Below are 55622 nucleotides of genomic sequence, written 5' to 3' on the forward strand. Positions count from 1 at the left end.
ACGGCACCGAAGCCGCGAGCGGCTGGGGCACCGTCATCACCTCGGACACCGCGTTCGCGCTCGCGATCATCGGCATGTTCGCGACCCGGCTGCCGGTCTCGATCCGCGCGGTGCTGCTGGCGTTTGCCGCGATCGACGATGTCGGCGGGCTGCTCGTCATCGCGGTCGCCTATACCGGCACCCTGGTCCTGCCGATGCTCGTCGTCGCGGCGGTCGCCTATGTCGCGATCTTCGTGCTGCTGCGGCTGAAGCTCGTCTCGCCCATCCCCTATGTGCTGCTCGGGCTGATCGTCTGGGCGGGCGTCTATGCGTCTGGCATCCATGCGACGATCGCCGGGGTGATGCTCGGGCTGTTGTCGCCAACCCAGTCACGGCTGTCCGAGCGCCGCTTCGCGGAGCGCGTCCAGGCCCCGATCGACCGCTTCAAGCGGGCGGTCGACGAGGCGGAGTCGGGCGACCCCGAGGACAATGAGGAAATCCAGCGCAAGGCGCAGCAACAGCTCGGCTATATCCAGGAAATGACCGAGGCGACCGACGAACCCGCCGAACGCCTCGTCCAGATGCTCAACCCCTGGGTGTCCTATGTCGTCCTGCCGCTGTTCGCGCTGTCGGCCGTGCGGATCCACTTCTCGTCGGACCTGCTCGCCGACGCCGCGGGATCGCTGCTCGGGATCGGCGTGTTCGCAGGCCTCGCGTTCGGCAAGCCGCTCGGCTTCGTCACCGCGACCTGGCTCGCGGTCAAGGCGGGCGCTGCCGAACTGCCCGACGCGGTCACCTGGCGGATGGTGCTCGCGATCGGTGCGCTGTCGGGGATCGGCTTCACCATCTCGCTGTTCATCGCCAATCTCGCCTTTCCCGATGCGCAGCGGACCGAGATGGCGTCGCTCGCGGTGCTCGCCGCGTCGCTCGCCTCGGGTGCGCTCGGCTATGTCCTGCTGCGCACCGCCGCGGCGCGGACCGAGGCCGGCTGACCACGGAACCTCCGCCGGCCACCGGGCGCTTCCATGGGGTTCTCGCGTGATGGAGGTATGACGATGACCGAAGCCTATTGGGGCGACACGACGCCGCCCGACATCGACTGGCGGATGAGCGCCGCGCTCGAAAACGTGCCCCGCGGCGACACCGACGTCGCCGAGGTGACCAGCCTGGAGACCGCGGTCCGCACCTGGACCACGCTCGATCCCGAGCATCAGCGCGCCGCGACACTCACGCCCGAGCATGCGCTCCAGATCGGCCCCGAGGGCGCGGTCCGGCACTTCACCGGCGACGCGATCGCAGCGCTCGCCGCACTGCTCCCGACCGCCGGGCGCGCGGCCCCGGTCGACGACGACCCCACAGCTGCCTGATCGCGTCGTTTCGGGGCCCGGACAGCGCCTGTCCGGCCCCGAAACCCGCGGAATTCCGCGGGCTCGCAGGGGTCTCGACCACCCGAGCCCGCCCCGACGCCCGATCCCGTATCTGGTGTCGAAACGCGCCCCACCACACCATCCCTAGGTGCAAGTCGGATAATTCGCGGCTCTTATCGAAATAAGTGCATAGCGATATCCGGCCCGATCATGTAGATAAATGGCGTCACGCAGCGCCGCCCATCGGCGACGCCGGGCCCAGCTAGGACGGAGACGACATGCGCAGCAAATCGCACTCTGCCGCCGGGCGGACATCGGCCGACGCCACCCCGATTCGGGTGCCCTGTGCCACGGCCCGCAGCCGCGTACGTCCGACGCGAAAAGGGCGCCCCGGATCGCTCCGGAACGCCCCTGTCGTGCACTCGGCGCGCCCCCTCCGCTCGGGAGAGGGCGCCGCGCGGTTACTCGCTCTCTTCGAACGTCAGCGCGTTCGCGCCGGTCGCGCTCAGGCGGACCTTGTCACCCTCGATCTCGGCGACGAGGCCGAGCGAGATGTAATGGTGCTTCGCGCCCTGCCCGTCCTGCGACTGGGGCGAATCATTCTTGGTCAGCTTGATGCGGTCGCCGTCGACATGATCGACGGTACCGACATGAACGCCGTCCGCGCCGATGACTTCAGCGTGTTCCTTGATCTGGGTTGCGTCGACCATTTTGCGTCTCCTGTGGTGGGTCCGGGTGCAGAACGCGCGTCTCGGGCATTGGTCGCATGACCTATGGCAGCGCCATCATGTTTGTCGTCGCGGCCCTGCTCGGGATCATCGGCGTCGCGATGCTGTTGCGGCTGCGCAGCCCCGATGTCAGCGACAAGCAGGTCTATGCCTTCCGGATGATCGGCATCATGCTCACCTCGGGCGCGATCGTGCTCGCGCTTTCGGCGGGCGCGATGTGGCAATGGACGCTCGAATCGTGAACACGCTCGTCCTGATCCTCGCGGTCGTCGGCATCTGCGCGGCGAACATGATCCTCGGCCGTCACTGGAGCCGGCTCGACCATAATCCCTGGTCGGGCGACTTTCGCGGCGAGACCTTCTGGGGTCCGACCCCCGGCTGGAACCCCGGCGCGCTCGACATCGGCAAGATCCGCCAGCGCGGCCGCGTGCTGATGATCGCCGCACCGATCGCGTCGCTGCTGTTCCTCGTCGTCGTCATCACCAGTTCAAGCCGTTTCTAGATTCACCAGTTTCCTCAATTTCCCAAATTTCTCCCGGAGTATCCCATGTCCCTCCTCGAAGCCCGCAAGCAGTACAAGCCGTTCGAATACCCCTGGGCGTTCGAATTCTGGAAGCGTCAGCAGCAGCTCCACTGGCTCCCCGAGGAAGTGCCCTTGGGCGAGGATTGCCGCGACTGGGCGCAGAAGCTCAGCGATCACGAGCGCAACCTGCTGACGCAGATCTTCCGCTTCTTCACCCAGGCCGACGTCGAGGTGCAGGATTGCTACCACGAGAAATACGGCCGCGTGTTCAAGCCGACCGAGATCAAGATGATGCTGGCCGCGTTCAGCAACATGGAGACGGTGCACATCGCCGCCTACAGCCATCTGCTCGACACGATCGGCATGCCCGAGAGCGAATATGGCGCCTTCCTCGAATATGCCGAGCTGAAGGACAAGCATGATTACATGCAGAGCTTCGGCGTCGACAATGACGAGGATATCGCGCGCACGCTCGCGATGTTCGGCGGCTTCACCGAGGGCGTCCAGCTCTTCGCCTCGTTCGCGATGCTGATGAACTTCCCGCGCTTCAACAAGATGAAGGGCATGGGCCAGATCGTCACCTGGTCGATCCGCGACGAATCGCTGCACTGCGAGGGCATCATCAAGATGTTCCACACCTTCTGCGCCGAGCGTCAGTGCCTCACCAAGGCGGTCAAGGACGACATCGCCGATGTCTGCCAGACGACGATCCGGCTCGAGGACAACTTCATCGATCTCGCCTTCGAGATGGGTCCGGTCAACGGCATGACCCCCAAGGAGATCAAGAAGTATATCCGCTTCATCGCCGACTGGCGCATGACGCAGCTCGGCCTCAAGCCGATCTACATGATCGACGAGCACCCGCTCCCCTGGCTCGCCCCGATGCTCAACGGCGTCGAGCACGCCAACTTCTTCGAACAGCGCGCCACCGAATATTCGAAGGCCGCGACCAAGGGCCAGTGGAACGACGTCTGGGACAGCTTCGACAAGCGCCAGACCGCCAAGAAGGGCCCCGCCGCGAACGAAGACCTCGCCGACGGCGGCGACATGTTCTCGCTGGCTGGGGTTGCGGCGGAATAAGTCGCGCCGCGCGCGGGTTTAGCCACCGCTAAACCCCGCCCCGGCAGCGCGACCGGCCGGCGGCGCCATCAGCGCCGGCCGACGGCATGGGCTTTGCCCATGCCGGCCTCGTTCTGCAGACGGCAGGTGACAAACCCCGGCAAGGCGACGATGATCGCCGAGGCTTGGAGAGTCAGACTGATGGGCATCAAAACGACCGGCTGGAGCCCAACCGCGCATCTCGATAGCGATGCCGCAATGCTCGCCTATCTCGAAGCGGTCTTCGAAGACGGCGACCCGGCGTTGATCGCTGCCGCACTTGCCGACGTGGCCCAGGTCCGCAGCAGTGTCGGTGCAGACGTTCGTGATTAACCTCGTTCGCCTCGCCATTACCGGCGACGATACGCTGGACCTCGTCTTTTCGGACGGCAGCGCCGCGCACTGGTCCGCGGCGGACCTCATAACCCGCGACACGGTCATGACGCGCCCGCTCGCCGACCACGCCTATTTCGCCCGCGCCTTTATCGAAGGCGGCGCGCTGGCCTGGCCGAACGGCTTCGAACTGTCCGCCGACGCGCTGCATCAGCGTCTGGCAGCCAAGGACCTGCTGATCCGCAACGCCGCCTGAAAGGCGGCCTGTGCGGCACGCCTCGCCTGATTCCGAAAGGGTCGTCATTTCTGCGAGGGCGGGAACCCAAACGGGCTGAACCGACTTCGTGATCGCCGCCGTGGACCCAGTGCCGTCACGTTACGACGACCAGAGCCCCCTCAGCACCAGGGCGACCGCTTCCCCCCGCCATAACGCCGCGCCAGCCCCTCGCGGACCAGCGTGTCGCCCAGCGACCGCCCGTCGCGCTGCACCAGCCGCAGCTTCCGCCCATATTTGTCGACGTCGCGCTTGATCCGCGTCAGCGTGAACGGCCCGGCATTGAGCAGCGCCTGCATCCGGAGCGTCGCGCGGTGGCCCGCGCGTGCCTCGGCCTTGCAGCGCGGCGGGTGCGTTTCGGGGGTGTCGATATCGGCGATGCGGATCTTGGTGCGGTTCATCCAGAAGGTGTCGCCATCGACCATGCAGTTGACCCGCTTGGCCCGGCCACAGATCGTGAAGCGCGCCGACACCGCCTTCCCCGCCCCCACCGCGCCGGCCCCAGCCCCGGACACGGCCCCAGACCCCGCCCCGACGATCAGCCCGCCCGCCGCGCCCGCCGCCGCAGCCGCCGCGGTCGCGGCCGTGCTGCCCAGACCCGCGGCAGACGGCGCGACATCGGTGGCGGTATCGCGCAGCCGTCCCCAGCCGCCCGGCACGTGGAGCTGCCCCGCGGGCCAGGTCACGCCGAATCCGGTCGGCCATTCGACCTTCAGGCCCGGCGGGACGAGCGGCGACCAGTCGATCTTGCGCAACGTCGGCACCATCAGCCCGATCAGCACGCCGTAGAACACCAGGCGGAGCTGTAGCGCGAGACCCGGACCGCTCCGACGACGAGCGCCACCCGTCCCGCGATTGCCGCTCAGCAACCGCATAAAATCAAACACATACTCCATCGCCTTTCGCGCCTACGCGGCCACGAGTCGATGTCACTCGCCCGTCGACTCACATGCGGCGAAGCGAGTCGGAAATGCGCCAGAACGCATCGGGAACATCAGGAGGACGTCATGGCACCGCCCGACGCCTCTCCACGCGGCCCGGCCGATCCGCGCCGGACACAAAAAGGGCGGGGTGCGATCGCTCGCACCCCGCCCGATTTCACGTACCTAAGCCAAGGCTCAGAAGTGCGTGACGATACCCAGCATCGGGCGGAAGCTCTGCGCGTCGCCGAAGGTGTTGACCTCGGCGCGGATGCGGAAGCCGGCGTTGCCGGTGATGCCCTTCAGGCCGATGCTCTGCGGACCGACTTCGGCGCCGATGCCGTAGGTGATCGCGCTATAGTCGCGGTTCGTGTTCGGAACCGTGTTCGACAGGCCCGAGAAATGGTCGAAGTTGACCCACTGGTAGCCGACCTTGCCGTAGATCAGGCCGCTGTCACCAGCGCGGAGACCGAAACGGCCTGCTGCGCCATACTGCCAGTCGATGTTGCCATCGATGCCCTTGATCACGTTACCTTCTGCGCCGACGAAGACCGGGCCCAGCGGAACGTTGACGCCCAGGACGCCCTGAACGAGCGAACCCGAGGGCTTGTAGCCGCGACGCAGCGTGCCGTTGGCGTTCAGCGCCTGCGGGATGCCGTGGCCGGCTTCGTTGTCGAACTGCTCCCAACCGCCCATGACGCCGAAATACGGCTCGATCCCGAAGGCCTTCGAGCCGTCCGGTGCAGCGGCTTCGCCGGGCGCTGCGCTGTTGTCGGTGGGGGCAGGAGCCGACATGTCCTGCGCGAACGCCGGAGCGGCGAGGGCGGCTGCTGCGATGGCGACTGCGATGGAAAGCTTACGCATATTCGAATGACCTTCTTGTTTCGTTCTGGGTCCCGCCGCCCCGGACAACCCGTGGCGCGTGACACTCAGGCCCTCCAAACAGGTCGATGACGAAAATGTTGCACCGCCGTGCGTCGATTTCGGGAACAATCGCCGGCTGTGGCAAGATGGCAACGGTTTCTGACGGTCCGATGAACGAACAGGGGCGAAACCGCGGCCATCATGGCGGCTTCGTGGCTTTTCCCGGGCGTCGGCAAGACGCTACGGATACCCGGGTTTCAGCGGCTTAGCGGCGTCTGGGCGCGCTGGTGACGGGCGCGCGCGGCGGCGGGATCACCGGGTCGACCGAGGTGGATTCGATCCGCCAGAGATGCGCCTCGGCGCTCGCGGTCTCGATCCCGTCATTGACGCGGTGCAGCAGAACCATCCCGTCATCGGCAAAGCGCGTCCCGTCGCTCAGCGTCCCCGTCACGCGCACCGGGACCGAGATGTGCAGCTGGCCCGCCCCGGCATCGACACTGCCCGGCGCGGCGACGCTGGCATCGTATCGGGCATAACGTGCGAACCGGCCCGCGAACCCCGCACGGTCTAGCGTTGAGGATTCGCCGTCGCGACACCAGAGCGCGCGCGCCCCGACAAAGTCACGCGCCGCGATCCGCTGGTAATAGCGTCGCACCACCGCCGCCGCCGCCTCGGGCAAGGTCTCGGGCGCCGCCGCCGCGATCTTGGTGGTGCCGACGGGATGCCGGCCGGGGCGGCTGTCTGCCGCATAGCGCGCGATGTTCTGCTGCGCGCGCGCCGCCGCCGCGGTGACGTCGAGCTGCTGCTGCTTTGGGTCCGAGCAGCCGCCCAGGCCGCATCCCAGGAGGATCGGCATCACGCCGCCGGTTGCGATCACGATACGCACGCGCGCCTCCTACATCGAAGCGGGACGCGCGTGCGGGGATCGCTGCCGCACGCGCGTCGGGGGATCGCAGGGATCAGGGCTTCAGCGCGACGTCGTCGGCATCGTCCAGCTCGTCATCGTCGATGCTGCCATCGTCGAGCTCGTCCTGCACATCGTCCTCGTCGATATCATCCTCGTCCATCGTCACGGTCGAATCGGTCTGGCCGACCGCTTCCGAATCCATGTCGATGTCGTCGATCGGCTCGTCCTCGTCGTCGTCCGTGCCCAGATCGGGGCTCAGATCGGTGACGATCGCGCCGTCGACCGGGCCGCTGCGTGTCGCCTCGAGGATCTCGGCGCGCTGGCTCTCGTCATAGCCGTCCTCGTCATACCCGTCGTCGCCCGTGCCCATGCCGGGAACCTGATGTCCGCCCATGCTATCGCTCCTGCTCAGGCCGCGTCGTGCGGTCTCGCGTCAAGGAACGGCGGGCACGCGTGCCCGGTTCCGTCACTCGGCCGGTTTGACGACGATCGCAGGCCGGAACAGGCGGCCCCGTTCCGTCAGCGCGACGACTGCCAGCGCCGCGAGCCCCGCGAGCAGGAAGCCGAGCACCAGCGGCACCGTCGTCCCGTCGAACGCCTGGCCGATCATCGCGCCGATCACCGCGCCCGCGGTGACGCTGACGAACCCCTGCACGCTCGACGCGGTGCCGGCGATCCGCCCCATATTCTCCATCGCCATCGCTGAGAAATTCGACGTCGCCAGCCCGAAACAGCCGAGCGTCAGTGCCTGGAACACCGCAAAGCTGGTGAGCGATTCCCAGTTCGCCTCGATCGCGCCCAGATGCACCAGCGACACCAGGATCAGCCCCGACAGCGCGCAGTGGCTGATCAGCCGCGTGCCGAGCTTCATCACGATCCGCGAATTCATCAGATTGGCCGCCGCCATCGTCACCGAGGTGACCGCGAAGATCAGCGCGAGCAGGTCGGGCTTGGCGAACACGTCCGCCATGATCTGCTGGATCGAGTTGAGATAGCCATAGAGCGACCCCATCAGCGCGGTCGCCGCCAGCGTATAGCCGAGCGACAGCCGGTCGCTGAGCGTCTGCCGCCAGTCCGACAGGATCCGCGCCGGCGTGATCGGCAGGACGTTCTCGGGCGCCAGCGTCTCGGGCATCCGCACCCAGAACCAGGCGAGCACGACCAGCGTCAGGCCTGCGATCACCCAGAAGATCGCGCGCCAGTCGCCGAACTGCAGCACGCTCCAGCCGAAGGTCGGCGCCAGGATCGGCACGATCATGAACACCATGAACGCGATCGACATCACCCGCGCCATCGCCCGCCCGTGATAGCAGTCACGCACCAGCGCGATCGTCGCGACCCGCGCCGCCGCGATCACCGCACCGCCTGCGACCCGCGCGATCAGCAGCAATGTGAAGCTTCCCGCCAGCGCGCAGGCGACATTGGCGAGCGCGTACAGCCCCAGCGACCAGAGCAGCACCGTGCGGCGCCCGAACCGGTCGGCGAGCGGCCCGTGGACGAGCTGCGCGACGCCGAAGCCGATGACGAACGCGGTCACGATATATTGCCGGCTGTTCTCGCTCGCGATCCCCAGCGACTCGCCGATCGCGGGCAGCGCGGGCAGCATCGAATCGATCCCCAGCGCGGTCAGCGACATGAGGGCTGCGACCAGCGCCACGAACTCGACAAAGCCGATCGGCGCGCCGCGCATCGCAGGCGCGTCGGATACTAAGGTTTCTGCGGTCATGATGCGGCGCCCTACCGCGTTATCGCTACCTACGAAACCCGCTATCCACCCTGCCACGCGCACGAATGCGACGCGCCCAATCCCCCGGGAGGCCACGCCCCCAATCCCCCCCCACAGCAACGCTCCCCAATCCCCCGGCGGCAACGCCCCCAACCCCCCGGCAGCAACGCCCCCCAACCGTCATCCCCGCGAAGGCGGGGATCCATACCGGCAAGCCTCACGACTCCATCACCGACGTCCGAACATCTGGATCCCCGCCTCCGCGGGGATGACGGCAAGAGAGGTGCCGGAATCGCCCCGCCACCCCGCGAAATCCCGCCAGGCAATTGGCACCGCGCGCCCGCGTCGCTATATCGGCGCTCCCCTATCCGGACATCCTTCCATGCTCGACAGCCCCGCCGCCCAGGTTCCCACACTCAGCCTCGCCGATCAGGCGCGCGACCCCGACGGCTTTGCCGCCGCGCTCGGCAACTCGTTCGAACGCTTCGGTTTTGCGATCGTCGCCGATCACGGCATCCCGACCGAGCTGATCGACCAGGCCTGGGCCGAGACCAAGGCGCTGTTCGAGCTGCCCGAGGACGAAAAGCGCGGCTATTTCGCCCCCGGCGGCGGCGGCGCGCGCGGCTACACCCCGTTCAAGACCGAGATCGCCAAGGACGCCAAGGTCGTCGACCTCAAGGAATTCTGGCACGTCGGCCGCGAGCTCCCCGCCGGCCACCGCTACGCGGCGCAGATGTCGCCGAACGTCTGGCCGACCCGTCCCGAGGGCTTCAAGCCGGTCTTCCTCGACCTGTTCAAGGCGTTCGACACCGCGGGCGACAAATTGCTCTCCGCGATCGCGCGCCACCTGAAGCTCGCGCCCGACTGGTTCGACCCCGCGGTCAAGGACGGCAACAGCGTCCTGCGCCTGCTCCACTACCCGCCGATCCCCGCCGATGCCGAGGGCGTCCGCGCCGGCGCGCATGAGGACATCAACCTCATCACCCTGCTGCTCGGTGCGGAAGAGGCGGGCCTCGAACTGCTCGACCGCGCCAACGGCCGCTGGCTGTCGATCAAGCCGCCCGAGGGCGCGATGGTCGTCAATGTCGGAGACATGCTCCAGCGGCTGACCAACCACGTCCTGCCCTCGACCACGCACCGCGTCGTCAACCCGCCCCCCGAACGCCGCGGCCATTCGCGCTACTCGATGCCCTTCTTTCTGCATCCCGCGCCGGATTTCCTGATTCAGACGCTGCCGGCGACGGTCACCGCGGAAAACCCCAACCGCTACCCCACCCCGATCACCGCGCACGACTATCTCTACGAACGCCTGGTAGAGATCGGCCTGATCAAGAAGTAACCGCCCCCCGCTACCACCCCGGCGAAGGCCGGGGCCCAATTGGGGGACGGCAGTAACCGCGGGCACCGCTCCGTTACGCCAACCTCTCCACCTGGACCCCGGCCTTCGCCGGGGAGGAACAACAGGGTGGCGCGCACGCTCCCCCGGATCAGTCCGGCGGAGCGCACGCCCCCCTCAATCGAACCCGTTCGCCAGAAACCGCTCCGCCACCGCGCAGTGCACCGCGATCCCGTGCGCCATCACCCGCTCGTCGATCGTCATCTTCGTGTTGTGCAGCGGCGGGTTGGTCCGCGGGTCGCTCCCCTCGGGCGCAGCCCCGATGAACGCCATCGCGCCGGGCAGCTTCTGCAGCACGTAGGAGAAATCCTCCGCCCCCATCATCGGCGGCATCACCTGATAGGCGCCCTCGCCGCCGATCGTCGTCGCCACCGCCTTGATCAGATCGGTCGCGCGCGGATCGTTCACGGTGACGGGATAGCCCTGCTCGATCGTCGGCGTCCCCACCGCGCCATGCGCCGCGGCGATCCCCTCGACCATCCGCACGAACGCCGCGCGCAGCTGTTCGCGCGTCCGCTCGGACAGCGTCCGCATCGTCCCCAGCATCTCGACGCTCGACGGAATGACGTTGTGCGCCGACCCCGCATTCAGCTTGGTGATCGACAGCACCGCCGGATCGGTCACCGCCACCTGCCGCGCGACATAGGTCTGTAGCGCGGTGACGATCTCGCACGCGATCGGCAGCGGATCGAGGCAGTCGTGCGGCATCGCCGCATGCCCGCCGCGCCCGGTGATCGTCGCGCGCAGCGTGTCGGTCGACGCCATCAGCGTCCCCGACCGGCTGACGACATGCCCCATCGGCATGTTGGGCGAGATGTGCAGTGCGAACCCCGCCTCGGGCAATGGCGCATCGAGCAGCCCGTCGGCGATCATGTGCCGCGCACCGTGATGCCCCTCCTCGCCCGGCTGGAACATGAACACGACCGTCCCCGGCAGATCGTCCCGCCGCGCGCACAGCGCCTTGGCCGCGCCGACCAGCATCGCGGTATGCGAATCATGCCCGCATGCATGCATCGCCCCGTCGACCTTCGACGCGAACGGCAGCCCGGTCTCCTCCTGCATCGGCAACGCATCCATGTCGCCGCGCAGCAGCACGGTCCGCCCATTGCCCCCCGCGGTACCGCCGCCCCGCCCGCCGCGCAGGATCGCGACGAAGCCGGTGGTCGAGGTCCCCTCGCGGATCTCGAGCGGCAGCCCCGCCAGCGCCGCCTTCACCTTGTCCGATGTGCGCGGACAGTGCAGCCCGACCTCGGGATCCGCATGGATCGCGCGCCGCAACTCGATCGCCGCATCGAGGCTCTCCTCACCGATCGCGGCCCAGTCGGTGGTGGATTCGAAATCGAGCGACATGATCGGGTACCTTTGCAAGACGTGGTGCACCGGCCCGGCCAACGCCCGGCCCGTGCCGATGCCGCCCTATACCACAGCACCCCACCCCCTCCACCACCCCGGCGAAGACCGGGGGAGGTGCAAGCGAGATCGGACCCGCCAGACCCCACCACCCCGGCGAAGGCCGGGGCCCAGTTGGGGCACGCCAGTGATGCAGGACGGCGCTCCGTTACCGCGACCTCCCCAACTGGGCCCCGGCCTCCGCCGGGGTGGTATGCGGGAGATCACACGCCCCCGCTCCCCCTTGTGTCCCCGCGAAGGCGGGGACCCAGTCTGGGCACCCGCCTTCGCGGGTGACCATGGGGAAGGACACGCCAGCCCCCACACCCCCCACCACCCCGGCGAAGGCCGGGGCCCAGTTGGGGCACGCCAGTGATGCGGGACGGCGCTCCGTTACCGCGACCTCCCCAACTGGACCCCGGCCTCCGCCGGGGAGGCGGCTTCGGGGGCTGGGCAGCTTGGAGGGCGGGGCGGCTTCGCAGGGTGGGGCGCTTCGGGTGCGACGACCGTCCGCACCCCACCCCCATCACCCCCGAAACAACCCCCCCAACACCCCGCGCAGCACGCTCCCCACAAGACCACCCCCCGACGCCCCGCCGCGCGACCGCGACCGGCTGGTCGTCCCGAACACCTGTTTCCCGATCTCGTTCGCCACCTGCCGCCCGATCGACGAGCTCGCCGCCCGCGTCGCGGACGACGCCATCTTCGCCCAAGGTGAATCCGCCGCCTCGCGCTCCGCCGCGCGCTCCACCCGCTCAGCCTCGCGCTCCGCCGCCCGCGCCTCGCGCGCCGCCTTCGCGTCGAGCTTCGCCTGCGCCACCGCCGCCTTCTCCGCCGCGGTCGTCGCCTTCGCCTCGGCCGCTGCCGCGCTCGCCGCCTCGGTCTTCGCCGCGAGCAGCTCCTCCGCCGACTCGCGATCGACCAAAGTGTCGTATTTCGCCCCGATCGCATCCGTCTCGATCATCACCGCGCGCTCGGCGGGTGTGATCGGCGCGACCCGCGACACCGGCGGCTTGATCAGCGTGCGCGCAACCGGCGTCGGCGATCCGTCCGCCTGCAACAGCGACACCAAGGCCTCCCCCACCTTCAGCTCGGTGATCGCGGTCGCGACATCGACCCCCGGATTGGCCCGGAACGTCTCCGCTGCGGAGCGCACCGCCGCCTGGTCGCGCGGCGTGAACGCGCGCAGCGCATGCTGCACCCGGTTGCCGAGCTGCCCCGCGATCGTCTCGGGAATGTCGATCGGGTTCTGCGTGATGAAATACACCCCCACGCCCTTCGACCGGATCAGCCGCACAACCTGCGCGATCGTGTCGAGCAGCGCCTTGGGTGCGGCATCGAACAGCAGATGCGCCTCGTCGAAGAAGAAGCACAGCACCGGCTTGTCGGGATCGCCGATCTCGGGAAGCTGCTCGAACAGCTCGCTCATCAGCCACAACAGGAACGTCGAATAGAGCTTGGGGCTCGCCATCAGCTTGTCCGCGGCAAGGATGTTGACCAGCCCCCGCCCCCGGTCGTCGACGCCGATGAAGTCGCGCAATTCGAGCGCGGGCTCGCCAAAGAAATGCTCCGCGCCCTGCGACCGCAACTGGAGCAGCGCACGCTGGATCGCGCCGATCGACTGTTTCGACACGTTGCCGTACGTCGTCGTCAGCTCGTCCGCCCGCCCCGCGCACTCGCTCAGCATCGCCTGCAGATCGTCGAGATCGATCAGCAGGAGCCCTTCGGTGTCCGCGACGTGGAAGGCGATCGTCAGCACCCCCTCCTGCACCTCGTTCAGGTCGAGCAGCCGCGCGAGCAGCACCGGCCCCATCTCGCTGATCGTCGTGCGGATCGGATGCCCCTGCTCACCGAACAGATCCCAGAACTGCACCGGCGTGTCCGCATAGGCCCAGCCGTCATCGCCGATCGCGCTCGCACGCTCGGCAAAGATCGCATGCGTCTTCGCCGTCGGCGACCCCGCCATGGCGAGCCCCGACAGGTCGCCCTTCACGTCCGCGACGAAGCACGGCACGCCGTTCGCGGAAAACCCCTCGATGATCCCCTGCACGGTCACGGTCTTGCCCGTCCCCGTCGCGCCCGCGATCAGCCCGTGCCGGTTCGCGCGTCTGAGCTCGAGCGTCTGCCGCGTACCGTCCGCGCTCGCGCCGATGAAGATGCCGTCGCCCATGCTGCTATGTCCTCGCTGTCGATCCCGATCCTAACCCCGCGCCCCGCAAAGAAAAAGGACCGCCGCTCGGGTGAGCGACGGTCCTTCGGGACACGCGAGTGTCGGGTAGATTACTTGATCTTGACCGGCAGGAACTGCGCCGGCCCGCGCCCGCGCTTGACCTGCAACAGCACCTGCGGGCGCCCGGCGGCCTTGGCCGTCGTGACCGCGCCCTGCAGCTCGGTTGCGCTGCGCACCGGCGTGCCGTTGACCGAGATGATCACGTCGCCGCGCTTGAGCTTGCCGAACGCATCGCTCGTCTGCGCGACGGCCGCGATCACCACGCCCTGCGTGCCCGCCTCGACGCCGACCGCCTGCGCGATCGCCGGGGTCAGCGGCTGGACACCGATCCCGAGCGCTGCACCCGCGGTGGGTGCCGCGCCGGTCGCTGCGTCATCGTCATCGCCGTCGTCGGTGCCGAAGCCCTGCGCGTCGCCGCCCAGCGTCGCCGCCAGCTTGTCAGCACTCGGCCGTGGCACGACGACCACGTTCGCGCTCGTCGGCTTGCCGTTGCGCAGGATGTCGAGCCGCGCGGTCTGACCCGGCTTCACGTTCGACACGAGATAGGACAGCGACTGGTCGACCGTCACGACCTGGCCGTTGACCTTGGTCACCACATCGCCCGCGCGCACGCCGGCGCGCGCCGCGGGCCCGCCCGCGGTGACGTCGTTGATCAGCTCGCCCTGGTTCTTGGCGATGCCGAGCGCCGCTGCGGTATCCTCGTCGATCGTGCCGCCACGGCCCAGCGTCACGCCGATATAGCCGCGCTCGATCGTGCCACCCTTCATGAAGGTCGCGATGATCGGCTTGGCAGTCGCCGCGGGGATCGCGAAGCCGATGCCGATATTGCCGCCCGACTGGCTGAAGATCTGCGAATTCACGCCGATCACATTGCCGTTCAGGTCGAACATCGGCCCGCCCGAATTGCCCTGGTTGATCGACGCGTCGGTCTGGATGAAGCGGTCATACGCGCCGCCCTGCCCGGTGACGCGGTTGATCGCCGAGATGATCCCCGCGGTCACCGTGCCGCCCAGCCCGAACGGCTCGCCGATCGCGACGACCCAGTCGCCGACGCGCGCGCCGTTCGAATCGCCGAACTTGACGAAGGGCAGGTTCGGCGCGTCGATCTTCAGCAGCGCCAGGTCCGATTCCTGGTCCTTGCCGATGACCTTGGCGACATATTCCTTCTTGTTGCTCAGCGTCACCGTGATCGAATCGACCGTCGCGCCCTGCGCGCCCGGCGAGATCACATGGTTGTTGGTGACGACATAGCCGTCCGCCGAGATCAGGAAGCCCGAGCCGAGCGACGCGCCCTCGCGCTTGACCGGCGGGCCACCCTGCGGACCGCCGCCCATGCCGCCGAACAGCTCGCCGAACGGCGTGCCCGCGAACGGGTTGGCCTGCTGCTTCTGGACGATCGTCTGCTTGGTCGAGATGTTCACGACCGCGGGCTGGAGCCGCGCGACCATGTCGGCAAAGCTCATCGGCGCGCCGGGCTTGGGCACGACCGCCTGGATCGCACCGGGTTCGTTCTGGGCGACCTGGCCGGTCCCCGAAGAGGTGCCGGGCTGGAGCGCGAGCGTCGCGGTCGCGCCGCCGAGCAGTAGAGCGCTGGTAATGGCGTAGGCGTAACGCACTGGATATTGTCCTCTCGTTTCATCGTCCGAAACCGGGGTTTCATCGCCGATTACGGCTGAACGACGCTTGAATATGAACGGGTGTTCAGAGCAAGCTCACGGGCTTTAACGCCCGCGGCCCTCGAATTCCCGCAGATAGCTGTTGTTCGGCGAAAGAATTATCGACGTCGATCCTTCCGGTGCCGGACCGCCATCTGCCCCGAACGTGTGCCGGTAGGACTGCATAGCCCGGTAGAAGTCGTAGAAGTCGGCATCCTTGCCAAAGCTCTCGGCATAGATCTTCGCCGAATCGGCATCCGCCTGCGCGCGGACGATCTGCGCCTGCTTCTGGCCCTCGGCGCGGATCGTGATCGCCTCCTGCTGGCGTGCGCTGGACATGCGCTTGAGCGCACTCTCGAGCGGCAGGCCGACGGGCAGGTTCGCCTGCTTGATCCGCACGTCGACGATCTCGACGCCATACTGGCTCGCGACGCGCTGCAGCCCGGTCTGGATATTGTCCATCAGCTCGGACCGCTCGGGGCTGAGCAGTTCGACGAAGCGCCGCTTGCCCAGCTCGTTGCGCAGCGCCGACCCCAGGATCGGACGCAGCTGGTCGGGGATGCGTTCCTCGCTGCCGACCGCGTTGCGCATCTTGCGCGGGTCGACGACGCGGTAGCGCGCATACGCATCGACCTCGAGCCGCAGCTGGTCGGTCGACAGCACCAGCGTGTTGTCCAGCTCGATGTCCTGCACGCGCTTGTCGATCCACACGATGCGGTCGATGAACGGCACGCGCGCGATCAGCCCCGCCCCGGTCTGGCCGAAGGGCTGGCCGGGCGCATAGGCGTTGACCGTCCGGATCGGCTGGCCGAACCGCAGGATCACCGCCTGCTGGGTTTCCGGCACGATCGCAAAGCTCGCCGCGGCAAGGATCACGAGCACCAGCGCGATCGCGCCCGCGATCAGCGGGTTACGCCAGGTCAGGCCGTTCACTGGGCGGCTCCCGGCTGGGCGGCGGCGGCGGCCGCAGCCGGCACGGGCGTCGCCGGCTGGGCGGCGCGCGGCGCGACCTCCGGATCGGCGAGCCGCTTGCCGTTGCGCAACGGCAGATAGGGCACGACGCCGCCCGGGGTCTCGACGATCGTCTTGTCGCTCTTGGCCAATACCGCTTCCATGGTCTCGTAATACATCCGTCGACGCGTCACCTCGGGGGCGAGGCGATATTGCTCATAGACCTTGTCGAACGATGCGGCCTCGCCCTGCGCGCGCGCCACGACCTGCTGCGCGTACGAGCGCGACTGGTTGAGGTTGGCGATCGCTTCCTGCTGCGCCGCGGTCACCGCGTTGAAGTCCTCGACGATCTGCGCGGGCGCGGCGGCCTGCTTGATCGCGACGCCCTGGATGCGGACGCCCGACTTATAGTCGTTGAGGATCTGCTGGGTCAGCTCGGCGACGCGCTGCTCGATCACCGTGCGGCCCGTGCCGATCGCCTGTTCCAGCGTCGTCGTCGCGACCACCGCGCGCATCGCGCTCTCGGCCGCGGCGCGCACCGTGGTGTTCGGCTCGGCGAGCTGGAACACGTAATCGCGCGGATCGGCGATGTCCCAGCGCACCGAATAGGCGAGATCGATGATGTTCTGGTCGCCGGTCAGCGTCAGGTTCTCGCCATCGCCGACGGGGAAATTGTCGGTGCGGATATTCTGCACGTCGACCACCTCGACGCTCGCGATCGGCGCGGGCGGGGTCAGGCGGATGCCGGGGTCGAGCGTGCCGGCATATTTGCCGAAATAGGTGACCACGCCGCGCTGCTGCGGCCCGATCTGGTGGAACGAGGTGAACAGCAGCCACAGGACCACGATCACCGCGACCGCAATCGCCCACAGCGCGCGCGCATTGGCGCCCGTCGGCAGGCCGCCGAACCCGCCGCCGCTGCTGCCGCCGCCGCCACCGCCGCCCGAGACCCGCGCCTTTTTCAGGAATTCGTCGAGCGCGCTCGGCTTGCCCGTCGGCTTGCGACCGCCGGGGGGCAGCGCCCAGGGATTGCGGGGGCCGCCGCCCTCGCCGGCATTGTCGTCACCCGAGCCGCCCCAGGGGCCCTTTGGCGTTTCGACGGCGAGAATGGGGGGACGCCGGAGCCAGCGCGTAAAGATCGTCATCCAACCTTTATAGGTGTGCCATCGCGGAAAAACAGTGCCAAGCGCCCGCCACGGGCCTATCTGGCGGCGATGATCGACATTGAAGCGGTAAAGGCGGCGATTGCCGCAGTGGCGGGCACGCGCGCCACGGTGCGACTCGAGGGAACGCGGCTCGGCGTGGTGGTCGATGCGACCGGCCTCGACCCCAAGGCGCGCGACGCGCTCGAGGCGACGGTGAAGATGGCCGCGACCGCGCCGGGCGTCGGCGAGGTGCGCGTGGTCATGACCGCCGAACGCACCACCCGCCGGCTGATCGCGGTCGCCAGCGGCAAGGGCGGGGTCGGCAAGTCGACGCTGTCCGCCAACCTCGCCATCGCGCTGTCCAGGGCGGGGCGCCGCGTCGGGCTCGTCGACGCGGACATCTACGGCCCGTCGCAGCCGCGACTGATGGGGGTCGAGGGCACCCGCCCGACCGCCAAGGACAAGGTGCTCGACCCGGTCCCCACCCCCTACGGCGTCCCCCTCCTGTCGATGGGCCAGCTCGTCGATCCCGGCCGCGCGCTCGCCTGGCGCGGACCGATGGCGGCGGGCGCGCTCGGCCAGCTGGTCGAGGCGGACTGGGGCGCGACCGACACGCTGGTGCTCGACCTTCCCCCCGGCACCGGCGACGTCCAGCTGACGATGGTCCAGAAATACCGTCCCGCCGGCGCGATCATCGTCTCGACCCCGCAGGATCTCGCGCTGATCGACGCCCGCCGCGCGATCGACCTGTTCGAAAAGGCGGGCATCCCGATCATCGGGCTGGTCGAGAACATGGCGGGCTATGTCTGCCCGCATTGCGGCGAAAGTTCGGATCCGTTCGGCAACGGCGGCGCCGAGGCGGCGGCGCATGAGCTCGGCATCGCGTTCCTCGGCCGCGTGCCGCTGACGCTGTCGATCCGCACCGCCTCCGACGCGGGAACGCCCCCCGCGGCCGAGCCCGACGACGTGATCTTCGCCGCCCTCGCCGCTCAGGTCGTCGCATGGATTGGAAAAATGTGAAACGTTTTGGAGCCCGCACCGTTGTGCTGTTACCGGTCGTGCCTGGCGCGTAGAGCTACGGCACGAGCGGACCAGGATTCCAGCCACCCGACCGGTCTATGTACAGACCCGGACGGGTGCTCCCCCAAAGAGGACGCCGCGATGCCTCTTACCGCCGACGCCGATATCAGAACGCTGCTCGAGAACGCGCGCACGATCGCGCTGGTCGGCGCCTCCGACCGCCCCGACCGTCCCTCCTACGGCGTGATGGCGCGGATGCAGGCGCACGGTTACCGCGTCATTCCGGTCAACGCGCAGATCACCGGCGAGCACGTCCACGGCGAATTCGTCTTCCGCGAACTCGCCCAGCTCGGCGACGAAATCGACATCGTCGACATCTTCCGCAACTCCGCCGCCGCGGGCGAGGCCGTCGACCAGGCGATCGCGATCGGCGCGAAAGCGGTGTGGATGCAGCTCGGCGTGATCAACGAGGCTGCCGCCGCACGCGCCGAAGCCGCCGGGCTTCAGGTCGTCATGGACCGCTGCCCCGCGATCGAGATCCCCCGGCTCGGCGTCGCCAGGATAGATCGGGATCCGACCGACTGACGCTTGCGGCTCGCCTGCGCGTGCGTCACCCTCGCGACGAGCTTCGTATCGGCCCATCGCGTATCGGGGACAGGTCATGTTCGCCTTGCTTCTGGCTCTTGCTCAGGACCCGCTGCTCGCCAAGGCCAGCGAGCGACTCGCCGCCGAACCCCGCTGCGTCGTCGATCCCGCTTCGACCGACATCACCGTCTGCGGCCTTCGCCAGGCGGATCGGTTCCGCGTGCCGTTCGTCGAGCACGATCCCGGCGATCCGCGCCACGAAAGCCTCGCCGCGGAACGCGTCCGGCTGCTCAACGCGCGCACCCCGGTCCAGGACATGGGCCCGTTCCAGGTCGGCGGCGGCATGGCCGGCGTGTCGGTCGGCGTCGGCGCGGCGGGCGTCACCGCCGGCGGCCTCCGCAAACCCGCACCCTGACCCCCGCGCCATCACGCCCCCGCCATCAGCCCCCCGCCATCTGGACAGTGGCAAGACGCCCCGATCGGGTCCATGCTCCGCCGATGCCAGTGATCACCGCAAACCGTTAAGGCGCCGCCGATGATTCTCGTCACCCTGCTCGCGCTCGCACAGGCCGGCGCCACACCGGCCGCCCAGCCTGCCGCCACATCAACCTCGTCGGCCCCGACCGAGAAGAGCTGGTCGATCCTCAATCCCCCCGACTGCCCGGTGGTGAAGGAGGGCGACAAGACGATTACCGTCTGCGCGCCCGGCACCCAATCGGGCCCGCGCCTCCCGCTCCCCGACTGGGGCCCGCCCGACCGCCCCGTCGCCGCCAACCCGAACATGACCGCGATCCGCGCGCTGTCGCTCGAGGGAACGCCCTGCGCCGCGACCCAGAGCGGCTGCCAGTCCGGCTTCGGCCCGCCGATCGCCCCGCTCATCGCCGGCGCCGTCGCCCTCGCCAGAAGCGCCTTCGCCAAAAAACCCGACAAGACCGGCCGCATCGCCATCGACCTGTCCGACCCCGCACCCCCGGCCCCCGCGCGGCCGTAACCCACCCCGTCATCCTGACGAAAGCCAGGACCCAGAGCCAAACAGCGCAGCGCCCCGCCACCCTGGGTCCCGGGTCAAGCCCGGGATGACGAAGGGGGTGGCCATCACCCCACCCCCAAAATCACCCCAGAATATGCATCCACAACGGCTGCCCAACCAGACTCTGCGACCCCCGCAATTTCTCCAGCGCCTGCGCCACAGAGCGTTCCGGCCCCTCATGCGTCACGATCGCGACGAGCACGCTGCCGTCCGCCATCGCGCCGCGCTGGATCAGGCTCTCGATCGAGACGCCCGCGTCGCGCATCGCCGCGGCGATCTCCGCCAGCACGCCGACCCGGTCCGCGACCGTGAAGCGCAGATAGGCGCGCCCGCGCCGCTCGCCGCTGTCCGCGGTCGCCGCCGCGACCAGCGACGCCGCCGGCATCGCATAGGGGGGCCCGTACTCGCCGCGCGCAATGTCGATCAGGTCCGCGACCACCGCGCTCGCGGTCGGCCCGTCGCCCGCGCCCGCACCCTGGAACAGCAGCCGCCCGACGAAATTGCCCTCCGCTACCACGGCATTGAGCGACCCCGTCACATGCGCGAGCGGATGGTCGACCGGCACCAGATGCGCATGCACGCGCTGGAACAGCCCGTCGGGCCCGTCCTCCGCCAGCCCGAGCAGCCGCACGCGGTAGCCCAGCGCCGCCGCCTCGGCGATGTCCGCGCCCAGCAAATGCCGGATGCCGCTCGCCGCCACCGTGTCGAACGCCGGCCGCGTCCCGAACGCGATCGAGGCGAGGATCGACAGCTTGTGCGCCGCATCCACCCCGTCGATGTCGAAGCTCGGATCCGCCTCGGCAAAGCCCAGGGCCTGCGCCTCGGCGAGGATTTCGGCGAAATCGCGCCCCTCCGCCTCCATCTTGCTCAGGATGAAATTGCACGTCCCGTTGAGGATGCCGTAGACCCGCCCGATCGCGTTCGCCGCCGCGCCCTCGCGCAGCCCCTTGATCACCGGGATCCCGCCCGCGACCGCCGCCTCGAACTTCAGCGCGACGCGCGCCGCCTCCGCCGCGGTCGCCAGCTCATAGCCGTGATGCGCGAGCATCGCCTTGTTCGCGGTGACGAACGACTTGCCCGCACCCAGCGTCGAGCGCGCGAGCGTCAGCGCGGGACCGTCCGATCCGCCGATCAGCTCGACGACGACGTCGACGTCCGCCTGCTGCGCCAGCGCGGTCGTATCGTCGACCCAGGCGAACCGCGTCAGATCGACGCCGCGATCCTTGTAGCGGTCGCGTGCCGACACCGCGACGACCTCGATCGCGCGCCCGGCCCGTCTGGCGATCAGCTCGCGGTTCGCGTCGAGCAGCCGGATGACGCCGCCCCCCACGGTTCCCAGGCCCGCCAGTCCCACGCGCAACGCTTCGCTCATCGTCTTCCTTTCGCCAAACCCGCGCGAAGACCTAGGGTTCGGGAAGGATTCCCGCAATCAAGATGACGAATGGCGCCGCGCGCCCTATCTGGTCCCGCATGACCGGCCGCTTCGATCACCTGCCCAACCGCCGCGCGATCGTCGATCGCCGCGCGGTCGCCGACACCATCGCCGCGCTGGACGAGACCGATCCGGTCGCGCTCGGCCGCCAGGCGACGATCCTGCTCAAGGCCGCGCTCGACGCGGGCCGGGTCGAGGTCGCCAAGCGGCTCGCCGAACATCCCAGCCGCGGGCTCGAGGTGTCGAGCGCGCAGGCCTATCTGATCGACCAGCTGCTCCGCCTGCTGTTCGACTTCACCACCACCCGGCTGCACCCCGCGCCCGCCCCCACCCCCGACGACCGGCTCACGCTGATCGCGGTCGGCGGCTATGGGCGCGGCGAGATGGCGCCGCATTCGGATGTCGATATCGGCTTCCTCACGCCGGGCAAGCAGACCGCGCGGGTCGAACGCATCATCGAATCGATGCTCTACACGCTCTGGGATCTCGGCCTGAAGCTCGGCCAGTCCAGCCGCTCGCTCGACGAGATGATCCGCCAGGCGAAGGCCGACATCACCGTCCGCACCGCTTTGCTCGAGGCGCGCTACGTCACCGGCGACATGGATCTCTACGAAGAGGCCTCGCGCCGCTTCAAGGTCGAGGTCCAGGCGGATACCGCGCGCGCGTTCATCGCCGACAAGCTCGTCGAGCGCGACCTGCGCCACCGCAAGATGGGCGACACGCGCTATGTCGTCGAACCCAACGTCAAGGAGGGCAAGGGCGGCCTGCGCGATCTCCACGCGCTCTTCTGGATCGGCAAGTACATCTACGACGTCCAGCGCGCGGCACAGCTCGTCGATGTCGGGCTGTTCACCAAGGCCGAATATCGCCTCTTCCACCGCGCCGACAATTTCTTCCAGGCGGTGCGCTGCCACCTCCACAGCATCACCGGTCGCGCCGAGGACCGGCTGACCTTCGACGTCCAGCGCGAGATCGCCGACCGGATGCGCTTCTCCGACCGCCCGGGCAAGCCGAAGGTCGAGCGCTTCATGCATTTCTACTTTCTCCAGGCGAAGACCGTCGGCGACCTGACCGGTGTCTTCCTCGCGCATCTCGACGAGAAGTTCGCCGCGCGCGGCCGCCGCTTCGGGCTGCCGACGATCCGCCGCAGCCCGCGCCGCCTCAACGGCTTCGTCCTCGACCGCGGCCGGCTGGCGCTGCCCGACGACGATTTCTTCCGTGCAAGTCCGGTCCGGCTGATCGAGATCTTCCAGCTCGCTGACCGCAATACGCTCGAAATCCACCCGCTCGCGATGCGCGCGGCCGCCCGCGACGTGAAGCTGGTCGACGACATCCGCGACGATCCGACCGCGAACGCGCTGTTCCTCGATGTGCTCAGCTCGCCGCGCGATCCCGAACTCGTCCTGCGCTGGATGAACGAGACCGGCGTGTTCGGCCGGTTCGTGCCCGATTTCGGCCGCGTCGTCGCGCAGATGCAGTTCGACATGTACCACCACTACACCGTCGACGAACACACGATCCGCGCGCTCGGTCTGCTCGCACGGATCGAGAATGGCGCTTTGAAGGACGACCATCCGCTCGCCAGCGCGATCTTCCGCCAGATCGTCTCGCGCCGCGTCCTCTATGTCGCCGTGCTGCTCCACGACATCGCCAAGGGTCGCGGCGGCGATCATTCGATCCTCGGCGCGGAGGTCGCCCAGCGCCTCTGCCCGCGCTTCGGCCTGTCGCCGGCGGAGACCGAGACCGTCGCCTGGCTCGTCCGCTGGCATCTGCTGATGTCCGCGACCGCGTTCAAGCGCGACCTGTCGGACTTCAAGACGATCCTCGATTTCTGCGACGTGGTGCAGAGCCCCGAGCGGCTGCGCCTTCTGCTCGTCCTCACCATCGTCGATATCCGCGCGGTCGGCCCGGGCGTCTGGAACGGCTGGAAGCGGCAATTGCTCGGCGACCTCTACGAATCCGCCGAGGAGGTGCTCCGCCTCGGCCACAAGCAGAAGGGCCGCGCCGAACGCATCGCCGCCAAGCACGAGACGCTCCACGCCGATCTCGGCTGGAGCGACGCCGAATTCGCCGCGTTCGTCCGCCGCATGCCCGAGGCCTATTGGATCGCCGAGCCCGAGGACGTCCTCGTCCACAATGCCCGCTTCCTCGCCGGCACCGGCGACGCGCAGCTCGCGATCGACGCGCATGTCTATCCCGGCCGCGGCGCCACGCTCGTGACGATCTACGCCGCGGATCATCCCGGGCTCTTCTACCGCATCGCCGGCGCGATCCATGTCGCAGGCGGCAACATCATCGACGCGCGGATCCACACCACGCGCGACGGCATGGCGGTCGACAATTTCCTCGTCCAGGATCCGTTCGGCCGCCCGTTCGACGGCAGCGAACAGCTCGCCCGGCTGAAGACCGCGATCGAGGATGCGCTCGCCAACCGCGGCAAGCTCGCCGACCGCCTCGTCGCCAAGCCGCTCCCGCGCGCGCGCGCCGAGGCGTTCGACATCGTCCCCAACGCGATGATCGACAACCGCGCCTCGAACCGCTTTACCGTGGTCGAGGTCAACGCCCGCGACGGCCCCGCCCTGCTCAACCGGCTCGCCCAGGCGCTCTTCCAGTCGAAGGTGACGATCCACTCCGCGCACGTCGCCACCTATGGCGAACGCGCGGTCGACACCTTCTACATCACCGACCTCACCGGCGACCGCATCACCGCCCCCGCCCGGCTGAAGACGCTCGAACGCCGCCTGCTCGCGGCGGCCGCCGGCAAGGAACTAGACCTCGCCGCCTGACTAATCGTCATCCCCCTTTTCGTCCTCCCCCTTTTCTTTTCGTCATCCTGACGAAAGTCAGGACCCAGAGCCACGAACGACCGCGTCCGTAACCCTGGGTCCCGGGTCAAGCCCGGGATGACGGAAGGGGCGAGCCCCCCCACAAACAGGAAAGGCCGGCCCGCGAACGGACCGGCCTCCCCTACCCTCCAAACGCAATCAGAACCGCGTGCGCACCGTCAGCCCATAGGTCCGCGGCTCGGCGAGGTACGAGGTGAAGATCTGGTTCCCCACCCCGCCGAACGCCTTCACCTGGTCGAGATTGCCCGCACCCTGGAACGGCGCGTTGAAGCCGACCTGCTGGTAATCGGTGTCGAGCAGGTTCTGCGCCCACAGTTCGACCGCCCATTTCTGCGCCGGCCCGCGGATGCCGATCCGCGCGTTCATCAGGAAGAAGCCGTCCTGCGTCTTCTCGGTGAACAGGTCCGACCCGGTGTTATAGTCGCTGGTCATGCGGCCATCGATGTAGAACAGCCCGGTGATCCCCGACGACCCCAGCTCGGGCGTCCACGTCCCCGACGCGGTGACCGTGTGCTTGGGCGCGTTCGACAGCGTGTTGCCCGACAGCAGGAACAGCGCGGGGTCGAGGGCCTCGCCCGTCTCCGACCCGACCAGGTTGTTCTTGAAGGTCGTGTCGACATAGGTGTAGCCGAGCGACACCGCGACGTCGCGGACCGGGAACAGCCCCGCCTCGAGCTCGACGCCCTGCGACCGCACGCCGTATTTCACGTCGCCGGTGCACGCGCCCGTCGCCGCGCTCGCATCGCGATCCGCGCCGTTCAGGCTGGTGTCGCACGAGCTGATGTTCTGGACGATGAAGTTGGTGCCGTTGAACGTGTTCAGCTGGAAGTTCTTGAACTCCTGGCGGAAGCCCGCGACGTTGAAGGTGAACTGCGCGGAGGTGAACTTCAGCCCCAGCTCATAGGAATTGACCGTCTCGGGATCGAACCGCAGCCGGCTCGCGCTGGCATTGGTCGGCGACGCGAAGACGTTCGCGGTCAGGTCCGACCGGTCGAGATTGTAGCCGCCCGCCTTGTAGCCGCGCGAATAGGACGCATAGAGCAGCGTGTCGGTGCGCGGCTTGTACGACACGATCCCCGTGCCGCTGAACTCGCCTTCCTTGAACCCGTCGTTCAGGTCGAGCCCGTTCAGCGCCGAGGTCGAATTGCCCGTGCAGGTCAGCGTGACGATCCCGCCGACCAGCGTCTTCAGGCTGGCGGGCACCGCCGCGCTCGCCAGCAGCGGGCTCAGCGCCGCCTGCTGCGCGGGGCAGACGGTGTTGTTGTTGTTGAAATCGGCGTGGAAGTCCTTGGCCTCATGCGTGTAGCGAAGCCCGCCGGTGATCGACAGCTTGTCGGTGACCTTGAAGATGTTGTGCGTGAAGAACGCGTAATTCTCGCTGTCCTGATAATAGGTCGACCGCTGATCGCCCAGATTGTTGAGCGTGCTCAGCCGGTCGATGCCGCTCAGGATGGTACCGGTCAGCGCGCCGAAGGCGGGCTGCGTGCCCGGAACCTGTCCCGACAGGACCGCACGTCCCGTCGCGCTGAGGCAGCCCGGATTGGCCGGATTGCGCAGCGCCGCCGCCGGGTTGACCGTCGCGACGATCCGGCACGCGGCGAACGCGCCATATTGCGTCCCGAACTTTAGATTGTCCGCAACGACCAGGTCTTCCTTCGAATAATAGCCGCCGACCAGCCAGTCGAGCTTGTCGTCGAACAGCGACCCGTTCAGCCGGACTTCCTGGCTGAAGGTGTGGAACTGGCGATAGCTGTTGCCGTCGTCCGCGCGGTAGCCGATGTCGAGATTGCCGTAATCGATGTCCGCCGCGCCGCCCGACTTGTACTCGCGGTACGCGGTGATCGAGGTCAGCTGCGCAAAGCCGAGGTTTGCGTCGATCTGGCCCGAACCGCCATAATCCTTGGTGATGTTCGAATAGGCGCGGCCCAGCGTGTTGGCGATGCGGCGGTTATACGGGTCGCCCTGGCTCGGGAACACCGCGCCCATGCTCTGCATGACCTGCTGGATGCGGTTGCCCGCGGGGTTGATCGCGAAGTCGCCCGCGACGCCCGGCGTCGGATCGGTCTTCTCGCGCGTGTCGATATAGACCGCGCCGCAGCACTTTTCGTCACGCCGCGTGTAATCGCCGATCAGCCGCACCGACACGTCGCTGCTCGGCTCGAACAGCAGCTGCCCGCGCACGAAATAGCGGTTGCGGTCGTTATAATCGGTCTGGTTGATGACGTCATAATAATAGCCGTCGCGCTTGCCGAACACGCCGTCGAGCCGGAACGCCAGCTTGTCCTTGATGATCGGCCCGGTCAGCCCGCCCGCGATGCGGATATTGTTGTAATTGCCATAGGTCGCGTCGCCGTAACCGCCGAACTGGTAGGAGGGCAGCTTGGTCAGGATGTTGATCGTGCCCGCCGATGCGTTGCGCCCGGCCAGCGTCCCCTGCGGTCCGCGCAGCACCTCGATCCGGTCGACTTCGCCCAGATCGTTCAGACCCGACCCCGTGCGGCTGCGATAGACGCCGTCGATGAACACCGCGACCGAGCTTTCGAGGCCGGGATTGTCGCCGACCGTGCCGATGCCGCGGATACGCGCCGAGGCGTTCGCCTCCGACCCCGTCGACGAGATCAGCAGCGACGGCGCGAGCTGCGTCATCTGGCGGATGTCGGTCGCGCCCGAATTCTGCAGCGCCGCCTGCCCCACCGCGGACACCGCAATCGGCACGTTCGACAGCCGCTCGGAGCGGCGCGTCGCGGTGATGACGATGTCGCCCGCATTGATCGGCTGGGGATTCGCGTTCTCGGCAACCGGCTGCTGCTGCGCATCGACCGACGCGGCGGCGGTACCCGATGTATTTGAGGGTACGGTCTGCGCCTCGGGCTGCGTCGTCGGGACATCCTGTGCGAAGGCCGGCGCCGCGATCGCGATCGTCGCGGCGGCAGACAACAGATATGCGGTCATGCGCATGGGCATCTCTCCTGGCGGCTTCGAATTATTTCGAATTTCCGGTTTGGTCAGGAGGTAATTGGAATTTTCATGCAGCGTCCACCGATTTCCGTATGCGGAAGTAACTTTCCGGTCGCTGTGTCGCACTTCCGCAACACCGAGCAATAACACCGCGTGATAGCCCCGAAATCGATGCATCGCGCACGGGCGGTTCGACCGCGGCGGTTGACGCTACGGAATGGGTCATGGTGACCTGCACCCCAACGCAAACGGCCCACCGCCCCGGACAGGGGGCGATGGGCCGGTCACTATCGTCGTATCGCGTCCCGCATCGCAGGCCGCGTCGTCACGCCGTTACTTGGGCGCGAGCACCATCAGCATCTGACGGCCTTCCATGCGCGGATACGCCTCGATCTTGGCGATCTCCGCGACGTCGTCCTGCACGCGCTTCAACAGGTTCATGCCCAGCTGGCCATGGCTCAGCTCGCGGCCACGGAAGCGCAGCGTGATCTTGACCTTGTCGCCCTCGCCGATGAAGTCGTTCACCTTCTTCATCTTCGTGTCGTAATCATGGTCGTCGATGTTCGGACGCATCTTGATCTCCTTGATCTCCTGCGTCTTCTGCGACTTGCGTGCGAGGTTCGCCTTCTTCTGCGCCTCGTACTTGAACTTGCCGACATCGAGGAACTTGGCGACGGGCGGATCGGCGTTGGGCGAGACCTCAACCAGGTCCAGACCATGCTCGGCCGCCTGCTCGATCGCTTCGCGCGTGTACATCACGCCCAGATTCTCGCCCTCGTGATCGATCACGCGGACCTTCTGGCTCTGGATGAATTCGTTGAATCGCGGGCCGTTCATCGCGGGCGTCTGCATGGGCCGGCGCATCGTGGGAGGACGTATGGGGGTTGCTCCTGTTGTTTCTGACGAAGTATTTGGGCCGGCTTATAGCGCAGAAAGCTCTGCGCGGAAAGCCGGCCTCGTCCATCACATATCGGGAGCGCGCGCCTCGATCGCAAGGCGTGCCACCGCCTCGTCGAGCGACAGCATCTCCTGCCCCTGGCTGCCCAGCCGGCGAATCGCGACCGTCGCCTCGTCCGCCTCGCGCTTGCCGACCACGAACAGCACCGGCACCTTGGCCAGGCTGTGCTCGCGCACCTTGTAGTTGATCTTCTCGTTGCGCAGGTCGGTCTCGACCCGGATCCCCGCCTTGCGCAGCGCAGCCACCACACTGTGCGCATAGTCGTCCGCATCCGACACGATCGTCGCGACCACCACCTGCACCGGCGCCAGCCACAGCGGGAAGCGCCCGGCATGATGCTCGATCAATATGCCGATGAACCGCTCGAACGTGCCGAGAATCGCGCGGTGGAGCATCACCGGCCGGTGCCGCTCACCATCCGCACCCACGTACGACGCGTCGAGTCGCTCGGGCAGCACGCGGTCCGACTGGATCGTGCCGACCTGCCACGTCCGCCCGATCGCATCGGTCAGGTGGAATTCGAGCTTCGGCGCATAGAACGCCCCCTCGCCCGGCAGCTCCTCGAAATTCGCCTTGATCGTGTCGGACAGCGTCGACTGCATCACCGCCTCGCGCAGCTCGGCCTCCGCCTTGTCCCACATCGCATCGTCGCCGAACCGCTTCTCGGGCCGCAGCGCGAGCTTCACCGCATAATCCTCGAAGCCCAGATGCTTGTACACGCTGTCGAGCAGCTCGCAGAACTTGCGCACCTCCTCGACCAGCTGGTCCTCGCGGACGAAGATATGCGCGTCGTCCTGCGTGAACTGGCGGACGCGCATGATGCCGTGCAGCGCGCCATGCGGCTCGTTGCGGTGGCAGCAGCCGAACTCCGCCATCCGGATCGGCAGGTCGCGGTACGACTTGATCCCCTGCTTGAAGATCAGCACGTGCGCCGGGCAGTTCATCGGCTTGAGCGCCATCAGGTCGCCCTCGCCCGACAGGACCGCGCCCTCGTCTTCCACATTGGGGATCTCGTCGGGCACCACGAACATGTTCTCGCGATACTTGCCCCAGTGCCCCGACTGCTCCCACTGCTTGGCGTCCATCAGCTGCGGCGTCTTCACCTCGGCATAGTCCGCCGCATCGAGCCGCCGGCGCATATACGCCTCGAGCTGGCGCCACAGCACGAAGCCGTTGGGATGCCAGAACACCGACCCCTGCGCCTCGGACTGGAGGTGGAACAGGTCCATCTCCTGCCCGATCTTGCGGTGATCGCGCTTGGCGGCTTCCTCCAGCCGGAACAGGTGCTGGTCGAGCTGCTTCTTGTTGAGCCAGCCGGTGCCGTAGATCCGGCTGAGCATCGCGTTCTTCTGGTCGCCGCGCCAATAGGCACCGCTCACGCGCGTCAGCTTGAACGCCGCGGGATCGAGCTTGCCGGTCGAGACCATGTGCGGCCCCCGGCACATGTCGAGCCATTCGCCCTGGCGATAGATCGTCAGTTCCTCGCCCTCGGGCAGCTCGGCGGCCCATTCGGCCTTGAACGTCTCGCCCTGCTCGGTCCACCGGTCGATCAGCTGCTGACGCGACCAGACCTCGCGCAGGAACGGCTCGTTCCGCGCGATGATCGCGCGCATCTCCGCCTCGATCGCGGGCAGGTCCTCGTCGGTGAACGGCCGGTCCTTCGGCGCGAAGTCGTAATAGAAGCCGTCATCGGTCGCCGGCCCGAACGTGATCTGCGTGCCCGGAAACAGGTGCTGCACGGCCTCCGCCATCACATGCGCCAGGTCATGCCGCACCAGCTCGAGCGCATCCGCCTCGTCGCGCGCGGTGACGAGCGCCAGCTGCGTATCACCCTCGAACGGCCGCCCGAGATCCCGCACCTGCCCATCGATCCGCGCCGCCAGCGCCGCCTTGGCGAGGCCGGGCCCGATCGCCGCGGCGACGTCCGCGGGCGTAGTCCCGGGCGCAACCTCGCGGACGGAACCGTCGGGAAGCGTAATGCGGAACATGGCAGACATGAGGAACTTTCTCGTGATGGAAGAGCGGCGCTTATGCCGTCGCCCAGCCGATATAGGCAACCCGCCACGCACCGACACCCCACGAACCGCCCCCATGTTCCCCGGCGAAGGCCGGGGCCCAGTTGGGAAACGCCGCTGATGAAGGACAGCGCCCAGTTACGCCGACCTCACCACCTGGACCCCGGCCTCCGCCGGGGAACCCACCCCCGTCATCCTGACGAAAGTCAGGACCCAGAGCCAAGCAGCGCGCGCCGCGACCCCAGCAAGCCGCAATAACCCGCGCCCACCCCCAAACCCCACCCCGGCGAAGGCCGGGGCCCAGTTGGGAAACGCCGCTGATGACGGACAGCGCCCAGTTACGCCGACCTCACCACCTGGACCCCGGCCTCCGCCGGGGAACCACCCCCGTCATCCTGACGAAAGCCAGGACCCAGAGCCAAGCAGCGCGCGCGCCGCAACCCCAGCACACCGCAATACCCCCGCGCCCCTTCCCCAAACGCCACCCCGGCGAAGGCCGGGGCCCAGTTGGGAAACGTCGCCGACAAAAGACCGCGCTCAGTTACGCCGACCTCACCAACTGGACCCCGGCCTCCGCCGGGGTGGAAGCAATCTGCCCCCTCACCCCACCCCAAACGGCACCACATGGTTCGCCTGCGTGTGCCCCACCTCGGCCCGCCCCAGATACGGCACCCCCATATCCCGCGCCCAGCGCACCATCATGTAATCCAGCGTCTCCCCCCAGGCCGGCTCGTTCGCCTGCACCGCGGTCACCGCCCCCAGCCGCAACCCCGCAATCCCCTTCAGCTGGGTCGCATTGGCCACCTTGAACAGCATCCGGTCGATCGCATACATCGGCTCCGACACCTCCTCGACGATCAGCACGTGGTCGGTCAGGTCGGGCAGCCACGGCGTCCCGATCAGCGACGTCAGGATCGACAAATTGAACGCCGCCGAAGGCTGCCCCCCGAGCCCCGGCTCGAGTCCGCTGCGATCCCCCCGCGCCATCCACCCGAGCGACCGCGCCACCGTCGCCTCGCCGTCATGCCGGTTGATGTCGCTCACCATCGGCCCGTGCGCCACGCGCCCGATCCGCCGCGCGTACAGCGCCCCCAGCAGGAACCCGACATCCGAATAGCCCAGATACGTCTTGTGCCGCGCCGCGCGCCCCAGCTCGGGCATCACTATCTGCAGGATCCGGTTCGCGCCATAGCCCCCGCGCAGGAACCAGATCGCGTCGAACGCCGGATCATTGGCATATTCCAGAAACGCCGCCGCCCGCGCGAAGTCCGACCCAGCGAAATGCCCGTCGGTCGCGGTGCACTGCGGATGGAACACCAGCTCGACCTCGGGAAACGCGCGCGCCGCATAGGCGGTGACCACGGGGATCGCCGAAGGATTGGTCCGGCTCGACGCGGCGAGAACACCGATGCGCATGGTTCGTCCTGTCTTGCCCCGTTACGCAACCGCCGATAGCGCGAGCACATGGATATCACCAACCCCTCCGACCAGACCGCCGCCGACCAGCCCGCCTATTTCTTCATCGGCATCGGCGGGTCGGGCATGATGCCGCTCGCGATGATCCTCGCGGGCCGCGGCGCGACCGTCGCGGGATCGGACCGCAATCTCGACCAGGGCCGCGTCCCCGCCAAGTTCGACGATCTCGCCGCCAAGGGTGTCGCGCTGTTCCCGCAGGACGGCAGCGGCATCGTCTCCGCGGACCAGCACGTCGTCGCCTCCGCCGCGATCGAGCCGACCGTCCCCGACATGATCGCCGCCGCCGCGCTCGGCTGCCCGCGCGCCACCCGCGCCGAGTTGCTCGCCTCCTTGTTCAACGACAGCCGCCTGCCGATCGGCGTGGCGGGCACCAGCGGCAAGTCGACCGTCACCGGCATGATCGGCTGGATCCTCCACACCACCGGCCGCGACCCCACCGTGATGAACGGCGCGGTGATGAAGAACTTCGTGCGCCCCGACGCCCCCTTCGCCAGCGCGCTGGTCGGAGCCGGCGACACCTTCGTCAGCGAGGTCGACGAAAGCGACGGCTCGATCGCGCATTACGCGCCCAGGATCGCCGTGCTCAACAATGTCAGCCTCGACCACAAGTCGCTCGAGGAACTTCGCGCGCTCTTCGGCGCCTTCATCGCCAAGGCGGAAACCGCGGTCGTCAACGCCAACGACCCCGACGCCGCAGCCCTCGCGTCGCGCCTCCCTCGCGGCCAGGTCACCACCTTCGCGATCGACGCCTCCGCCGATCTCCGCGCCGAGAATCTCACCCCCGAACCCTTCGCGATAGCCTTCGACCTCGTCTCGCGCGGCGCTCGCACGCGCGTGAAGCTCGCGGTCCCCGGCCGCCACAACGTCGCGAACGCGCTCGCCGCGATCGGCGCGGCAATGGCCGCCGACGTGTCGCTGCCCGACGCGGTCAGGGCACTCGCGAGCTTCACCGGCCTGCGCCGCCGCTTCGACTTCGTCGGCGAAGCGAACGGCGTCGCGGTGATCGACGATTTCGGCCACAACCCCGACAAGATCGCCGCGACGCTCGATACGCTCCACGCCTTTCCCGGCCGCCTGCTGATCCTCTTCCAGCCGCACGGCTATGGTCCCTTGAAGGTCATGGGCAGCGAACTCGTCGCCACCTTCGTCGCGAGGCTGGCCCCCGAAGACCTGCTCGTCCTCCCCGACCCCGCTTATTACGGCGGCACCGTCACCCGCGAGGTCACGAGCGCCGACATCGTCGCCCGGATCGCCGCGGAGGGCCGCGACGCCCGCCACATCGCCGACCGCGCCGACGCCGCCGCGCTGCTCGTCGCCGAGGCGCGCCCCGGCGACCGCATCGTCGTGATGGGCGCGCGTGACGACACGCTCAGCCTGCTCGCGGCGACCATGGTCGAATCCCTCGCCGGCTGATAGGATAAGCCCGATCCCCCGTCCGGAGACCCGCCGATGTTCCGCCGCCTCTTCCTCGACCATCCCGCCACCGTCGGCGAAAGCTATGCCGAGCATTTCGGCGTCGCCAGCCGGTTCGGCGTGACGATGATCGCCGGCGGCCTCGGCGCCCTCGTCCACGCGGTCGTCCCCGCCTTGTGCAAGACCAGCGGCAGCGACACGGTGCGCGAACTCCACCGCCAAATGGTCGCCAAACGCGGCGCCGTCGCCGCCGACCAGACCCAGATGAAAACGGTAGAATTCATCATCTGACCCCCGGCACAAGCCGACCCGTCCCCCCGCAAAAGCGGGGGCCCAGGACGAAGGCAGTAAGCGCCGCCCTCCCCCCACCCGTCATCCTGACGAAAGTCAGGACCCAGAGCCAGCAGCGCTGCGCCCCGCAACCCTGGATCCTGGGTCAAGCCCAGGATGACGGCGGTGAAGTGCAGCCCTCCCCACCGGACATCCCGACGGCGAGGAAGCGCCGCCCCCCCACTCGCCATCCGGACGGTGGGGAAACGCCGCCCTCCCCCCACCCGTCATCCTGACGAAAGTCAGGATCCAGAGCCAAGCAGCACCGAGCCCTGCCACCGTGGACTGCCGCCTACGTGGGAGAACGGACAGTCGCGATCGCATCCCCTCAACCCCGCCCCGGCTGTAAAGCCACCTTGACTCCCACGCCCTCTAATGACAAGCTCCCTTTACCAATTCGAAAGGACGCTTGACCATGCACAAGAGCCCCGCGCTGCGCCGCTACAACGCCACCGTTCTCGGTCTCAGCCTCGCGTACATGGGCACGCTGTTCGGCGTGGTGGCGCTGTTCCGCAGCCATCCGCCGACCGGCCCGCTCGCCTATCTCCTCGCGGTGCTGCCCGCGCTTCCGCTGCTCGGCGTCTTCCTCGCCTGGGGGCGCTATCTGCGCGACGAGCCCGACGAATATATCCGCACGATGAACGTCCGCCAGACGCTGATCGCCACGGTCTTCATGCTCTGCGCGACGACGATCTGGGGCTTTCTCGAAAGCTTCGGCCTCGCGCCCCATGTCCCGGCCTATTCGGCGGGTGTGCTCTGGTTTGCCGGCCTGATGCTCGGCGGGTGCCTCAACATCGCCGCGGTGCGCGCAGGGACAGCATGAAGAACCGCCTGAAAGTCCTGCGCGCCGAACGCGACTGGAGCCAGGGCGACCTCGCCGACCGCCTCGACGTCTCGCGCCAGAGCGTCAACGCGATCGAGACCGGCCGCTACGACCCCTCGCTTCCGCTCGCCTTCCGCATCGCCGAGCTGTTCGGTCTCGCGATCGAGGACATCTTCACCAGCCCCTCCGCCCCCGTCTGAACTCGCCGCCTGACCTAGCCCCACCCGCCCGCTTTGGCTAAAGCCCCGCGCATGACCGACACCACCACCCCCGCGCCGGACCGCCCCCGCCTCGCCTATCACCACACGACCGGCACCGGCCCGACGATCGTCTTCCTGTCGGGCTATGGCTCGGACATGACGGGCACCAAGGCGGTCACGCTCGAGGCCTGGGCGAAATCGCAGGGCCGCGCCTATCTCCGCTTCGACTATGGCGGCTGCGGCCGCAGCGAGGGCGCGTTCGAGGATCAGACGCTTATCGACTGGCGCGACGACGTGATCGCGATGCTCGAGGCCTTGGCGGACGGTCCCGCGGTGCTCGTCGGTTCGTCGCTCGGCGGCTGGCTGATGCTGCTGGTGGCGAAGGCCCGCCCCGATCTGGTCGCAGCCCTCGTCGGCATCGCCCCCGCACCCGACTTCACCGACTGGGGCTTCACCCCTGAGGAAAAGCTGACGCTGCTCAGCGCGGGCCGGCTCGAACGCGCCAACGAGTACGGGCCCGAACCCACCATCTACACCCGCGGCTTCTGGGCGTCGGGCGAGGCGAACCGGCTGATGTTCGGCTGGATCGAGATCCGCTGCCCCGTCCGCCTGATCCAGGGCCAGCGCGACAAGGACGTGCCGTGGCTACGCACCACCCGGCTCGCCGAGCTGCTTCGTTCAGCCGATGTGCAGACACTGCTCGTCAAGGACGGCGATCACCGCCTGTCACGCGATTCCGACATCGCGCTGATCATCCGCGCGGTCGAGGATGTGATCGCCCGCCTATGATCCTGATGCTGCTCGCCCCCGCGCTGCTCCTGTCCCAGGCCGCCAGCCCCGCCACAAAGCCTGCCGCCAAGCCGACCGCGGCACCGGCCGCCAGGCCCGCCGCCGCCGGCCCCGCCGACGATGCCACGCGGCTCCAGCGCTGCATCGCGACGATCGCCACCGATCCGGTCGCCGCGCGTGCCGAGGCGGGCCGCTGGCGGATGGCGGGCGGCGGCGCCGCGGCGCGCGACTGTGGCGGGCTCGCCTTTGCCGCGGAAAAGAACTGGGCCGCCGCCGCCGCCGAATTCGAGAGCGCGGCGCGCGACGCACAGCTCGCGCACGACGATCGTGCCGCGACCTATTGGGCGCAGGGCGGCAATGCCTGGCTCGCCGCGGGCGACGCGACCAAGGCGCGCGTCGCGCTCGATTCGGCGCTCACCGCGGGGACGCTGACCGGGCTCCAGCTCGGCGAGGCACGGCTCGACCATGCGCGCGCGCTCGTCGCGGCGGACGATCTCGCCTCCGCGCGCACCGATATCGATCTCGCACTGACCACCGCGGGCGACGATCCGCTCGCCTGGCTCCTGTCCGCGACGCTCGCGCGGCGGATGGGCAATCTGCCCCGTGCACGCGGCGACATCGCCGAGGCGCTCAAGCGCTCCCCCGACGACGCCTCGGTCCAGCTCGAGGCGGGCAACATCGCCGCGCGCGACGGCGACGAGACCCGCGCCCGCGCCGCCTGGGCCGAAGCCGCGCGCCTCGCCCCCGACACCCCCACCGCCCGCAACGCCATCGCCGCGCTCCGCCAGTTCGACCCGGCCAAACCCTGATCCGCCCGGAGAGCCGCACCCGCGCCACCGTCATTCCCGCGGCGGCGGGAACCCAGACTGGCAACCCTCACGGCCCGGCCACCCCCGCCCGCCCCTCTGGATCCCGCCTCCGCGGGGATAACGGACGGAGGATAGTGACGCGGCAACAGGCTCCACCGTGAATGCCCCACAACCCCGTCCGCCCCTCTGGAACCCTGCCGGGGCGCCGCCTATCTACCGGCGATCCAACCCGAAAAGGCCGTCCATGAAATATCTGCACACGATGATCCGGGTCACCGATCCGGCCAAGACGATCGCGTTCTTCGAGCTGCTCGGGCTGAAGGAGGCCCGCCGCCTCGAAAACGAGCAGGGTCGCTTCACGCTGATCTTCCTCTCCGCGCCCGGCGACGAGAGCGCCGAGGTCGAGCTGACGCACAACTGGGATCCGGAAGAGTATGGCGAAGGCCGCAATTTCGGCCATCTCGCCTACCGCGTCGACAATATCTACGAGACCTGCCAGCGGCTCCAGGATGCCGGGGTGACGATCAACCGCCCGCCGCGCGACGGCCACATGGCGTTCGTCCGCACCCCCGACAACATCTCGATCGAGCTGCTGCAGGACGGCCGGCTCGACCCCGCCGAGCCCTGGGCGTCGATGCCCAACACCGGCCACTGGTAAGACAGACGGCCCGCCCGCCCGCCGCGCGTCACGCGCGGCGGCGGGCCGGCATCGTCCCGGCCGCCATCGCCTCGGCACAGTCGGCGACGTGGACCGTCGCGCCGCAACCCTCGATGATCTCGATCCGCATCGTCAGGTCGACACAGCCCTGGCGGATGTCCTCCGCCAGCATCTCGCGCATCGCGACGATCGCATGCTCGATCGCCGCCGCGCGATGCGCCAGCTCGATCCCCTCGTGATCCTCGATCACCTCGCCGCCCAGGGCGATCTGAAATCTGTATCGCGGCATCAGCGACATCCTGTGCGTTCGACGCGACGGCCGGGACGACCGGCGGCGGCCGCGCCCAGTGTTCGCCCCTGTTTCTCGCAAGGCGTCTACGCCCCTGCGCGACGATCGGTTCCGCGCCACCCGTACAGCGCGCGGCACCCGACATTTTCTTACAATAACCGACAATTTCCGAAATGTGCGTCTAACCTATGTTTGAGCGAGGCTATAACGCCTGTGATAGTGCAGGGTGCCTCTGGGCAAGCTATGCTTAACCCGGCGACTGAGAGTTCGATATGCTCCCGCCCGAGCGGAGCCTGCATGTGGATTACCCCATCGTCGTCACCGATCATCTGATTGCCAAGCTCGCGACCCGGGTCGAGCTGAGCGCGGCGGATCGCGTGGCGATCGCGGCGCTGCCGTGCAAGCTGCGCACGATCGACCAGTCGACCTATATGCTGCGCGAGGGGCAACGCCCGCTGCGCTGCGCGTTCGTGATCGACGGCTTCGCCTATCGCCAGAAGCTCACCCCCGATGGCGAGCGCGAGATCGTCTCGATCCTGATGCCCGGCGACTTCATCGATCTGCAGAACCTGTTCCTCGAGGAATCGGATCACGACGTCCAGGCATTGACCCGGATCACCGTCGCCGAGATCCCGATCCCCGCACTGCGCGAGATCGTCGCGGTCTCGCCGAAGATCGCCACCGCCTTGTGGATCGAGGCGCTGGTCGAGGCGTCGATCCACCGCGAATGGCTGCTCAACGTCGGCCGCCGCAACGCCAAGATGCGGCTCGCGCACCTGCTCTGCGAATTCTCCGCCCGGCTGCGCGCCTCCTCGCTCAGCGACGCGGACGGCAGCTACGAACTGCCGATGACTCAGGAACAGATGGGCGATGCGCTCGGCCTGACCCCGGTCCACGTCAACCGCGTGCTCCGCGCGCTCGAGACCGACGGGCTGATCACGCGGCGCAAGCGGCAGATCGGCGTCGTCGACTGGTGCGCGCTGCGCGACGCCGCCGAATTCAACGAACGCTATCTCCACCTGACCCAGACGCGCCCCTGACGCCCTGGGCCAACGCCCCCAACCCGGCCACTCTTGACTTTTCGGCCGGTCGCGCGCATCTGACCGCCATCGAGGTGTCATGCAGCGTGATCGGACCTGAACAAGGTCCAGGCTCCGCCTCGGTCGTTTCAAACGGGCTTCCCTTTTCACGCGGGGTGTCAAAACACCACGCCCCTCGCGCGTCCTCCTGTGGATTCGCGAGCCCGGCACATTTGAGAGACTATTCATGTCCTTTTCCAACCTCGGCCTCGCCGAGCCCCTCGTCCGCGCGCTCGAAGCCAAGGGCTATACCGAGCCGACGCCGATCCAGGCACAGTCGATCCCGATCCTGCTCGAGGGCGGCGATCTGCTCGGCATCGCGCAGACCGGCACCGGCAAGACAGCCGCGTTCGTGCTCCCCTCGATTCAGCGCCTGACCGAGACGCAGAAGCGCGTCCTGCCGACGCATTGCCGCATGCTCGTCCTCGCGCCGACCCGCGAACTCGCCAGCCAGATCGCCGACAGCGCGCGCGCTTACGGCCAGTTCAGCAAGATGTCGGTGACCACCGTGTTCGGCGGCACCAGCATCAACAAGAACCGCCAGGACCTCAGCCGCGGTGTCGACATCCTCGTCGCAACGCCGGGCCGCCTGATCGACCTGATCGAGCAGGGCTTCTGCAACCTGTCGATGATCGAGATCCTCGTGCTCGACGAAGCCGACCAGATGATGGACCTGGGCTTCATCCACGCGCTGAAGAAGATCGTCCGCATGCTGCCGAAGAAGCGCCAGACGCTGTTCTTCTCGGCGACGATGCCGACCGCGATCCGCGACCTCGCCTCGCAGTTCCTGCTCGATCCGAAGACCGTCTCGGTCAAGCCCGCCGCGACCACCGCGGAGCGCGTCGACCAGTATGTCACCTTCTGCAACCAGTCGGAAAAGCAGGCACTGCTGACGATCACGCTGGGTGATCCCGCGATCGACCGCGCGCTCGTCTTCACGCGCACCAAGCATGGCGCCGACCGCGTCGTGAAGCTGCTCGCGGGCAACGGCATCGCCTCGAACGCGATCCACGGCAACAAGAGCCAGGGCCAGCGTGAGCGCGCACTCGGCGAGTTCAAGCAAGGCAAGGTCAAGGTCCTGATCGCGACCGACATCGCCGCACGCGGCATCGACGTCTCGGGCGTCAGCCACGTCATCAACTTCGAGCTGCCCAACGTCGCCGAGCAATATGTCCACCGCATCGGCCGTACCGCACGGGCGGGCGCCAGCGGCATCGCCGTCGCGTTCTGCGCAGATGACGAGAAGGCATACCTGCGCGACATCGAGCGGATCACCCGCCAGAAGGTGACGGTCCGCCCGCTGCCGGACGATTTCGTCAACCTGTCGAACCAGATCAAGCAGACGCGCGTCAAGACGATGGGCGCCGATCCCGAAGTCCGGATCGACCGTCCGCGCGATCCCGCGCGTCCCCGCGCCACCCACGCGCCCCGCGCGACCGGCACCACCGGCCGCAACTATGCGGGCGCGAGCCGTGGCGGTCAGGGTGGCGGCGGCCAGGGTGGCGGCGGCGGTCGTCCCCAGGGCGGCGGTCGTCCCGGCGGCCAGGGCGGTGGTCGCCCCGCCGGTGGCGGTCGCCCCGGCGGCCAGGGCCGCGGCGCCGGCCCCAGTTCGGCACGCTAAGGCCCCATGTCTTTGCCTCGCGGGTTTGCTATAGGCAGACCTGCGAGGAGAAGACTGATGGACGTCTCGAATACCCCGATCGCCGAACGCATCGCCCGCGTCCTGGCGGGCCAGCGGATCAGCGCCAACGCCGGCGGCGACGCCGCCTCCGCATCGCGCCTGATCGACGACGCCTGGACCGACTATCTCCCCGACGCGCTCGCGGTCCTGCGCACCTTGCGCGAACCCGACCAGACCATGGCCGCCGCCGGCGACCCCGCCATCTGGGAAACCATGGTCCTCGCCGCGCTGAAGGCCGCGCGACCGCAGACGGTGGTTCTGTAGCGCCCGCCAAGCGGCGGACCACGCCTCCCCCAGGCTGACGACCGTGGTGCGCGCGCCACCTCACCCCCCGCGTCATCCTGACGAAAGTCAGGACCCAGAGCCAAAACCGCCGCCGCCCGTAACCCTGGATCCTGGGTCAAGCCCAGGATGACGAAGAGGGCGGGAACCGCCCCCCACCCGCTTGCCCCGACCGAAGTCGAAGGGCCTGCGCCCCCTCCCGTTCGCCCTGAGCGAAGTCGAAGTGCCCGCGTCCCCATCCGTTCGCCCTGAGCAAAGTCGAAGGGCCCGCACCCCCACCCGTTCGCCCTGAGCAAAGTCGAAGGGCCCGCGCCCCCACCCGTTCGCCCTGAGCGAAGTCGAAGGGCCTGCGCCCCCGCCCGTTCGCCCTGAGCGAAGTCGAAGGGCCGGCCCCAAGTGCTTCGACTTCGCTCAGCACGAACGGAGCGGGAGAGCGCAATGGCACCCCCGCCCCCGAACGCACCCGAAAACCCCCGGACTAAAGCACGAACCGGCTGAGATCCGTATTCCGTGCAATCTCCTTCAGCTGGCTGTCGACATACGCCCCGTCGATCACCACGCTCGACCCGCCGCGATCCTCGGCATTGTAGCTGACGTCCTCGAGCAGCTTCTCCATCACCGTCTGCAACCGCCGCGCACCGATATTCTCGACCTCGGCATTCACCTCCGCGGCGATCCGCGCGACCGCGGCGATGCCGTCCTCGGTGAAGCGGATCTCCACCCCTTCGGTGGCGATCAGTGCCTTGTACTGCAGCGGCAGCGACGCCTTGGTGTCCGACAGGATCGCGACGAAATCCCCCTCGGTCAGGCCCTTCAGCTCGACCCGGATCGGCAGACGCCCCTGCAATTCGGGCAGCAGGTCGCTCGGCTTGGCCACATGGAACGCCCCGCTCGCGATGAACAGGATATGGTCCGTCTTCATCGGTCCGTATTTGGTCGCGACCGTCGTTCCCTCGATCAGCGGCAGCAGGTCGCGCTGCACGCCCTCGCGGCTCACCGACCCGCCGCGCCCGTCGCTGACCGCGATCTTGTCGATCTCGTCAAGGAACACGATCCCGTTCGCCTCGGCATCCGCCAGCGCGACGCGGCTCACCTCGTCCTGGTCGAGCCGCTTGTCCGCCTCTTCCTCGACCAGCTTGTCCCACGCCGCGGTCACCGTCAGCTTGCGGCGCTTCAATTGCTGCCCGCCGCCCAGCGACTTCATCATCTCGCCGATGTTGATCATCTGCGGCGCGCCGCCGGGGATCTCGAACGGCGTGGTCGGCGTCTGCTCGACCTCGATCTCGACCTCGGCCGCGTTCAGATGCCCGTCGAGGAACCGCTGCTTGAAGCTCTCGCGCGTCGCGGTGCTCGAATCCTTGCCGACCAGCGCGTCGAGCAGCCGGCCCATCGCCGCCTCCTCCGCCTTGTCCTTCACCGCGATCCGCCGGCGCTCCTTCTCCAGCCGGATCGCCTCCTCGACCAGGTCGCGCGCGATCTGCTCGACGTCGCGCCCGACATAGCCGACCTCGGTGAACTTGGTCGCCTCGACCTTGACGAACGGCGCATCGGCCAGCTTCGCCAGCCGCCGGCTGATCTCGGTCTTGCCGCAGCCGGTGGGCCCGATCATCAGGATGTTCTTCGGCGTCACCTCGTCGCGCAGATCCTCGCTGAGCTGCTGGCGCCGCCACCGGTTGCGCATCGCCACCGCGACCGCGCGCTTGGCGGCGGCCTGGCCGATGATATGCGCGTCAAGCGCGGCGACGATTGCCTTGGGGGTAAGCTGGTCGTTCATGATCACTCTTCTTCGCCCCTCCCCTTCAGGGGAGGGGTTGGGGGTGGGGACTATCCGCGGGGCGGGCGCCTGGTGAAGCCCGACCCGACCCCTCCCCTGAACGGGAGGGGCGTCGAAATCAGCTGGTCGAGTCCATCGACTCCACGGTCAGCCGGTCATTGGTGTACACGCAGAGCTCGGACGCGATTCCCATCGCCTTGCGGCACAGCACCTCCGCATCGCTCTCATATTCGACCAGCGCGCGCGCCGCGGCGAGCGCATAGTTGCCGCCCGACCCGATCGCCGCGACGCCGTTCTCGGGCTCGAGCACATCGCCATTGCCGGTCAGGATCAGCGTCACGTCCTTGTCCGCGACGATCATCATCGCCTCGAGGTTGCGCAGAAACTTGTCGGTCCGCCAGTCCTTGGCAAGCTCGACCGCGGCACGGAGCAACTGCCCCTGATGCTGCTCCAGCTTGCGTTCGAGCCGTTCGAACAGCGTGAAGGCATCCGCGGTCGCGCCGGCGAACCCGCCGATCACCGACCCGTCGCCGAGCCGTCGCACCTTGCGCGCATTGGGTTTCATGACCGTCTGGCCCATCGAGACCTGGCCGTCGCCGATCACGACGACCTTGCCGCCGCGCCGGACCGAAAGGATGGTGGTGCCGTGCCAGACCGGCATGGCGTGGGGATCATTTGCACTCATGACCGCGATGTAGGGTGCGCTTTCGACCACGCAACGGTCCGCTGCATCCACCCCCTGCACCACCCCCTCACCCTCCCGCTCGACTTCCCTGTCAGCTTCCCGGTTACCTTCCCCCTTTACGTCATCCTGACGAAAGTCAGGATCCAGAGCCCCGAACGCCACGCGCGCCGCTCCGATACCAGCCCCGCTCACCGCCGCTTCCCCCACTCACGCGCCGCGGTATACCCCAGATACCCCGTCCCGAAGAGCGCGTAGAGCGGCTCGGGGATCGCCCCCAGATACGCCCCCACGCCCGCCGCGATCGCCTGCGCCGCCGCCGGCCGCACCGCCGCGAGCAGCCCCACCGGGATCGCCCCCAGCAGCAACGCGTACATCACGTACAGGAACCCCGGCCGCGCCCGCGTCACCCACGGATCGACCGGCACGGCCTCCCCCTCCTCAACGCCTCTCGTCATGACACCCCCTTGGAAAGATGGCGCTTTCCGCCTCACGCCCGGTTGGCGAGCCAGCCATAGAGAAACGCCTCGTTCGCCGGCCGCCGCTCCGCCAGCGCGACATAGCGTTCGCCCTGCAGCGCCTCGATCGCCTTCAGCAGCACCGCCTCGCCCCCCGCGCCGCGCCGCTTGAGGAACCCCGCCAGCGCCGCCAGCGTCCCCGCCCCGATCCGGCCATCGACGACAAGGTCGGGATAATCGCTCGCCCCGCGATTGAGTGCGTTCAGCGCGCGCTGCAGGAACCCACTCGCGACCGCCGGCCCCATATTCACCCCGGTATCAAACAATTCGCCCGCAATATCCGGCGCGAGTCGGCCAACCTCCTCATATCCGGGGTCAATCCAGTAAGCCTGCCGATAGATCGCGACCGCCGCCGCGCGCGGAAACACCCGCATGTCCCCCGCAAACCCATGCGCCCGCGCCACCGCCTGCGTAATCCCGAACCGCGTCGCCCCCCCGCGATCCGCCGGATGATCGCCGTACCCGCCTTCACGATCGATCACCGCCTCGATCAGCCCACCGATCTCCATCCCCGATCCCCCCGATTCGCCGCACACCATATAACCATATAGGTTAGTGAAAAGCAAGATCAGCGGCACAAATGGTAAAAGACGAACACCACTCCCATCCGTCATCCTGACGAAAGTCAGGATCCAGAGCCAAGCAAACCCACCCCCTGGTCACCCGGCAACCCACTCCCAAACCTCAGCTTTCCTCCCCATCAAGCCGAGCCCCATCCAGCACCCGCTCCCCCCGCGCCCGCTCCTCAGCATCCCGCGCGCGCTCCGCCTTGGTCCGCCCGAACGCCGCGCGGTTCGCGTCCGCCACCACCCCCGCCTCGCGCCGCACCCGCGCTTTGCGCGCCCGCCGCAAATTGATGATCTCGCCCATGAAAACCCCTGTCACACCGCTTGCCAGCACCCCGCCGGCGCTACAGACTGCCCCTCCTATGCGCCATCCCGTCCTGCTGTCCGCCCTTCTCCTGCTTCCCGCCGCCGCGTCGGTGCAGGCGCTGCCGCCCGGCGCCTGGGCGATCACCTCGACCGCGGTCGAGCTCGTCATTCCGGGGGCGCCGGGGTTCATCCTGCGGATGATGCGCGGAAAATCGAAGACCGAGCGCAAATGCCTGCCGCCCGAACAGGCGTCGTCGGGCGTCGCCGCGCTGTTCGTCCCAAAGCCCGAGGCGCGCTGCACCGTCGAGCGCGCGCAGTTCTCAGGCGGCCGGATCGACCACGTCATGACCTGTCCGCAGAAAAAGGGGGCGCCGATGCGGATCGTCCGCGCGGGCAGCTATGGCGCGACCGGCTTTACCGCGCGGATGACGATGACCGGCGAGACCGACAAGGGCGCGATGCGGATCGTCGCGGACCAGGTCGCGGCGCGCACCGGTCCTGTCTGCAAACGCTGACGCCAGGATCTGAAATGGCATGATATTTCGTGCCCGGGAGCGGCATCGCCTCTGGCGGCCGGCTCCGGAAATTTCTGGTCGGGGCGACAGGATTCGAACCTGCGACCCCCACACCCCCAGTGTGATGCGCTACCAGGCTGCGCTACGCCCCGACCGAAGGGCGCGCATTATGCGGATGTTGCGCGCGATGCAAGCACGCGATTGCGGCAAAGCCCATAATCGTCCGTCTCATCGCGGCCCGGCCACGCTTCACCGGCGCACATTGGTTGCGCGGGGCGGCAACCGGTGATAGCGGCATCGCCCATGCGAGCGCGGGCGTATGGCGCCTGCCCACCAGCCAAAACGGGACTCCATGTTCATTTCCCCAGCATATGCGCAGGCCGCCGGCGAGACGGCGACATCGGGCGGCATCGCCTCGTTCCTGAGCCTCGCGCCGCTCTTCCTCGTCTTCATCGTCTTCTATTTCCTGATGATCCGTCCGCAGCAAAAGCGGATGAAGGCGCTCCAGGCGTCGGTCGCGGCGGTGAAGAAGAATGACAGCGTCGTCACAGCCGGCGGCATCATCGGCAAGGTGACCAAGGTCGAGGACGCGTTCGTCGAGGTCGAGATCGCGCCCAACACCCGCGTCCGCGTCGTCAAGGCGACGCTCACCGACATCACCAGCCCGAACACGAAGCCGGCGAACGACTGATGTTGGATTTCCCCCGCTGGAAGGTCGCGTCGATCATCGGCCTGCTGGCCGTGCTCTGCGCGCTTGCGATCCCGAGCTTCTTCTCCGAATCGACGACCAGCAAGTGGGGGGCGATTCCGCATAAGCGGATCAACCTGGGTCTCGATCTGGCGGGCGGCAGCTATCTGCTGCTCGAGGCGGACACCGCCGATCTCGCCAATTCGCGGATCGAGGCGATGCGCGACAGCATCGCGGGCACGATGCGCAACGGCACGCCGCGGATCGCGATCGGCGATATTTCGGTGCGTGGCGGGCAGCTTAGCTTCCTGCTCCGCGATCCGAGCCAGGTCGATGCCGCGCGCGAGCGGCTGCTCTCGATCACCGGCGGTGGCGCCGGGATGAGCGGCCAGCGCGAATGGGACATCAACGTCGTCGACACGAGCCGGTTCGTGCTCAAGCCGACCGAGGCCGGGCTCCAGCAGGCGATTGACACCGCGATGAAGGACGCGACCGAAGTCGTCCGCCGCCGCATCGACGAACTCGGCACCAAGGAGCCGACGATCGTCCGCCAGGGCGCGACGCGTATCGTCGTCCAGGTGCCGGGCCTGCAGAATCCGCAGGCGCTCAAGAACCTGCTCGGCAAGACCGCAAAGCTCGAATTCAAGCTGGTCGACGAGACCGCGAACCCCGCCGATCTCGTCAAGGGCATCGCCCCCGTCGGCAGCCAGGTCATTCCTTACCCCGGCAATCCGCAGGGTATTCCGTTCATCGCGGTCAAGCGATCGGTGATCATCTCGGGCGATCAGCTCGCCGATGCCCGCCAGGAGTTCGAGCCACAGACCAACGCGCCGCAGGTGGCGATCACCTTCGACGCGGTCGGTGGCCGACGTTTTGCCAAGGTCACGCAGGAGAACACGAACAAGCCGTTCGCGATCATCCTCGACAATTCGGTGATCTCCGCGCCCAACATCAACGAGCCGATCCTCGGTGGCCGCGCCTCGATCTCGGGGAATTTCACGGTCGAGTCGGCCAATTCGCTCGCCATCTCGCTGCGGTCGGGCAAGCTGCCGATCAATCTGAAGATCATCGCAGAGAGCACCGTCAGCCCCGATCTCGGCAAGGATTCGATCCGCGCCGGCGTGCTGGCCAGCATCGTCGCGGCGCTCGCGGTGATCGTGTTCATGTTCGTGACCTATGGCCGGTTCGGCCTTTATGCGAACCTCGCGGTGGTCATCAACATCCTCGTGATCGTCGCGGTCATGGCGATGCTCAACGCGACGCTGACGCTGCCCGGCATCGCCGGCTTCGTGCTGACGATCGGTACCGCGGTCGACGCCAACGTGCTGATCAACGAGCGTATTCGCGAGGAACGCCGCCGCGGACGCAACATCGTCCAGGCGGTCGAGCTCGGCTATAAGGAGGCGTCGCGCACGATCTTCGAGGCCAACGTCACGCACGCGATCACCGGCGTGATCATGCTCCTGCTGGGCTCGGGCCCGGTCAAGGGCTTTGCGGTCGTGCTGCTGATCGGCATCTGCACCAGCGTGTTCACCGCGGTGACCTTCACGCGGATGCTCGTGGCGCTCTGGCTGCGCAAGAACCGCCCCACCACGATCAATATTTGAGGCGGGAGACATCATCATGCGCCTGCTGAAACTCGTACCCGACAACACCAACCTGAAGTTCGTCTCGCTCCGCAAATGGGCGTTCGGGCTGACCATCCTCCTGTCGCTTGCCGCCGTCGGGCTGGTCTTCGCCAAGGGTCTGAACATGGGCGTCGACTTTGTCGGCGGCGTCCTGATCGAGGAGCGGTTTGCGACTCCGCCGTCGATCGACGCGGTCCGTACCGAGGTCGATCGCCTCGGCGTCGGCGAAGCCTCGATCCAGTCCTTCGCCGATCCGACCGTGCTGTCGATCCGTCTGCCGATCCCCGAAAGCACCGACGAGGGTGCGACCAACGCGCTCGTCAAGAAGGTTGCCGACGATCTGGCGGTCAAGTTCCCGGGCGCGACCTTCTCGAAATACGACACGATCTCGGGCAAGGTTTCGGACGAGCTGATCAGCAAGGGGCTGCTCGCGGTCGGGCTCGCCATCCTCGGCATCGGCCTGTTCGCGGTGGTCCGCTTCGAATGGCAGTTCGGCGTGTCGACCGTCGTCGCGATCGTCCACGACCTGTTGATGACGCTCGGTTTCTTCGCGCTGACGCAGTTCGAATTCGACCTCAACATCGTCGCGGCGGTGCTGACGATCGTGTCCTATTCGATCAACGACAAGATCGTGATCGACGACCGTATCCGCGAGAATATGCGCCGCTATCGCAAGATGGACATGCGCGAGATCATCGATCTGTCGGTGAACGAGACGCTGCCGCGCACCGTCATGACCTCGGTCACGATCCTGCTCGCGCTGACCGCGATGCTGGTGCTCGGCGGCCATGTGCTGCGCGGCTTCACCGCTGCGATGATCCTCGGCATCGTCGTCGGCACCTATTCGTCGATCTACGTGTCGTCGTCGCTGCTCATCACGCTCGGCCTGCGCGCCGAGCCGGAGGGCCGCAAGGGCGACCGCGACGACGCCGAGCGCGTGGGTCCGAAGGCCGGCCGCTGATGCGCGGCGGGCCCAGCGCGTGAGGATGGACAAGGAAAAGACCGACGGGCCGATGATCTCGGCGATCGGTCACGGCGGGTTCCGGGTCGACGACGGCTATTACACCGCGCTGCTGATCACCCCGTCGCGCGCCGACGGCTGGTCCCCGCCGCCGTTCGAGGCACTGGGCGCGGACGATGTCGCCAGCGTCCTCGCGCTGTCACCGAAGCCCGAATTCCTGCTGCTCGGCACCGGATCGCAGCTGCGCCAGCCCGCCGCCGCCTTCCGCCGCGCGGTCGAGGCGCAGGGCGTCGGGATCGAGGCGATGGACAGCCGCGCCGCCGCGCGCGCCTGGGCCGTGCTCCGCGGCGAAGGCCGCTGGATCGCCGCCGCGCTCTACCCGCTCGAAGGCTGAGGCTTTTCAGGTATTTGGTGGGGCGCGCTAGGCCCCGCCCCCGACCAGCCCCGCCAGATGCGCGAACAGCGCGGCGCTGTTGGTCTCCCAGGTAAATCGCGCCGCGACACGCCGCGTCGCCTCTCTGGCCGGCGGTGCCGCCAGGATCCCCGCGATCGCCGCACCGAACGCCGCCGCGTCGCGCGGCACGATTCGGCCCGCCTCGTCCGACGTGACCACTTCGCCTGCACCGCCCGCATCGGTGATCACGATCGGCGTCCCGCAGGCGAGCGCCTCGACCCACGCATTCGCCAGCCCTTCGGACGCCGATGCCAGCGCCATCACATCGGCCGTCGCGACCAGCCGCGGAATCGCCTCATGCGCGACGCTGCCGAGCAGCCGGACCCTGTCCCCCACGCCCAGCGCGCGGATCAGCGCCTCCAGCCGCGCCCGGTCGCCCCCCTCGCCCGCGATCCTCAGCGAGACACCCGGCAGGCGCGCGACCGCCTCGATCACCACGTCATGTCCCTTGCGCGGGATCAGCGCCCCGACCGACAGCACCATCGGCCCCGTCACGCCGAGCCGCGCCGCCTCGGCCGCACGCGCCGCCGCGTCGATCGGGCGGAACCGCGCCTGATCGACCCCGGTATGATGCACCCGGATCCGTGCCGCCGGCATCCCCATCGCGATCATGTCCGCCCGCATCGCCGCGCTGACCGCGAGCAGCCCGTCCGCCGCGCAGCCCGCACGCCGGATCTGCTCGCGTGTGCCGGCCGCGCAACCCCAGTGATGAATATCCGCCCCGCGCGCCTTGATCGACACGGGTACGCCATAGCGTCGCCCGAGCGCGACCGCGGCGACGCCGTCGGGAAAGAAGAACGACGCATCAATGACGTCGAACGGAAAATCCGGCCGCACGGCGTCGAGCACCGGGATCAGCGCGCGGGTCAGCGCCGCGGCATGCCACCGCCCCCCGGTCGCAGGGATCGTCGTGAACCGCGGCCGCTGCACGCCCACCCCGCGCCACGTCTCTTCGAGCGGTAGCTGCGCGAGCGGCGCAAAACGCGGCATGAGGCGCAGCGGCCCGGGCGGCAGGCCGATCGGTGCGATGACACGCAGATCGACCCCCGGATGCGCTGCGAGCCCCAGCGTCTGCCGCTCGACGAAGACGCCGAAATTGGGCCGGCTTGCATCGGGAAACAGCGTGGACAGGGTCAGGACGCGCATCATGGCCCTTGGTATCGCCGCCGGGTTAAGAACCCTGTCGCTGCGATTATTGCAGGTCGACCGGCCCGGTCGCGATCACCCCCGCGCGCAACGCATCGTCGTACAACAGCGCGCTTTCGCGCTGCACCTGATGCGTCAGCCGCGCGAGCATCGCTTCGGCCTCGCCGCGGAATTCGTACCAGTCCGCAGGCTCGATCGTCGGCAGCCAGTGCGCGATGAACACCCGCCATTCGCGCCGCAGCGCGTCGAGTTCGGCGGCCATGACCGCGACCGTCTCGGGCGAATAGTCCGCCTCGGTCGCGATCGCGGTCAGGTCGATCACCTCGTCCTCGACGCCCAGATGGTCCGCGACCAGCACCGCGAGCTCGAGCAGCTTGCGCGACGCCGCCGCGCAATTATGCCCGCGCCGCTGCAATAGCGCGACGAGGTCGGCGCAGCGTTCGGCGATACGGTCATGATCGTCGATAAGGCGTCGCCACGACGTCCGGTCGTCACGCTGTTCGGCGAGTCTTTGTGAGGTGACTTCCATCGAATTTCTCCCCTTTTCAACGCGCGCCCTCGTCCGTCATGCCCCAACCCCCGACCGCCGGCGGGTGACGATGCGCGCTACTCCCGATAGGCGGTGGTTATCGCTTCGACCTCGGCCGGATCGCCCATGATCAGGCCGATCCGCTGGTGCAGGCTGCTCGGCTCGATCGACAGGATGCGCTGCTCGCCATCGGTGGCGGCACCCCCTGCCTGCTCCATCAGCATCGCCATTGGATTGCCCTCGTACATGAGCCGCAGCTTGCCGACCTTGCCCGGCTGGCGGACGTCACGCGGGTACAGGAACACGCCGCCGCGCTTGAGAATGCGGTGCGCGTCGGCGACCATCGATCCGGTCCAGCGCATGTTGTAATCGGTGCCGATCGGCCCGTCCTTGCCAGCGATCCGCTCGTCGATGAACCGCGTCACCTCGGGCGACCATTGCCGCGCATTCGACGTGTTGATCGCGAATTCGCGCTTGCCGCCGGGCATGCGGATATTGGTGTCGGTCATCACCCACGACCCGATCTCGCGGTCGAGCGTGAACTCGTGCACGCCAGCGCCGACCGTCAGCACCAGGATCGTCTGCGGACCATAGACCGCATAACCTGCCGCGACCTGGGCCTGCCCGGCCTGGAGGAAGTCCTGCTCGGACACATCGGCGCCCGACGCGGTCTCGGCCGCGCGCAGGACCGAAAAGATCGTGCCGACCGACAGATCGACGTCGATGTTGCTCGACCCGTCGATCGGATCGAACAGCAGCAGATATTCACCCTTGGGATAGCGATTGGGGACGAGGTGGATCGTCTCCATCTCCTCCGACGCCATCGCCGCCAGATGCCCGCCCCACTCGTTCGCCTCGAGCAGCATCTCGTTCGCGATCACGTCGAGCTTCTTCTGCACCTCGCCCTGGACGTTCTCGCTCTCGAGGCTGCCGAGCACGCCGCCCAGCGCCCCCTTGCCGATCGCATGGCTGATCGCCTTGCACGACCGCGCGACGACCTCGATCAGCAGGCGCAGCTGCGGCTGCAGCGTGCCGGCCTCGCGTTGCTGTTCGATCAGGAACTGGGTCAGCGTCTTGCGCTTCATGGGCAGGGTACCTTCGACCGGAATGGAGAATGCAATCGTGGTTAGCCAAGCCGATCCTGCTATACCATAGGAGAGAAATGCCCGATCCGACCGAACGATCCCTCTTTATGACGGGGTGTTTCGGCCAACCGGCTCGCGCTGGCGCGGCATTGCCGTTAGAGGCTGCCGCGATGTCCGCGTTCGACCAGCATCATCGCGACCTCTCCGCACTTGCCACGGCAACGCGTCGCCGCGCGCTGATCGCGCGGCAAGGGGTTGATTTCGCCTCCAATGACTATCTCGCGCTCGGCCAGAGCGGGCGGATCGCCGCGGCCGTCGCGGCCGCGCTGGAACGCGGCGTCGCGGTCGGTTCGGGCGGATCGCGGCTGCTCCGCGGCAACGATCCCGAACATATCCTGCTCGAAACCGAGGCGGCGGCGTTCTTCGGTGCGGAGGCGGCGTTGTACTTCTCGACCGGGTACGCCGCCAACGCCGCGCTGTTCGCGACGCTGCCGCAGACCGGCGACCTCGTCGTCCACGACGCGCTGATCCATGCGAGCGCGCATGAGGGGATGCGGCTCGGCCGTGCGGAGACGGTCTCGGCAGCGCATAACGACGTCACCGCCTTTGCCGATGCGATCGCGCAGTGGCGCCGGGCGGGCGGCACCGGTCGGCCCTGGATCGCGGTCGAAAGCCTCTACAGCATGGACGGCGACCGCGCGCCGCTCGACGATCTCGTCGCGCTCGCCGAGGCGCATGACGGCGTCGTGCTGATCGACGAGGCGCATGCCACCGGCGTATTCGGCGACGATGGCCGCGGCCTCGCCGGGCATCTGGAGGGACGGCCCGACATCGTTACCTTACGCACCTGCGGCAAAGCGATGGGGTGCGAGGGCGCGCTGGTCTGCGGCCCCGAAGTTGTCCGCGACTTCCTCGTCAACCGCGCGCGCGCGTTCATCTTCTCGACCGCACCCTCGCCGTTGATGGCGAGCGCCGCGCGCGCAAGCCTCCAGATCCTCGCCGACGAACCCGAACGCCGCACCGCCCTGCGCGCGCTCATCGCCACCGCCGAAACCGTGCTCGCGCCGTACGGCGTCGTGCCGACCGGATCGCAGATCCTTCCGCTCGTGCTCGGCGACGATGCGACGACGATGCGCGTCGCGGCGGCGGTCCAGGCGGCAGGGTTCGACGTCCGCGGGATTCGCCCGCCGACCGTGCCCAAGGGCACGTCGCGACTGCGGATCTCGCTCACGCTCAACGTCACCGCACCCCAGATTGCGGGGCTCGGCGACGCGTTGCAAAAGGCCCTGTCATGACCCGTCTCGTCGTTACCGGCACCGACACCGATGTCGGCAAGACCGTCTTTGCCGCCGCGCTCGCGGGCGCGCTCGACGCAAGCTATTGGAAACCCGTCCAGGCCGGGCTCGACGGCGGCAGCGATGCGTCGCGCGTCGCCGCGCTGTCCGGCCTCGCGCGCGAGCGGATCCTCCCCGAGGCCTATCGGCTGACGACGCCCTGCTCGCCCGACCGCGCGGCGACGCTCGACGGCGTGACGATCGACCTCGACCGGCTCGTGCCCCCCGCGCTGCCCGGCCCGCTGGTGATCGAGGGGGCGGGCGGGGTGATGGTGCCGCTGACCGACACCCGCGTCTTCGCCGACCTGTTTGCGCGGTGGCGGCTGCCCGTCGTGATCGTCGCGCGCACCGCGCTCGGCACGATCAACCACAGCCTGTTGTCGATCGAGGCGCTGCGCCACCGCGACGTGCCGATCCTCGGCGTCGCGTTCGTCGGCGACGCGGTCCCGCACAGCGAGGCGGCGATCGTCCGGCTGGGCGACGTGCGGCATCTCGGCCGGCTGCCGATGCTCCCCCGGCTCGACGCCGCCGCGCTCAGTGCCGCCTTCGCCGCCAGTTTCCGGTTCGAGGATTTCCGATGACGTCGCCGATCTGGCATCCCTTCACCCAGCATGGTCTGGGCGACCCGATCCCCCGCATCGTCCGGACCGAGGGGGCGGCCCTTCATACCAGCGACGGGCGGCGGATCGTCGACGCGATCTCGTCCTGGTGGGTGACGACGCATGGCCACCGCCATCCCCGGATCATGGCCGCGATCGCCGAGGAGGCGGGGCGGATGGACCAGATCATCTTCGCCGGCTGGACGCACGAGCCCGCCGAAACGCTCGCACGTGGCCTCGTCGCGATCATGCCCGAGGCGCTGCGCCACGTCTTCTTCTCCGATTCCGGTTCGACCGCGGTCGAGGTCGCGCTGAAGATGGCGCTCGGTTACTGGCGCAACCGCGACGAACCGCGCGACCGGATCCTGGTGCTCGAACACAGCTATCACGGCGACACGATCGGGACGATGTCGGTCGGTGAACGCGGTGTCTACAACCGCGCCTATGCGCCGTTGCTGTTCGACGTCGGCACCATCCCCTTCCCGCACCCCGGCGCCGAACAGGCCACGCTCGACGCGCTCGAGGCAGCATGCCGCGCCGCGCCCGCCGCGTTCATCGTCGAACCGCTCGTGCTCGGCGCGGGCGGCATGCTGATCTATCCGCCGCACGTGCTCGCCGAGATGCGCGCGATCTGCGCCCGTCACGCCGTGCTGTTCATCGCCGACGAGGTGATGACCGGCTGGGGCCGTACCGGCACGCTGCTCGCCTGCGAGCAGGCCGGCGTCGTGCCCGACATCCTGTGCCTGTCCAAGGGCTTGACCGGCGGCGCGGTCCCGCTCGCGGTGACGATGGCGACCGCGGAGATCTTCGACGCGCATGTGTCCGACGATCGCGCGCGGATGTTCTTCCACTCCTCGAGTTACACCGCCAACCCGATCGCCTGCGCCGCCGCCAACGCGAACCTCGCGATCTGGCGCGACGAGCCGGTGCACGACAGGATCGCGACCCTCGGCGCACGACAGGCGGCGCATCTCGACCGCATCGCCCGCCTGCCCGGCGTGACCAACCCGCGCCGCATCGGTACGATCGCCGCGGTCGACCTGCAGGTCGGCGATCGCGGCTATCTGTCGGATCTCGGCCCGAAACTGCTGCGCTTCTTCACCGCATACGACCTGTTGCTGCGACCGCTCGGCAACACCGTCTACGTCATGCCGCCCTATTGCATCGACGAGCCCGACCTCGACGCGATCTATGCCGCGATCGAGGAGGCGTGCGCGACCCTGCTCTAGTCCTGGCTGTAGCGTTCCTCGGCCCAGGGGTCGCCGCGCCGGTGATAGCCATTGACCTCCCAGAAGCCCGGCTTGTCCGCGCCAAGGAATTCAATCCGCGAAATCCACTTCGCGCTTTTCCAGAAATAGAGATGCGGGATGACGAGGCGGACCGGGCCGCCATGCTCGCGGGTCAGCGGCTTGTCCTGCCAGCTGTGCACAAGCAGCGCGTCCGCCGCGGCGAAATCGGCCAGTGGGACATTGGTGGTGTAGCCGTCATAGCCGTGCAGCGTCAGGAACGCCGCCGCATCCCCCGGGCCGACATGGTCGAGCAGGTCGCGCGTCGTCACACCCGACCAGTCATTGTCGTAGCGCGACCAGGTCGTGACGCAGTGAATGTCCGACCGCACCGCGGTCTGCGGCAACGCTATGAACCCCGCCCAGTCGAGCGTCACCGGCCGCTCGACCATCCCGTCGATCGTCAGCCGCCACCGCTCGCGCGCGATATCGGGCTGCTTGCCGAGATCGAGCACCGGCCAGTCGCGGACCAGATGCTGCCCCGGTGGCAGGCGGTCGCCCTCCGCGCGGTCCGTCGCTCCCGTCAGGAACTTGCCCTCGCTTGCCCAGCGTTGCTTCGACCGCGTCAGCTTGGTCGGTTCGGACCTGTCATCATCGCTCATGCGGAACAGACTAGGCGGCTTGCGGCGACGGGGCCACCGTCGATTTCCCGGGGGATTTCCCAGGGGATTTCACGCTGCAGAGCGGGTATCCCCCGATAATGCCTCAACCGATCACCTTCTATGTCGGCCATCAGGGCCGCGGCCATGCCAATCGCGCGATGGCGATCATCGACGCGTTGCCCGCCGGCCGCGCCGTCACGATCCTGACCGCACGCCCCGCGCTGTTCGACGGGTTCGCGCGCGCCGTCACGCTGGTGCCCCTGCCCGACGAGGGCGCGGCCAGTGACAGCCCCCCGCCGGCGCTCGCGGCGCAGCCGACCCCCGACATCCTCCACCGCGCACCGATCGGCGACGCGGCGATCCGCGCGACGATGCGGACGATCCTCGACCATCTCGACACGGTCGATCCCGCGCTGTTCGTGGTCGACGTCTCCGCCGAGATCGCGCTGCTGGCCCGCATCGCCAGCGTCCCCGCGATCGGGATCCGGATGCACGGCAACCGCGGCGATGCCGCGCATCTCGCCGGCTATCGCGCCTGTGTCGGCCTGCTCGCGCCCTTCGACGAAGCGCTCGAACAGCCCGAGACCCCTGACTGGATCCGCGCCATGACCCATTATGCGGGCGGGCTGTGCACCGCGCGGGACGTCGTGCCGGGCAAGACGGAGGCGCGGGCGATGCTCGGCCTCTCCCCCGACCGCGAGATCGTCGTCGTGCTGACCGGCGGCGGCGGCGCAGGCACGCCCTATGCGCCGCTGACCATGGCCGCGCGCGCACTGCCAGAGACCGACTGG

General features: G+C 68.3%; 58 protein-coding genes and 1 tRNA gene (2 of these 59 cut by a window edge). 32 read left to right on the forward strand and 27 right to left on the reverse strand.

The genetic code is table 11. From position 1 onward, the window contains the following. Positions 1-971, forward strand: partial view of a Na+/H+ antiporter NhaA gene (gene nhaA, locus J3A66_RS07995; protein ID WP_209568149.1) — the 3' portion only. Its footprint begins 418 nt before the window's first position; the window shows 971 of its 1389 coding nt (coding positions 419-1389); its start codon lies off the left edge, out of view; the stop codon is at positions 969-971. Between the two features lie 57 nt (positions 972-1028). Beyond that, positions 1029-1346, forward strand: coding sequence for a hypothetical protein (locus tag J3A66_RS08000; protein WP_244654776.1), 318 nt, complete (start codon positions 1029-1031; stop codon positions 1344-1346). A 461-nt stretch (positions 1347-1807) separates the two neighbouring features. Here the strand turns inward: J3A66_RS08000 and J3A66_RS08005 are convergent, their stop codons facing one another. After that, positions 1808-2056: a DUF2171 domain-containing protein gene (locus tag J3A66_RS08005; RefSeq protein ID WP_031396615.1), complete on the reverse strand. Its 249-nt coding sequence runs from the start codon at positions 2054-2056 to the stop codon at positions 1808-1810. 56 nt (positions 2057-2112) lie between these two features. On the opposite strand from J3A66_RS08005, the gene J3A66_RS08010 reads away from it, so the two are divergent. The 5 genes from J3A66_RS08010 (at position 2113) to J3A66_RS08030 (ending at position 4284) form a co-directional block, all read left to right on the forward strand. Beyond that, the gene (locus J3A66_RS08010; protein WP_031396614.1) at positions 2113-2316 is read left to right on the forward strand and encodes a hypothetical protein; all 204 of its coding nucleotides are present in this window, start codon (positions 2113-2115) and stop codon (positions 2314-2316) included. Then, positions 2313-2576, forward strand: a complete 264-nt coding sequence (locus J3A66_RS08015) for a hypothetical protein (RefSeq protein WP_031396613.1) — start codon at positions 2313-2315, stop codon at positions 2574-2576. The genes J3A66_RS08010 and J3A66_RS08015 overlap by 4 nt, the downstream gene beginning before the upstream one ends. Before the next feature lie 45 nt (positions 2577-2621). After that, complete coding sequence (locus J3A66_RS08020) at positions 2622-3677, forward strand: ribonucleotide-diphosphate reductase subunit beta (RefSeq protein WP_056409090.1); 1056 nt, start codon at positions 2622-2624, stop codon at positions 3675-3677. Between the two features lie 180 nt (positions 3678-3857). After that, on the forward strand, positions 3858-4028 hold the full coding sequence (locus tag J3A66_RS08025; RefSeq protein WP_159043616.1) for a hypothetical protein: 171 nt from the start codon (positions 3858-3860) through the stop codon (positions 4026-4028). Beyond that, positions 4009-4284 (forward strand): DUF2442 domain-containing protein, encoded by a 276-nt coding sequence (locus tag J3A66_RS08030; protein ID WP_209568151.1) that lies wholly within the window; start codon positions 4009-4011, stop codon positions 4282-4284. The genes J3A66_RS08025 and J3A66_RS08030 overlap by 20 nt, the downstream gene beginning before the upstream one ends. A 140-nt stretch (positions 4285-4424) precedes the next feature. Here J3A66_RS08030 and J3A66_RS08035 read toward each other — a convergent pair whose 3' ends face one another. The 5 genes from J3A66_RS08035 to J3A66_RS08055 all read right to left on the reverse strand — a co-directional run bounded on the left by J3A66_RS08035 (position 4425) and on the right by J3A66_RS08055 (position 8719). Further along, positions 4425-5189 (reverse strand): thermonuclease family protein, encoded by a 765-nt coding sequence (locus J3A66_RS08035; protein WP_348634016.1) that lies wholly within the window; start codon positions 5187-5189, stop codon positions 4425-4427. Between the two features lie 231 nt (positions 5190-5420). Next, positions 5421-6086 (reverse strand): hypothetical protein, encoded by a 666-nt coding sequence (locus tag J3A66_RS08040; RefSeq protein ID WP_056409088.1) that lies wholly within the window; start codon positions 6084-6086, stop codon positions 5421-5423. Between the two features lie 265 nt (positions 6087-6351). Beyond that, a complete protein-coding gene (locus J3A66_RS08045) occupies positions 6352-6972 on the reverse strand; it encodes a hypothetical protein (protein WP_209568154.1) in 621 nt (206 codons plus the stop codon). 73 nt (positions 6973-7045) lie between these two features. After that, on the reverse strand, positions 7046-7387 hold the full coding sequence (locus J3A66_RS08050; protein WP_037530490.1) for a hypothetical protein: 342 nt from the start codon (positions 7385-7387) through the stop codon (positions 7046-7048). A gap of 72 nt (positions 7388-7459) precedes the next feature. Next, on the reverse strand, positions 7460-8719 hold the full coding sequence (locus J3A66_RS08055) for a multidrug effflux MFS transporter (protein ID WP_209568156.1): 1260 nt from the start codon (positions 8717-8719) through the stop codon (positions 7460-7462). 382 nt (positions 8720-9101) lie between these two features. Between J3A66_RS08055 and J3A66_RS08060 the strand changes: the two genes are divergently transcribed. After that, positions 9102-10058 carry an isopenicillin N synthase family oxygenase gene (locus J3A66_RS08060; RefSeq protein ID WP_209568158.1) on the forward strand — a complete coding sequence of 319 codons (957 nt, stop codon included), beginning with the start codon at positions 9102-9104 and terminating at the stop codon, positions 10056-10058. Positions 10059-10232: 174 nt separating this feature from the next. Here the strand turns inward: J3A66_RS08060 and J3A66_RS08065 are convergent, their stop codons facing one another. From J3A66_RS08065 to J3A66_RS08085, 5 genes are all read right to left on the reverse strand, one after another. Beyond that, the gene (locus J3A66_RS08065; protein ID WP_209568161.1) at positions 10233-11465 is read right to left on the reverse strand and encodes a M20 family metallopeptidase; all 1233 of its coding nucleotides are present in this window, start codon (positions 11463-11465) and stop codon (positions 10233-10235) included. Between the two features lie 565 nt (positions 11466-12030). Further along, positions 12031-13674, reverse strand: coding sequence for a helicase HerA-like domain-containing protein (locus tag J3A66_RS08070; RefSeq protein ID WP_056409078.1), 1644 nt, complete (start codon positions 13672-13674; stop codon positions 12031-12033). 110 nt (positions 13675-13784) lie between these two features. Beyond that, positions 13785-15350 carry a Do family serine endopeptidase gene (locus J3A66_RS08075; protein WP_209568162.1) on the reverse strand — a complete coding sequence of 522 codons (1566 nt, stop codon included), beginning with the start codon at positions 15348-15350 and terminating at the stop codon, positions 13785-13787. Between the two features lie 105 nt (positions 15351-15455). After that, positions 15456-16322 (reverse strand): protease modulator HflC, encoded by an 867-nt coding sequence (locus tag J3A66_RS08080; RefSeq protein WP_031395778.1) that lies wholly within the window; start codon positions 16320-16322, stop codon positions 15456-15458. Beyond that, on the reverse strand, positions 16319-17485 hold the full coding sequence (locus J3A66_RS08085; protein WP_209568164.1) for a protease modulator HflK: 1167 nt from the start codon (positions 17483-17485) through the stop codon (positions 16319-16321). The genes J3A66_RS08080 and J3A66_RS08085 overlap by 4 nt, the downstream gene beginning before the upstream one ends. 69 nt (positions 17486-17554) lie before the next feature. Between J3A66_RS08085 and J3A66_RS08090 the strand changes: the two genes are divergently transcribed. From J3A66_RS08090 to J3A66_RS08105, 4 genes are all read left to right on the forward strand, one after another. Beyond that, entirely contained in the window at positions 17555-18505 is a 951-nt protein-coding gene (locus J3A66_RS08090) for an Mrp/NBP35 family ATP-binding protein (protein WP_209568166.1), read from the forward strand. A gap of 141 nt (positions 18506-18646) precedes the next feature. Further along, a complete protein-coding gene (locus J3A66_RS08095; RefSeq protein ID WP_209568168.1) occupies positions 18647-19090 on the forward strand; it encodes a CoA-binding protein in 444 nt (147 codons plus the stop codon). Positions 19091-19166: 76 nt separating this feature from the next. Next, on the forward strand, positions 19167-19505 hold the full coding sequence (locus tag J3A66_RS08100; protein WP_107931843.1) for a hypothetical protein: 339 nt from the start codon (positions 19167-19169) through the stop codon (positions 19503-19505). A 120-nt stretch (positions 19506-19625) separates the two neighbouring features. Next, entirely contained in the window at positions 19626-20081 is a 456-nt protein-coding gene (locus J3A66_RS08105) for a hypothetical protein (RefSeq protein ID WP_245336730.1), read from the forward strand. A gap of 121 nt (positions 20082-20202) precedes the next feature. On the opposite strand, the gene J3A66_RS08110 is transcribed toward J3A66_RS08105, so the two are convergent. Beyond that, a complete protein-coding gene (locus J3A66_RS08110) occupies positions 20203-21492 on the reverse strand; it encodes a homoserine dehydrogenase (protein WP_031440279.1) in 1290 nt (429 codons plus the stop codon). A gap of 98 nt (positions 21493-21590) precedes the next feature. Between J3A66_RS08110 and J3A66_RS08115 the strand changes: the two genes are divergently transcribed. After that, positions 21591-24338, forward strand: coding sequence for a [protein-PII] uridylyltransferase (locus J3A66_RS08115; protein WP_209568170.1), 2748 nt, complete (start codon positions 21591-21593; stop codon positions 24336-24338). A gap of 198 nt (positions 24339-24536) precedes the next feature. Here the strand turns inward: J3A66_RS08115 and J3A66_RS08120 are convergent, their stop codons facing one another. The 4 genes from J3A66_RS08120 to J3A66_RS08135 all read right to left on the reverse strand — a co-directional run bounded on the left by J3A66_RS08120 (position 24537) and on the right by J3A66_RS08135 (position 31745). Further along, entirely contained in the window at positions 24537-27356 is a 2820-nt protein-coding gene (locus J3A66_RS08120) for a TonB-dependent receptor (RefSeq protein ID WP_209568172.1), read from the reverse strand. A gap of 333 nt (positions 27357-27689) precedes the next feature. Further along, positions 27690-28220: a translation initiation factor IF-3 gene (gene infC / locus J3A66_RS08125; protein ID WP_031396176.1), complete on the reverse strand. Its 531-nt coding sequence runs from the start codon at positions 28218-28220 to the stop codon at positions 27690-27692. A gap of 99 nt (positions 28221-28319) precedes the next feature. Then, positions 28320-30311, reverse strand: a complete 1992-nt coding sequence (gene thrS, locus J3A66_RS08130) for a threonine--tRNA ligase (RefSeq protein ID WP_031396175.1) — start codon at positions 30309-30311, stop codon at positions 28320-28322. Positions 30312-30929: 618 nt separating this feature from the next. Beyond that, a complete protein-coding gene (locus J3A66_RS08135; protein ID WP_209568174.1) occupies positions 30930-31745 on the reverse strand; it encodes an LD-carboxypeptidase in 816 nt (271 codons plus the stop codon). A 48-nt stretch (positions 31746-31793) separates the two neighbouring features. Here J3A66_RS08135 and J3A66_RS08140 point away from each other — a divergent pair, with 48 nt between their 5' ends. The 7 genes from J3A66_RS08140 (at position 31794) to J3A66_RS08170 (ending at position 36827) form a co-directional block, all read left to right on the forward strand. After that, positions 31794-33218: a Mur ligase family protein gene (locus J3A66_RS08140; RefSeq protein ID WP_209568176.1), complete on the forward strand. Its 1425-nt coding sequence runs from the start codon at positions 31794-31796 to the stop codon at positions 33216-33218. Positions 33219-33254: 36 nt separating this feature from the next. Then, the gene (locus J3A66_RS08145) at positions 33255-33509 is read left to right on the forward strand and encodes a DUF6356 family protein (RefSeq protein ID WP_031395112.1); all 255 of its coding nucleotides are present in this window, start codon (positions 33255-33257) and stop codon (positions 33507-33509) included. 454 nt (positions 33510-33963) lie between these two features. After that, positions 33964-34371: a hypothetical protein gene (locus tag J3A66_RS08150; RefSeq protein WP_209568178.1), complete on the forward strand. Its 408-nt coding sequence runs from the start codon at positions 33964-33966 to the stop codon at positions 34369-34371. Continuing rightward, entirely contained in the window at positions 34368-34571 is a 204-nt protein-coding gene (locus J3A66_RS08155; protein ID WP_056409051.1) for a helix-turn-helix transcriptional regulator, read from the forward strand. Before J3A66_RS08150 ends, J3A66_RS08155 begins: the two co-directional genes overlap by 4 nt. Positions 34572-34622: 51 nt before the next feature. After that, positions 34623-35360, forward strand: coding sequence for an alpha/beta hydrolase (locus J3A66_RS08160; RefSeq protein WP_209568180.1), 738 nt, complete (start codon positions 34623-34625; stop codon positions 35358-35360). Beyond that, a complete protein-coding gene (locus tag J3A66_RS08165) occupies positions 35357-36169 on the forward strand; it encodes a tetratricopeptide repeat protein (RefSeq protein WP_107045619.1) in 813 nt (270 codons plus the stop codon). Before J3A66_RS08160 ends, J3A66_RS08165 begins: the two co-directional genes overlap by 4 nt. Before the next feature lie 244 nt (positions 36170-36413). Continuing rightward, positions 36414-36827: a VOC family protein gene (locus tag J3A66_RS08170; protein ID WP_037531709.1), complete on the forward strand. Its 414-nt coding sequence runs from the start codon at positions 36414-36416 to the stop codon at positions 36825-36827. Positions 36828-36855: 28 nt separating this feature from the next. Here J3A66_RS08170 and J3A66_RS08175 read toward each other — a convergent pair whose 3' ends face one another. Further along, positions 36856-37116, reverse strand: coding sequence for a hypothetical protein (locus tag J3A66_RS08175; RefSeq protein ID WP_209568182.1), 261 nt, complete (start codon positions 37114-37116; stop codon positions 36856-36858). Positions 37117-37415: 299 nt separating this feature from the next. Here J3A66_RS08175 and J3A66_RS08180 point away from each other — a divergent pair, with 299 nt between their 5' ends. The 3 genes from J3A66_RS08180 (at position 37416) to J3A66_RS08190 (ending at position 40140) form a co-directional block, all read left to right on the forward strand. After that, positions 37416-38156 (forward strand): Crp/Fnr family transcriptional regulator, encoded by a 741-nt coding sequence (locus J3A66_RS08180; RefSeq protein WP_235516509.1) that lies wholly within the window; start codon positions 37416-37418, stop codon positions 38154-38156. Between the two features lie 226 nt (positions 38157-38382). Then, positions 38383-39816, forward strand: coding sequence for a DEAD/DEAH box helicase (locus J3A66_RS08185; RefSeq protein ID WP_056679374.1), 1434 nt, complete (start codon positions 38383-38385; stop codon positions 39814-39816). Between the two features lie 57 nt (positions 39817-39873). Continuing rightward, positions 39874-40140 (forward strand): hypothetical protein, encoded by a 267-nt coding sequence (locus J3A66_RS08190; RefSeq protein ID WP_037530941.1) that lies wholly within the window; start codon positions 39874-39876, stop codon positions 40138-40140. A 496-nt stretch (positions 40141-40636) separates the two neighbouring features. Here J3A66_RS08190 and hslU read toward each other — a convergent pair whose 3' ends face one another. The 5 genes from hslU to J3A66_RS08215 form a co-directional block, all read right to left on the reverse strand. Further along, positions 40637-41932 (reverse strand): ATP-dependent protease ATPase subunit HslU, encoded by a 1296-nt coding sequence (gene hslU / locus J3A66_RS08195; protein WP_031393589.1) that lies wholly within the window; start codon positions 41930-41932, stop codon positions 40637-40639. Between the two features lie 118 nt (positions 41933-42050). Continuing rightward, the gene (gene hslV, locus J3A66_RS08200; RefSeq protein WP_081874259.1) at positions 42051-42593 is read right to left on the reverse strand and encodes an ATP-dependent protease subunit HslV; all 543 of its coding nucleotides are present in this window, start codon (positions 42591-42593) and stop codon (positions 42051-42053) included. Positions 42594-42805: 212 nt separating this feature from the next. After that, positions 42806-43072: a 3TM-type holin gene (locus J3A66_RS08205; RefSeq protein WP_209568184.1), complete on the reverse strand. Its 267-nt coding sequence runs from the start codon at positions 43070-43072 to the stop codon at positions 42806-42808. Between the two features lie 32 nt (positions 43073-43104). Beyond that, positions 43105-43641 (reverse strand): glycosyl hydrolase 108 family protein, encoded by a 537-nt coding sequence (locus J3A66_RS08210; protein WP_209568186.1) that lies wholly within the window; start codon positions 43639-43641, stop codon positions 43105-43107. Positions 43642-43816: 175 nt separating this feature from the next. Next, positions 43817-44002 carry a DUF4169 family protein gene (locus J3A66_RS08215; protein ID WP_056409275.1) on the reverse strand — a complete coding sequence of 62 codons (186 nt, stop codon included), beginning with the start codon at positions 44000-44002 and terminating at the stop codon, positions 43817-43819. On the opposite strand from J3A66_RS08215, the gene J3A66_RS08220 reads away from it, so the two are divergent. Continuing rightward, positions 44001-44519, forward strand: a complete 519-nt coding sequence (locus J3A66_RS08220) for a DUF3617 domain-containing protein (RefSeq protein WP_209568187.1) — start codon at positions 44001-44003, stop codon at positions 44517-44519. The genes J3A66_RS08215 and J3A66_RS08220 overlap by 2 nt on opposite strands. A 75-nt stretch (positions 44520-44594) precedes the next feature. Here J3A66_RS08220 and J3A66_RS08225 read toward each other — a convergent pair. After that, positions 44595-44671 (reverse strand) — tRNA-Pro (locus tag J3A66_RS08225). A 200-nt stretch (positions 44672-44871) separates the two neighbouring features. On the opposite strand from J3A66_RS08225, the gene yajC reads away from it, so the two are divergent. Genes yajC through J3A66_RS08245 form a run of 4 tightly spaced genes read left to right on the forward strand, consistent with a single transcriptional unit; the run spans position 44872 to position 48190 of the window. After that, positions 44872-45210, forward strand: coding sequence for a preprotein translocase subunit YajC (gene yajC, locus J3A66_RS08230; protein WP_031441219.1), 339 nt, complete (start codon positions 44872-44874; stop codon positions 45208-45210). After that, a complete protein-coding gene (gene secD, locus J3A66_RS08235; RefSeq protein ID WP_056409036.1) occupies positions 45210-46814 on the forward strand; it encodes a protein translocase subunit SecD in 1605 nt (534 codons plus the stop codon). The genes yajC and secD overlap by 1 nt, the downstream gene beginning before the upstream one ends. 16 nt (positions 46815-46830) lie before the next feature. Further along, a complete protein-coding gene (secF, locus tag J3A66_RS08240; RefSeq protein ID WP_031441217.1) occupies positions 46831-47796 on the forward strand; it encodes a protein translocase subunit SecF in 966 nt (321 codons plus the stop codon). 25 nt (positions 47797-47821) lie between these two features. After that, positions 47822-48190 (forward strand): Mth938-like domain-containing protein, encoded by a 369-nt coding sequence (locus J3A66_RS08245; RefSeq protein ID WP_209570441.1) that lies wholly within the window; start codon positions 47822-47824, stop codon positions 48188-48190. A gap of 27 nt (positions 48191-48217) precedes the next feature. Here the strand turns inward: J3A66_RS08245 and J3A66_RS08250 are convergent, their stop codons facing one another. The 3 genes from J3A66_RS08250 to J3A66_RS08260 form a co-directional block, all read right to left on the reverse strand. After that, positions 48218-49399 (reverse strand): glycosyltransferase, encoded by a 1182-nt coding sequence (locus J3A66_RS08250; protein ID WP_209568189.1) that lies wholly within the window; start codon positions 49397-49399, stop codon positions 48218-48220. A gap of 43 nt (positions 49400-49442) precedes the next feature. Beyond that, a complete protein-coding gene (locus J3A66_RS08255) occupies positions 49443-49925 on the reverse strand; it encodes a hemerythrin domain-containing protein (RefSeq protein ID WP_056409029.1) in 483 nt (160 codons plus the stop codon). A 77-nt stretch (positions 49926-50002) separates the two neighbouring features. Then, a complete protein-coding gene (locus J3A66_RS08260; RefSeq protein WP_209568191.1) occupies positions 50003-51010 on the reverse strand; it encodes a class 1 fructose-bisphosphatase in 1008 nt (335 codons plus the stop codon). 170 nt (positions 51011-51180) lie between these two features. Here J3A66_RS08260 and J3A66_RS08265 point away from each other — a divergent pair, with 170 nt between their 5' ends. From J3A66_RS08265 to J3A66_RS08275, 3 genes are read left to right on the forward strand one after another with little or no spacing between them, the layout of a single operon-like run. Beyond that, positions 51181-52305, forward strand: coding sequence for an 8-amino-7-oxononanoate synthase (locus tag J3A66_RS08265; protein WP_209568194.1), 1125 nt, complete (start codon positions 51181-51183; stop codon positions 52303-52305). After that, positions 52302-52925 carry a dethiobiotin synthase gene (gene bioD / locus J3A66_RS08270; RefSeq protein WP_209568195.1) on the forward strand — a complete coding sequence of 208 codons (624 nt, stop codon included), beginning with the start codon at positions 52302-52304 and terminating at the stop codon, positions 52923-52925. Before J3A66_RS08265 ends, bioD begins: the two co-directional genes overlap by 4 nt. Then, positions 52922-54172 carry an adenosylmethionine--8-amino-7-oxononanoate transaminase gene (locus J3A66_RS08275; protein ID WP_209568197.1) on the forward strand — a complete coding sequence of 417 codons (1251 nt, stop codon included), beginning with the start codon at positions 52922-52924 and terminating at the stop codon, positions 54170-54172. Before bioD ends, J3A66_RS08275 begins: the two co-directional genes overlap by 4 nt. Here the strand turns inward: J3A66_RS08275 and J3A66_RS08280 are convergent. Then, positions 54169-54831 (reverse strand): sulfite oxidase-like oxidoreductase, encoded by a 663-nt coding sequence (locus J3A66_RS08280; RefSeq protein ID WP_209568199.1) that lies wholly within the window; start codon positions 54829-54831, stop codon positions 54169-54171. The two genes, J3A66_RS08275 and J3A66_RS08280, sit on opposite strands and share 4 nt — an antisense overlap. A 98-nt stretch (positions 54832-54929) precedes the next feature. Between J3A66_RS08280 and J3A66_RS08285 the strand changes: the two genes are divergently transcribed. After that, positions 54930-55622 carry the 5' portion of a glycosyl transferase gene (locus J3A66_RS08285; RefSeq protein ID WP_209568200.1) on the forward strand. Its footprint extends 408 nt past the window's final position, so the window shows 693 of its 1101 coding nt (coding positions 1-693); the start codon lies at positions 54930-54932; its stop codon lies beyond the right edge, outside the window.

Source organism: Sphingomonas sp. PvP018 (assembly GCF_017876865.1).
Taxonomy (GTDB): domain Bacteria; phylum Pseudomonadota; class Alphaproteobacteria; order Sphingomonadales; family Sphingomonadaceae; genus Sphingomonas; species Sphingomonas aerolata.

Coding starts and splice junctions, on each gene's coding strand:
- J3A66_RS08000 (WP_244654776.1), top strand. CDS start 1,029: ATGACGATGACCGAAGCCTATTGGGGCGACACGACGCCGCCCGACATC.
- J3A66_RS08005 (WP_031396615.1), bottom strand. CDS start 2,056: ATGGTCGACGCAACCCAGATCAAGGAACACGCTGAAGTCATCGGCGCG.
- J3A66_RS08010 (WP_031396614.1), top strand. CDS start 2,113: ATGACCTATGGCAGCGCCATCATGTTTGTCGTCGCGGCCCTGCTCGGG.
- J3A66_RS08020 (WP_056409090.1), top strand. CDS start 2,622: ATGTCCCTCCTCGAAGCCCGCAAGCAGTACAAGCCGTTCGAATACCCC.
- J3A66_RS08025 (WP_159043616.1), top strand. CDS start 3,858: ATGGGCATCAAAACGACCGGCTGGAGCCCAACCGCGCATCTCGATAGC.
- J3A66_RS08040 (WP_056409088.1), bottom strand. CDS start 6,086: ATGCGTAAGCTTTCCATCGCAGTCGCCATCGCAGCAGCCGCCCTCGCC.
- J3A66_RS08050 (WP_037530490.1), bottom strand. CDS start 7,387: ATGGGCGGACATCAGGTTCCCGGCATGGGCACGGGCGACGACGGGTAT.
- J3A66_RS08055 (WP_209568156.1), bottom strand. CDS start 8,719: ATGACCGCAGAAACCTTAGTATCCGACGCGCCTGCGATGCGCGGCGCG.
- J3A66_RS08060 (WP_209568158.1), top strand. CDS start 9,102: ATGCTCGACAGCCCCGCCGCCCAGGTTCCCACACTCAGCCTCGCCGAT.
- J3A66_RS08065 (WP_209568161.1), bottom strand. CDS start 11,465: ATGTCGCTCGATTTCGAATCCACCACCGACTGGGCCGCGATCGGTGAG.
- J3A66_RS08070 (WP_056409078.1), bottom strand. CDS start 13,674: ATGGGCGACGGCATCTTCATCGGCGCGAGCGCGGACGGTACGCGGCAG.
- J3A66_RS08085 (WP_209568164.1), bottom strand. CDS start 17,485: ATGACGATCTTTACGCGCTGGCTCCGGCGTCCCCCCATTCTCGCCGTC.
- J3A66_RS08090 (WP_209568166.1), top strand. CDS start 17,555: ATGATCGACATTGAAGCGGTAAAGGCGGCGATTGCCGCAGTGGCGGGC.
- J3A66_RS08095 (WP_209568168.1), top strand. CDS start 18,647: ATGCCTCTTACCGCCGACGCCGATATCAGAACGCTGCTCGAGAACGCG.
- J3A66_RS08100 (WP_107931843.1), top strand. CDS start 19,167: ATGTTCGCCTTGCTTCTGGCTCTTGCTCAGGACCCGCTGCTCGCCAAG.
- J3A66_RS08105 (WP_245336730.1), top strand. CDS start 19,626: ATGATTCTCGTCACCCTGCTCGCGCTCGCACAGGCCGGCGCCACACCG.
- J3A66_RS08110 (WP_031440279.1), bottom strand. CDS start 21,492: ATGAGCGAAGCGTTGCGCGTGGGACTGGCGGGCCTGGGAACCGTGGGG.
- J3A66_RS08115 (WP_209568170.1), top strand. CDS start 21,591: ATGACCGGCCGCTTCGATCACCTGCCCAACCGCCGCGCGATCGTCGAT.
- J3A66_RS08120 (WP_209568172.1), bottom strand. CDS start 27,356: ATGCGCATGACCGCATATCTGTTGTCTGCCGCCGCGACGATCGCGATC.
- infC (WP_031396176.1), bottom strand. CDS start 28,220: ATGCGCCGGCCCATGCAGACGCCCGCGATGAACGGCCCGCGATTCAAC.
- thrS (WP_031396175.1), bottom strand. CDS start 30,311: ATGTCTGCCATGTTCCGCATTACGCTTCCCGACGGTTCCGTCCGCGAG.
- J3A66_RS08135 (WP_209568174.1), bottom strand. CDS start 31,745: ATGCGCATCGGTGTTCTCGCCGCGTCGAGCCGGACCAATCCTTCGGCG.
- J3A66_RS08140 (WP_209568176.1), top strand. CDS start 31,794: ATGGATATCACCAACCCCTCCGACCAGACCGCCGCCGACCAGCCCGCC.
- J3A66_RS08145 (WP_031395112.1), top strand. CDS start 33,255: ATGTTCCGCCGCCTCTTCCTCGACCATCCCGCCACCGTCGGCGAAAGC.
- J3A66_RS08150 (WP_209568178.1), top strand. CDS start 33,964: ATGCACAAGAGCCCCGCGCTGCGCCGCTACAACGCCACCGTTCTCGGT.
- J3A66_RS08155 (WP_056409051.1), top strand. CDS start 34,368: ATGAAGAACCGCCTGAAAGTCCTGCGCGCCGAACGCGACTGGAGCCAG.
- J3A66_RS08160 (WP_209568180.1), top strand. CDS start 34,623: ATGACCGACACCACCACCCCCGCGCCGGACCGCCCCCGCCTCGCCTAT.
- J3A66_RS08165 (WP_107045619.1), top strand. CDS start 35,357: ATGATCCTGATGCTGCTCGCCCCCGCGCTGCTCCTGTCCCAGGCCGCC.
- J3A66_RS08170 (WP_037531709.1), top strand. CDS start 36,414: ATGAAATATCTGCACACGATGATCCGGGTCACCGATCCGGCCAAGACG.
- J3A66_RS08175 (WP_209568182.1), bottom strand. CDS start 37,116: ATGCCGCGATACAGATTTCAGATCGCCCTGGGCGGCGAGGTGATCGAG.
- J3A66_RS08185 (WP_056679374.1), top strand. CDS start 38,383: ATGTCCTTTTCCAACCTCGGCCTCGCCGAGCCCCTCGTCCGCGCGCTC.
- J3A66_RS08190 (WP_037530941.1), top strand. CDS start 39,874: ATGGACGTCTCGAATACCCCGATCGCCGAACGCATCGCCCGCGTCCTG.
- hslU (WP_031393589.1), bottom strand. CDS start 41,932: ATGAACGACCAGCTTACCCCCAAGGCAATCGTCGCCGCGCTTGACGCG.
- hslV (WP_081874259.1), bottom strand. CDS start 42,593: ATGCCGGTCTGGCACGGCACCACCATCCTTTCGGTCCGGCGCGGCGGC.
- J3A66_RS08205 (WP_209568184.1), bottom strand. CDS start 43,072: ATGACGAGAGGCGTTGAGGAGGGGGAGGCCGTGCCGGTCGATCCGTGG.
- J3A66_RS08210 (WP_209568186.1), bottom strand. CDS start 43,641: ATGGAGATCGGTGGGCTGATCGAGGCGGTGATCGATCGTGAAGGCGGG.
- J3A66_RS08220 (WP_209568187.1), top strand. CDS start 44,001: ATGAAAACCCCTGTCACACCGCTTGCCAGCACCCCGCCGGCGCTACAG.
- J3A66_RS08215 (WP_056409275.1), bottom strand. CDS start 44,002: ATGGGCGAGATCATCAATTTGCGGCGGGCGCGCAAAGCGCGGGTGCGG.
- yajC (WP_031441219.1), top strand. CDS start 44,872: ATGTTCATTTCCCCAGCATATGCGCAGGCCGCCGGCGAGACGGCGACA.
- secD (WP_056409036.1), top strand. CDS start 45,210: ATGTTGGATTTCCCCCGCTGGAAGGTCGCGTCGATCATCGGCCTGCTG.
- secF (WP_031441217.1), top strand. CDS start 46,831: ATGCGCCTGCTGAAACTCGTACCCGACAACACCAACCTGAAGTTCGTC.
- J3A66_RS08245 (WP_209570441.1), top strand. CDS start 47,822: ATGGACAAGGAAAAGACCGACGGGCCGATGATCTCGGCGATCGGTCAC.
- J3A66_RS08250 (WP_209568189.1), bottom strand. CDS start 49,399: ATGATGCGCGTCCTGACCCTGTCCACGCTGTTTCCCGATGCAAGCCGG.
- J3A66_RS08255 (WP_056409029.1), bottom strand. CDS start 49,925: ATGGAAGTCACCTCACAAAGACTCGCCGAACAGCGTGACGACCGGACG.
- J3A66_RS08260 (WP_209568191.1), bottom strand. CDS start 51,010: ATGAAGCGCAAGACGCTGACCCAGTTCCTGATCGAACAGCAACGCGAG.
- J3A66_RS08265 (WP_209568194.1), top strand. CDS start 51,181: ATGTCCGCGTTCGACCAGCATCATCGCGACCTCTCCGCACTTGCCACG.
- bioD (WP_209568195.1), top strand. CDS start 52,302: ATGACCCGTCTCGTCGTTACCGGCACCGACACCGATGTCGGCAAGACC.
- J3A66_RS08275 (WP_209568197.1), top strand. CDS start 52,922: ATGACGTCGCCGATCTGGCATCCCTTCACCCAGCATGGTCTGGGCGAC.
- J3A66_RS08280 (WP_209568199.1), bottom strand. CDS start 54,831: ATGAGCGATGATGACAGGTCCGAACCGACCAAGCTGACGCGGTCGAAG.